The organism is Microbacterium dextranolyticum (genome assembly GCF_016907295.1).
GTDB classification, from domain to species: domain Bacteria; phylum Actinomycetota; class Actinomycetes; order Actinomycetales; family Microbacteriaceae; genus Microbacterium; species Microbacterium dextranolyticum.
On sequence record NZ_JAFBBR010000001.1, the window covers coordinates 1,540,840 to 1,597,549 of the forward strand.

The 56,710-nt window shown below is 69.1% G+C and carries 50 protein-coding genes, 1 tRNA gene and 1 other RNA gene (2 of these 52 running past the window's edge); 23 read left to right on the top strand and 29 right to left on the bottom strand.

Annotation, left to right across the window (positions count from 1 at the left end; genetic code table 11):
- The 4 genes from JOE64_RS07070 to JOE64_RS07085 form a co-directional block, all read right to left on the bottom strand.
- Positions 1-5 carry the 5' end (the start) of a substrate-binding domain-containing protein gene (locus JOE64_RS07070; protein ID WP_204963601.1) on the bottom strand. The gene continues 1,165 nt to the left of window position 1, outside the view, so 5 of the gene's 1,170 nt are visible here — the first part of the coding sequence; it begins with the start codon at positions 3-5; the stop codon falls past the left edge of the window.
- Between the two features lie 66 nt (positions 6-71).
- Positions 72-944: an ABC transporter permease gene (locus tag JOE64_RS07075; RefSeq protein WP_204963602.1), complete on the bottom strand. Its 873-nt coding sequence runs from the start codon at positions 942-944 to the stop codon at positions 72-74.
- Entirely contained in the window at positions 944-1,681 is a 738-nt protein-coding gene (locus JOE64_RS07080; RefSeq protein WP_271202548.1) for an ABC transporter ATP-binding protein, read from the bottom strand. The genes JOE64_RS07075 and JOE64_RS07080 overlap by 1 nt, the downstream gene beginning before the upstream one ends.
- Positions 1,678-2,922 (bottom strand): amidohydrolase family protein, encoded by a 1,245-nt coding sequence (locus JOE64_RS07085; protein WP_204963603.1) that lies wholly within the window; start codon positions 2,920-2,922, stop codon positions 1,678-1,680. The genes JOE64_RS07080 and JOE64_RS07085 overlap by 4 nt, the downstream gene beginning before the upstream one ends.
- A 220-nt stretch (positions 2,923-3,142) precedes the next feature.
- On the opposite strand from JOE64_RS07085, the gene JOE64_RS07090 reads away from it, so the two are divergent.
- The 3 genes from JOE64_RS07090 to JOE64_RS07100 all read left to right on the top strand — a co-directional run bounded on the left by JOE64_RS07090 (position 3,143) and on the right by JOE64_RS07100 (position 5,330).
- Positions 3,143-3,709, top strand: a complete 567-nt coding sequence (locus tag JOE64_RS07090; RefSeq protein WP_271202547.1) for a helix-turn-helix domain-containing protein — start codon at positions 3,143-3,145, stop codon at positions 3,707-3,709.
- A complete protein-coding gene (locus tag JOE64_RS07095; protein ID WP_204963605.1) occupies positions 3,706-4,668 on the top strand; it encodes a PDR/VanB family oxidoreductase in 963 nt (320 codons plus the stop codon). The genes JOE64_RS07090 and JOE64_RS07095 overlap by 4 nt, the downstream gene beginning before the upstream one ends.
- Positions 4,669-4,826: 158 nt before the next feature.
- A complete protein-coding gene (locus JOE64_RS07100; RefSeq protein ID WP_204963606.1) occupies positions 4,827-5,330 on the top strand; it encodes a DUF3145 domain-containing protein in 504 nt (167 codons plus the stop codon).
- A 177-nt stretch (positions 5,331-5,507) separates the two neighbouring features.
- Here JOE64_RS07100 and JOE64_RS07105 read toward each other — a convergent pair whose 3' ends face one another.
- From JOE64_RS07105 to aceE, 6 genes are all read right to left on the bottom strand, one after another.
- Positions 5,508-6,746 carry a beta-ketoacyl-[acyl-carrier-protein] synthase family protein gene (locus tag JOE64_RS07105; RefSeq protein ID WP_204963607.1) on the bottom strand — a complete coding sequence of 413 codons (1,239 nt, stop codon included), beginning with the start codon at positions 6,744-6,746 and terminating at the stop codon, positions 5,508-5,510.
- A gap of 72 nt (positions 6,747-6,818) precedes the next feature.
- A complete protein-coding gene (locus tag JOE64_RS07110) occupies positions 6,819-7,067 on the bottom strand; it encodes an acyl carrier protein (RefSeq protein ID WP_204963608.1) in 249 nt (82 codons plus the stop codon).
- Positions 7,068-7,154: 87 nt separating this feature from the next.
- Entirely contained in the window at positions 7,155-8,156 is a 1,002-nt protein-coding gene (locus JOE64_RS07115; protein ID WP_204963609.1) for a beta-ketoacyl-ACP synthase III, read from the bottom strand.
- Positions 8,153-9,073, bottom strand: coding sequence for an ACP S-malonyltransferase (locus JOE64_RS07120; RefSeq protein WP_204963610.1), 921 nt, complete (start codon positions 9,071-9,073; stop codon positions 8,153-8,155). Before JOE64_RS07120 ends, JOE64_RS07115 begins: the two co-directional genes overlap by 4 nt.
- A 101-nt stretch (positions 9,074-9,174) precedes the next feature.
- Entirely contained in the window at positions 9,175-10,386 is a 1,212-nt protein-coding gene (locus tag JOE64_RS07125) for a PucR family transcriptional regulator (RefSeq protein ID WP_204963611.1), read from the bottom strand.
- A gap of 8 nt (positions 10,387-10,394) precedes the next feature.
- On the bottom strand, positions 10,395-13,124 hold the full coding sequence (gene aceE, locus JOE64_RS07130; RefSeq protein ID WP_204963612.1) for a pyruvate dehydrogenase (acetyl-transferring), homodimeric type: 2,730 nt from the start codon (positions 13,122-13,124) through the stop codon (positions 10,395-10,397).
- Positions 13,125-13,282: 158 nt separating this feature from the next.
- On the opposite strand from aceE, the gene JOE64_RS07135 reads away from it, so the two are divergent.
- On the top strand, positions 13,283-14,077 hold the full coding sequence (locus JOE64_RS07135; RefSeq protein ID WP_204963613.1) for an MOSC domain-containing protein: 795 nt from the start codon (positions 13,283-13,285) through the stop codon (positions 14,075-14,077).
- On the opposite strand, the gene JOE64_RS07140 is transcribed toward JOE64_RS07135, so the two are convergent.
- From JOE64_RS07140 to JOE64_RS07150, 3 genes are all read right to left on the bottom strand, one after another.
- Complete coding sequence (locus tag JOE64_RS07140) at positions 14,074-14,604, bottom strand: ClbS/DfsB family four-helix bundle protein (protein WP_204963614.1); 531 nt, start codon at positions 14,602-14,604, stop codon at positions 14,074-14,076. The genes JOE64_RS07135 and JOE64_RS07140 overlap by 4 nt on opposite strands.
- A 52-nt stretch (positions 14,605-14,656) precedes the next feature.
- Positions 14,657-14,729 (bottom strand) — tRNA-Val (locus JOE64_RS07145).
- 13 nt (positions 14,730-14,742) lie between these two features.
- A complete protein-coding gene (locus JOE64_RS07150) occupies positions 14,743-16,245 on the bottom strand; it encodes an amino acid permease (RefSeq protein WP_204963615.1) in 1,503 nt (500 codons plus the stop codon).
- A 106-nt stretch (positions 16,246-16,351) separates the two neighbouring features.
- Between JOE64_RS07150 and JOE64_RS07155 the strand changes: the two genes are divergently transcribed.
- The 3 genes from JOE64_RS07155 to rnpB all read left to right on the top strand — a co-directional run bounded on the left by JOE64_RS07155 (position 16,352) and on the right by rnpB (position 19,228).
- Complete coding sequence (locus JOE64_RS07155; RefSeq protein WP_204963616.1) at positions 16,352-17,083, top strand: zinc ribbon domain-containing protein; 732 nt, start codon at positions 16,352-16,354, stop codon at positions 17,081-17,083.
- Positions 17,084-17,096: 13 nt separating this feature from the next.
- Positions 17,097-18,812, top strand: a complete 1,716-nt coding sequence (locus JOE64_RS07160; RefSeq protein WP_204963617.1) for a bifunctional 3'-5' exonuclease/DNA polymerase — start codon at positions 17,097-17,099, stop codon at positions 18,810-18,812.
- Between the two features lie 41 nt (positions 18,813-18,853).
- Positions 18,854-19,228, top strand: an RNA gene (rnpB, locus tag JOE64_RS07165) — RNase P RNA component class A.
- Positions 19,229-19,230: 2 nt separating this feature from the next.
- On the opposite strand, the gene JOE64_RS07170 is transcribed toward rnpB, so the two are convergent.
- The 3 genes from JOE64_RS07170 to ppgK form a co-directional block, all read right to left on the bottom strand.
- A complete protein-coding gene (locus JOE64_RS07170; protein WP_204963618.1) occupies positions 19,231-19,422 on the bottom strand; it encodes a hypothetical protein in 192 nt (63 codons plus the stop codon).
- A gap of 95 nt (positions 19,423-19,517) precedes the next feature.
- Positions 19,518-21,794, bottom strand: coding sequence for an RNA polymerase recycling motor ATPase HelR (gene helR / locus JOE64_RS07175; RefSeq protein WP_204963619.1), 2,277 nt, complete (start codon positions 21,792-21,794; stop codon positions 19,518-19,520).
- A 115-nt stretch (positions 21,795-21,909) separates the two neighbouring features.
- A complete protein-coding gene (gene ppgK, locus JOE64_RS07180) occupies positions 21,910-22,728 on the bottom strand; it encodes a polyphosphate--glucose phosphotransferase (RefSeq protein WP_204963620.1) in 819 nt (272 codons plus the stop codon).
- An 86-nt stretch (positions 22,729-22,814) separates the two neighbouring features.
- Here ppgK and JOE64_RS07185 point away from each other — a divergent pair, with 86 nt between their 5' ends.
- The 3 genes from JOE64_RS07185 (at position 22,815) to JOE64_RS07195 (ending at position 27,433) form a co-directional block, all read left to right on the top strand.
- A complete protein-coding gene (locus JOE64_RS07185; protein WP_204963621.1) occupies positions 22,815-23,000 on the top strand; it encodes an SPOR domain-containing protein in 186 nt (61 codons plus the stop codon).
- A gap of 89 nt (positions 23,001-23,089) precedes the next feature.
- Positions 23,090-24,427, top strand: coding sequence for a glutamine synthetase family protein (locus JOE64_RS07190; RefSeq protein WP_204963622.1), 1,338 nt, complete (start codon positions 23,090-23,092; stop codon positions 24,425-24,427).
- A gap of 6 nt (positions 24,428-24,433) precedes the next feature.
- Positions 24,434-27,433 carry a bifunctional [glutamine synthetase] adenylyltransferase/[glutamine synthetase]-adenylyl-L-tyrosine phosphorylase gene (locus JOE64_RS07195; RefSeq protein ID WP_204963623.1) on the top strand — a complete coding sequence of 1,000 codons (3,000 nt, stop codon included), beginning with the start codon at positions 24,434-24,436 and terminating at the stop codon, positions 27,431-27,433.
- Between the two features lie 53 nt (positions 27,434-27,486).
- On the opposite strand, the gene JOE64_RS07200 is transcribed toward JOE64_RS07195, so the two are convergent.
- Both JOE64_RS07200 and glnA read right to left on the bottom strand, forming a co-directional pair.
- Entirely contained in the window at positions 27,487-27,819 is a 333-nt protein-coding gene (locus tag JOE64_RS07200) for a YbjQ family protein (RefSeq protein WP_204963624.1), read from the bottom strand.
- Between the two features lie 195 nt (positions 27,820-28,014).
- On the bottom strand, positions 28,015-29,439 hold the full coding sequence (gene glnA, locus JOE64_RS07205; RefSeq protein ID WP_204963625.1) for a type I glutamate--ammonia ligase: 1,425 nt from the start codon (positions 29,437-29,439) through the stop codon (positions 28,015-28,017).
- A 130-nt stretch (positions 29,440-29,569) separates the two neighbouring features.
- On the opposite strand from glnA, the gene JOE64_RS07210 reads away from it, so the two are divergent.
- A complete protein-coding gene (locus JOE64_RS07210; protein ID WP_204963626.1) occupies positions 29,570-30,004 on the top strand; it encodes an RDD family protein in 435 nt (144 codons plus the stop codon).
- Positions 30,005-30,007: 3 nt separating this feature from the next.
- Here JOE64_RS07210 and JOE64_RS07215 read toward each other — a convergent pair whose 3' ends face one another.
- Together JOE64_RS07215 and JOE64_RS07220 are read right to left on the bottom strand one after the other, a co-directional pair.
- Positions 30,008-30,451, bottom strand: coding sequence for an SRPBCC family protein (locus JOE64_RS07215; RefSeq protein ID WP_204963627.1), 444 nt, complete (start codon positions 30,449-30,451; stop codon positions 30,008-30,010).
- Between the two features lie 10 nt (positions 30,452-30,461).
- Positions 30,462-31,172, bottom strand: a complete 711-nt coding sequence (locus JOE64_RS07220) for a DUF4191 domain-containing protein (protein ID WP_204963628.1) — start codon at positions 31,170-31,172, stop codon at positions 30,462-30,464.
- A 132-nt stretch (positions 31,173-31,304) separates the two neighbouring features.
- Here JOE64_RS07220 and JOE64_RS07225 point away from each other — a divergent pair, with 132 nt between their 5' ends.
- A complete protein-coding gene (locus JOE64_RS07225; protein WP_204965117.1) occupies positions 31,305-32,774 on the top strand; it encodes a hypothetical protein in 1,470 nt (489 codons plus the stop codon).
- Between the two features lie 17 nt (positions 32,775-32,791).
- Here JOE64_RS07225 and sucB read toward each other — a convergent pair whose 3' ends face one another.
- From sucB to JOE64_RS07240, 3 genes are all read right to left on the bottom strand, one after another.
- Positions 32,792-34,498, bottom strand: coding sequence for a 2-oxoglutarate dehydrogenase, E2 component, dihydrolipoamide succinyltransferase (sucB, locus tag JOE64_RS07230; protein WP_204963629.1), 1,707 nt, complete (start codon positions 34,496-34,498; stop codon positions 32,792-32,794).
- Between the two features lie 64 nt (positions 34,499-34,562).
- Positions 34,563-35,933, bottom strand: coding sequence for a dihydrolipoyl dehydrogenase (gene lpdA, locus JOE64_RS07235; protein ID WP_204963630.1), 1,371 nt, complete (start codon positions 35,931-35,933; stop codon positions 34,563-34,565).
- Positions 35,930-37,396 (bottom strand): leucyl aminopeptidase, encoded by a 1,467-nt coding sequence (locus JOE64_RS07240; RefSeq protein ID WP_204963631.1) that lies wholly within the window; start codon positions 37,394-37,396, stop codon positions 35,930-35,932. The genes lpdA and JOE64_RS07240 overlap by 4 nt, the downstream gene beginning before the upstream one ends.
- Before the next feature lie 119 nt (positions 37,397-37,515).
- On the opposite strand from JOE64_RS07240, the gene JOE64_RS07245 reads away from it, so the two are divergent.
- The 3 genes from JOE64_RS07245 to JOE64_RS07255 all read left to right on the top strand — a co-directional run bounded on the left by JOE64_RS07245 (position 37,516) and on the right by JOE64_RS07255 (position 40,672).
- Positions 37,516-38,439, top strand: a complete 924-nt coding sequence (locus JOE64_RS07245) for a proteasome assembly chaperone family protein (RefSeq protein ID WP_204963632.1) — start codon at positions 37,516-37,518, stop codon at positions 38,437-38,439.
- Positions 38,440-38,645: 206 nt separating this feature from the next.
- On the top strand, positions 38,646-39,974 hold the full coding sequence (locus JOE64_RS07250) for an RNA polymerase sigma factor (protein WP_271202546.1): 1,329 nt from the start codon (positions 38,646-38,648) through the stop codon (positions 39,972-39,974).
- Positions 39,971-40,672 carry a coenzyme F420-0:L-glutamate ligase gene (locus tag JOE64_RS07255; protein ID WP_204963633.1) on the top strand — a complete coding sequence of 234 codons (702 nt, stop codon included), beginning with the start codon at positions 39,971-39,973 and terminating at the stop codon, positions 40,670-40,672. Before JOE64_RS07250 ends, JOE64_RS07255 begins: the two co-directional genes overlap by 4 nt.
- A 74-nt stretch (positions 40,673-40,746) precedes the next feature.
- On the opposite strand, the gene JOE64_RS07260 is transcribed toward JOE64_RS07255, so the two are convergent.
- Positions 40,747-41,772 (bottom strand): sugar-transfer associated ATP-grasp domain-containing protein, encoded by a 1,026-nt coding sequence (locus JOE64_RS07260; RefSeq protein ID WP_204963634.1) that lies wholly within the window; start codon positions 41,770-41,772, stop codon positions 40,747-40,749.
- Between the two features lie 51 nt (positions 41,773-41,823).
- On the bottom strand, positions 41,824-42,042 hold the full coding sequence (locus JOE64_RS07265) for a DUF7455 domain-containing protein (RefSeq protein ID WP_204963635.1): 219 nt from the start codon (positions 42,040-42,042) through the stop codon (positions 41,824-41,826).
- A 203-nt stretch (positions 42,043-42,245) separates the two neighbouring features.
- Here JOE64_RS07265 and JOE64_RS07270 point away from each other — a divergent pair, with 203 nt between their 5' ends.
- Positions 42,246-44,315 carry a DNA gyrase/topoisomerase IV subunit B gene (locus JOE64_RS07270; protein ID WP_372432887.1) on the top strand — a complete coding sequence of 690 codons (2,070 nt, stop codon included), beginning with the start codon at positions 42,246-42,248 and terminating at the stop codon, positions 44,313-44,315.
- A 267-nt stretch (positions 44,316-44,582) separates the two neighbouring features.
- On the opposite strand, the gene JOE64_RS07275 is transcribed toward JOE64_RS07270, so the two are convergent.
- On the bottom strand, positions 44,583-45,752 hold the full coding sequence (locus JOE64_RS07275) for a sensor histidine kinase (RefSeq protein WP_271202545.1): 1,170 nt from the start codon (positions 45,750-45,752) through the stop codon (positions 44,583-44,585).
- Positions 45,753-45,960: 208 nt separating this feature from the next.
- On the opposite strand from JOE64_RS07275, the gene JOE64_RS07280 reads away from it, so the two are divergent.
- Positions 45,961-46,623: a response regulator transcription factor gene (locus JOE64_RS07280; protein ID WP_204963636.1), complete on the top strand. Its 663-nt coding sequence runs from the start codon at positions 45,961-45,963 to the stop codon at positions 46,621-46,623.
- Positions 46,624-46,641: 18 nt separating this feature from the next.
- Here JOE64_RS07280 and JOE64_RS07285 read toward each other — a convergent pair whose 3' ends face one another.
- The gene (locus JOE64_RS07285; protein ID WP_204963637.1) at positions 46,642-49,086 is read right to left on the bottom strand and encodes a DNA gyrase/topoisomerase IV subunit A; all 2,445 of its coding nucleotides are present in this window, start codon (positions 49,084-49,086) and stop codon (positions 46,642-46,644) included.
- A 75-nt stretch (positions 49,087-49,161) separates the two neighbouring features.
- Here JOE64_RS07285 and JOE64_RS07290 point away from each other — a divergent pair, with 75 nt between their 5' ends.
- Positions 49,162-50,298 (top strand): alkaline phosphatase family protein, encoded by a 1,137-nt coding sequence (locus tag JOE64_RS07290; RefSeq protein ID WP_204963638.1) that lies wholly within the window; start codon positions 49,162-49,164, stop codon positions 50,296-50,298.
- Between the two features lie 14 nt (positions 50,299-50,312).
- On the opposite strand, the gene sepH is transcribed toward JOE64_RS07290, so the two are convergent.
- Positions 50,313-51,341 carry a septation protein SepH gene (gene sepH, locus JOE64_RS07295; protein WP_204965005.1) on the bottom strand — a complete coding sequence of 343 codons (1,029 nt, stop codon included), beginning with the start codon at positions 51,339-51,341 and terminating at the stop codon, positions 50,313-50,315.
- A 238-nt stretch (positions 51,342-51,579) separates the two neighbouring features.
- On the opposite strand from sepH, the gene JOE64_RS07300 reads away from it, so the two are divergent.
- Positions 51,580-51,873 (top strand): DUF4193 domain-containing protein, encoded by a 294-nt coding sequence (locus tag JOE64_RS07300; protein ID WP_204963639.1) that lies wholly within the window; start codon positions 51,580-51,582, stop codon positions 51,871-51,873.
- 34 nt (positions 51,874-51,907) lie between these two features.
- Here the strand turns inward: JOE64_RS07300 and JOE64_RS07305 are convergent, their stop codons facing one another.
- Positions 51,908-52,375, bottom strand: coding sequence for a DUF3093 domain-containing protein (locus JOE64_RS07305; RefSeq protein WP_204963640.1), 468 nt, complete (start codon positions 52,373-52,375; stop codon positions 51,908-51,910).
- Between the two features lie 24 nt (positions 52,376-52,399).
- Here JOE64_RS07305 and dut point away from each other — a divergent pair, with 24 nt between their 5' ends.
- From dut to JOE64_RS07325, 4 genes are all read left to right on the top strand, one after another.
- The gene (dut, locus tag JOE64_RS07310; protein ID WP_204963641.1) at positions 52,400-52,849 is read left to right on the top strand and encodes a dUTP diphosphatase; all 450 of its coding nucleotides are present in this window, start codon (positions 52,400-52,402) and stop codon (positions 52,847-52,849) included.
- Positions 52,846-53,433 carry a DUF3710 domain-containing protein gene (locus JOE64_RS07315; protein ID WP_204963642.1) on the top strand — a complete coding sequence of 196 codons (588 nt, stop codon included), beginning with the start codon at positions 52,846-52,848 and terminating at the stop codon, positions 53,431-53,433. The genes dut and JOE64_RS07315 overlap by 4 nt, the downstream gene beginning before the upstream one ends.
- Positions 53,430-54,191, top strand: a complete 762-nt coding sequence (locus JOE64_RS07320; protein ID WP_204963643.1) for a DUF3159 domain-containing protein — start codon at positions 53,430-53,432, stop codon at positions 54,189-54,191. The genes JOE64_RS07315 and JOE64_RS07320 overlap by 4 nt, the downstream gene beginning before the upstream one ends.
- A gap of 156 nt (positions 54,192-54,347) precedes the next feature.
- Positions 54,348-56,710, top strand: partial view of an aconitate hydratase gene (locus JOE64_RS07325; protein WP_204963644.1) — the 5' portion only. It continues 475 nt past the right edge of the window; the window shows 2,363 of its 2,838 coding nt (coding positions 1-2,363); the start codon lies at positions 54,348-54,350; its stop codon lies off the right edge, out of view.

Consider the following 56,710-nt stretch of genomic DNA (forward strand, 5'->3'; position numbering starts at 1 on the left):
CGCATGGTTCTCCTTGGTGGGATGGGTGGTGCGGACGGGACGATGGTGCGGTGCGGGGCGACGCCGGCGGTTCAGCCGAAGTCGTACCAGGAGCCGACGGCGCGACGAGCGAGCCAGCCGAAGAACAGGAAGATCACGACGCCGAAGAGCGACGCGAGCAGAATCGAGGCGAACAGCTCGGGGCTCTGGAGTCGGGACTGGTACTTGGCGATGATCGCGCCGATGCCGGGCGTCCCGCGCTGGAAGAAGAAGTCGCCGACGATCGCGCCGACGATGGACAGTCCCGCCGAGATGCGCATCCCGGCGAACATCGCGGGCAGAGCGGTGGGCAGCTCGAGCTTCGTCAGCACGACCCACCGGGTCGCCTTCTGCAGCTTGAACAGCTCTCGTGCGCCGCGGTCGACGGACTGCAGCCCGAACAGGGTGTTCGAGACGATCGGGAACAGCGCGATCAAGACGCACACGATCGTGCGGGCGATGAAGTCGTAGCCGAACCAGAACCCGATCAGCGGGACGACCGCGAGGATCGGGATCGACTGCAGGATCACCGCGTAGGGGAAGGTGGTGCGCTCCACCCACTTCGCGAGGTTCATGGCGATGGCCCATACGACGCCGATCACGATCGCGACGATGAGGCCCACCAGCGCTACCTGAGCCGTGTTCCAGAGCGCTCCGAAGATCTCGGGACCGCTCTTCGGGTCGGCGTACACGGCGAAGATCACATGCGGCTGCGGCATGAGGTATCCGCGTGTGCCGAGCAATGCGTTGACCAGATAGACCAGGCCGATGATGAGCGCGAGGAGCAGGATCGGCGGAACCCACAAGCTCGGCTTCGTCCAGCGGGGTGCGCGCTTGCGGGGGACGGATGCCTGCTCCGCCGCGATCTCGCGTGGGTCGGCGACCGTGTGCACGGACTCGGATGCCGTGGCTTCGACGTCGGACATCAGTGGTGACCCTCTCTCAGAGCGTGGGAGACTTTGCCGACGAGCTCGGCGAAGGCGCCCGTGTAGCGGATTTCGGGATCGCGCGGCATGTCGAACGGCACCTCGAACGTGTCGACGATGCGTCCGGGGCGGCCGGACATGACGACGACCTTCGTCGACAGGTAGACCGCCTCCGAGACCGAGTGCGTGATGAACAGGCCGGCGAACCGGGTCTGCACGAATAGCCGCAGCAGCTCGTCGTTGAGGTGCTCGCGGGTGATCTCGTCGAGCGCGCCGAACGGCTCGTCGAAGAGGAACAGCTCGGGGTCGAGCGTCAGGGAGCGCGCGAGGGACGTGCGCATGCGCATGCCGCCCGACAGCTGCTTCGGCAGGTTCTTCTCGAAGCCTGCCAGCCCGACGAGCCGGATCATCTCGGTCGCCTTCTTCGCGCGCACCGCCTTCGTCTGCCAGTTGAGCTCGGCGAGCAGTTCGACGTTGGCCTGCACGTCACGCCAAGGCAGCAGCGTCGCATCCTGGAACACGTAGCCGATGCGATCGGTGTTCACGGTCGCCTCGCCGTCGCTCGGGTTCTCGAGTCCGGAGGCGATGCGCAGGAGGGTGGACTTGCCGCAGCCGGAGGGTCCCACGACGGTGACGAACTCTCCGCGATGGACGGTGAGGTCGACACCGCGCAAGGCGACGGTCCCGTTCGGGAACGTCATCTCGACATCGGTGAAGTCCAGGAGGGGATCGGTCACGCCGACACCTGCCTTTCGGTTGAGGACGACCAGTCCGCGCGCGTCACCGTGGCGACGGTGGAGGACACGAGGCGGCCGCGGTGGATCACGTGGCGGTTGGGGTCGGCCGAGGCTGCGACGTCCGCCGCGCTGGTGCCCTTGACGGCGACGAATTCGGCGCGGGCGCCCTCGACGGCCCCGGCCGCATCGAGTCGCATGACCGAGCGCGATCCGTCCGATACGAGGGCGAGTGCGTCATCGATCGACACGTGGGCTCCGATGACGAGCAGCGCGACGGTCTCGAGGGGGTCGCAGCGGCCGAGGGGGTTGAACGGGTCGCGGACGTTGTCGGCGCCTGCCCCGAGCCGCACACCGGCATCCAGCAGCGCGCGCACGGCGGTGATGCCGCGCGGGGTGGCGACGGGGGCATCCCAGCCCTGCAGATACAGGTTCGTGATGGGGAGCGTGATGATGCCCAGATCGGCGTCGCGCACCGCCTCCACGACGGGCTGCAGTTCGGCAGGCGAAAGCGTGCCCAGGCGGGAGCAGTGGCCGGCGGATGCCGACGCGTGCTGCCACGACGCCGTGCGACGCGCGAGCTCGACGATCGTGAGCGGCCCATCGAGGGATTCGTCGGTGTGCATGTCGACGCCGCGCCCCAATCGTTCGGCGAGTGTCAGCAGCCGGGCGAGCTCGGCGCCCGGGTCGGTTGCGAGGTGCGGGGCGCCTCCGATGAGGTCGACGCCGCGCTCGACGGCCTCTTCGTGCAGGGCATCCGACACGCGTTCGTCGCCGAGTGTGCACAGTTCGAGGTCGATCAGGCCCCGCAGCTCTTCGCGCACCTGCAGGAGTGCGTCGACGCCGCGCAGCGGATCCGCGTCGGCGAAGATGTTCACGTGCGAGCGGATCGCCGTCACGCCGTGCGAGAGCATGTCGAGCGCGGTCGTGCGCGCGCGCTCGGCGATCGAATCGCGCGTCTCGGCAGCTGCATACGCGTCGTACTGGGCGATGGCCGTCGGCAGGTCGCCGAAGGCGGGGGAGATGCGGTCCCACGTGCGCGACTTGTCGAGGTGCGCGTGGGGATCGGCCGCCGCGGTCAGCAGCACGAAGCCCGTGAGATCGAGCTCGCCCTCCGCTTCGGCCGGGGCCTCGCCCGCGGGGTGGACGGCCTTGACCGTCTCGCCGCTGAGCACGACGTCGACCCTGGCTCCCCCGGGGAGGGTGGCGTTCCGCAGAGTGCGGAGGGATCGCGGAAGGTGCACGAATGGTCCTCTGTTCGTCGCGCTCCGTCGGGTAGGAGATCGCGGATCAATGTTGATAGCCTCAACATCGGCGAAGGTACGGGGGCCATGTTTCGAGGGAATGACACGATCGTGTCGCTCTGTTAATCACGGCTCACCGGCGTTGCGATCGGGATCGGGATCATGTCCGGCTGCCGCCTACAATGCGGCGGAGGTAATCCGTCCCAGAGAGGAGCACGACGTGGATGCGACCACGACCGCCGCGGTCGACATGCTCGGGCCGCGAGTGCGCGCGCTGCGCACCCAGCGGGGATTGACCCTGGTGCAGCTCGCCGCGCTGTCGGGGCTGTCGCATTCGTTCCTGAGTCAGCTCGAGCGCTCGCGCGCGCGCCCGTCCATGTCGTCGCTGGAGAGCATCTCGGTGGCTCTGTCGACGAGCGTCGTGGAGCTCCTCGCTGACGGGCGCCTGTCCACACCGGGCTCCCCGGTGAGCATCGTCCGCGCCCACGAGGGCGTGGTCGGTGCCTTCGGCAGCGGCACGGGGCGCATGCTCGCGGAGGGGAGCGGGCATCCGTTCCGCCCCATCGAGTACGTGGGCGACAACACGACGTGGGGCGACGTCGTCGTCCACGATGAGGACGAGTTCATCCATGTCGTCGACGGTCGCATCGAGCTGGAACTCGACGGGGAGCGCCACGTTCTGGGGCCGCGCGATTCGGCGTACACCCCGGGCGGGACCGGGCACAGGTGGCGGACCGCCGACCCCGTTCCCTACCGTCTGATCATCGTCAAGGAGTCCAGCCAATGAGCGCACCCGAGGGACGCATCGAGGTCGAGGTGGTCGCGATCGAGGCCGCGGCCGACGGCATCGTCGAGATCGAACTCGCCGCTCGGGCCGGTGACCGCCTTCCCGACTGGGAGCCGGGCGCCCATATCGACCTCATCCTGCCGAGTGGACTCGTGCGCCAGTACTCGCTGACAGGCGAGCCCGCGGCGGCGACGTGGCGCGTCGCCGTCCTGCGCGAAGAGGCCGGCCGCGGAGGGTCGCGCTGGATCGCCGACCGGCTGCAGGTCGGCGCGCGTCTGAAAGTCGCCGGTCCGCGGAACCACTTCGCCTTGCCTCCCGCGAACGGCGCGGCGGCCCCGCTCGTCTTCGTCGCGGGCGGGATCGGCATCACTCCGATCGTCCCGTTGGCGGCGCAGGCGCTCGGCGAGGGGCGCGAGGTGCGTGTGCACTACTGCGGGCACGAGGGTCGGATGGCGTTCCTGGATCGTCTGCACGGCCTGTACGGAGACCGGTTCACCGTGCACATCAGCGAGCGCGGCGACCGGCTCGACATCGACGCGCTGGTCGTCGACGCGGCCGCGAGCGGTGCCGCCATCGTCACCTGCGGCCCGGCCCGGCTTCTCGATGCCATCGGTGAGACCGCGCGCGCACACGACGTGCCCGTTCATCTGGAGCGATTCGAATCCGGTGCGCTGCCGGCGCCCGTGTGGCAGGGACCGTTCGAGGTGGAACTGGCCCTCACCGGCGTGACGATCGAGGTGCCGCCGGAGATCTCTGTGCTCGCGGCGGCCGAGGCGGCCGGAGCGCTCGTTCTCTCCAGCTGCAGCGAGGGAACCTGCGGAACCTGCGAGACCCCTGTCCTGGACGGGGTCGTCGACCACCGCGATTCGATCCTCAGCCCGGCCCAGCGCGAGCGGAACGACACGATGTTCGTGTGCGTGTCGCGGGCCGCCTGCCCGCGCCTCGTGCTCGAGCTCTGACGCGGCCCACCGTGGAGCGCTGTTCCCTCAAGGTTGCTCGGGGGCGGGTTTGGATTTCGGGTCGGCATCGGCGATAATGTCGGCATAACCGCACAGTCGCCGTGCTATCCGCCGGTCAGGTCGTAGGGGAAGACGTACCTGATGAAACGGAGAGACCGATGGCGTCAACAACCGCGCGTGGAGTGATCTACATCCACTCCGCGCCACGCGCGCTGTGCCCCCACCTCGAGTGGGCGGTCGGTCGCGCTCTGGGCCGTGCCGTGAACTTCGACTGGGCCGATCAGCCGGTGCTGAGCGGAAGTCGACGCGCGGAGTTCTACTGGGAGGGCCCGGTCGGAACCGGCGCGGCGCTCGCGACGGCCATTCGAGGCTGGGAACACCTTCGTTTCGAAGTCAGCGAGGATCCCACGCCCCGCAGCGACGGCGGTCGATGGATGCACACACCGGGTCTCGGCATCCACTTCGCACAGACCGACACCGTCGGGAACCTCGTCATCGGTGAAGACCGCATCCGCTACGCGATGGAGATCGCCGCCGGCGACCCTGCCGAACTGCAGCGCGAGCTGCAGGTGGCGTTGGGTGCGGCGTGGGACGACGAACTGGAGCCGTTCCGGCATGCCAGCGATGACGCCCCGGTGGTCTGGCTGCACAAGGTCGGCTGAGCGGCTCTCCGCGACAACTCCACAGACCAGGCGGCGCAGGAGCGCCCGTACTCGCCTCGGACGGCTTCCCGGGGTCGAGGATCGCGTGCCGGCCGCCTCACCCGAGAGAACCCCCTCCGCTGGCTTCGCGGAGGGGGTTCTTCACGTTCTGGGCGGCACCGTTCCGGCGCCCCTCGCCTACACCGAGGCGAAGGCCACGACGGCGTTGTGGCCGCCGAAGCCGAACGAGTTGCTGATCGCCAGCTGGTCGCCCGAACCGAGGGGCTGTGCCTCGCCGGAGATCCGGAACGGCACCGCCGGGTCCTGCTCGGTGAGGTTGATCGTGGGGGGAGCGAGGCGCTCACCGATCGCCTTGATGGTGAAGATCGCTTCGAGAGCACCGGTGCCGCCGAGGAGGTGACCGGTGGATGCCTTCGTCGCCGACACCGGGATGTCGTCGATCCGGTCGCCGAACACCGACTTCAGCGCGACGTACTCGTTGGGATCGCCGACCGGCGTCGAGGTCGCGTGCGCGTTGATGTGCGTGACGTCGGCCGTGGACGCGCCGGCCATCTGCAGCGCGAGACGCACGGCGCGAGCGGCACCCGTGCCTTCGGGGTCGTTGGCGGTGATGTGGTACGAATCGGCCGTCACGCCGCCACCCACGACGGCGGCGTAGATCTTCGCGCCGCGGGCCTTGGCGTGCTCCTCGGTCTCGAGGATCAGGACGCCGGCGCCTTCGCCCATGACGAAGCCGTCACGGTCGATGCTGCCGGGGCGCGAGGCGGTCTCGGGCGAGTCGTTGCGCTTGGAGAGGGCCTGCATCGAGGCGAACGAGGCGATCGTGACGGGGTGGATGACCGATTCGGTGCCGCCGGCGATCACGACGTCGGCCAGGCCGTCGCGCAGGTGCTCGATCGCGTTGACGATCGACTCCGTGCTCGAGGCGCAGGCGCTGGCGACCGTGCGGGCGTACGCGCGAGCGCCGAAGTGCAGCGACAGGTTCCCGGCTGCGGCGTTGGGCATCAGCATCGGCACCGTCATCGGGAGGACCCGTCGCGGCCCCTTCTCGCGGAGCGTGTCCCAGGCATCCAGCAACGTCCAGAGTCCGCCGATGCCGGTGGCGAAGTCGATGCCGAGACGCTCGGGCTCGACCTCGGGGCTGCCGGCGTCGGCCCAGGCCTCCATCGCCGCCACGAGGGCGAACTGAGAGGACGGGTCGAGCCGTTTCGCGATGGGACGCTCGAGGATCGTGTCGGGGCGCACGGCGGCCTGTGCGGCGAAGGTCACGGGCAGGTTGTACTGCTCGACCCAGTCGTACTCGAGGGTGCGTGTGCCGGAGGCGCCGGCCAGCAGCGCCGACCAGCTGTCGGGCGCGGTGCCGCCGATGGGGCTGGACGCGCCGATGCCGGTCACGACGATTCGGGAAGTGCTCATGGTCTCCTCGCGATGCTCCGGTGGGGGCGTGGGCCCCCACCGTCAGCGATCAAGGCCGCCTGCAGGGGGTTGTCAGGCCTGGTTGGTGGTGATGAAGGTGACGGCGTCGCCGACCGTCTTGAGGTTCTTGACCTCTTCGTCGGGGATCGTCACGCCGAACTTCTCCTCGGCGTTGACGACGATCGTCATCATCGAGATCGAGTCGATGTCGAGGTCGTCCGTGAACGACTTCTCCAGAGCGACCTCGTCGGCGGCGATGCCCGTCTCGTCGGTGATGAGCTCGGCGAGCCCTGCGAGGACCTCGTCGTTGCTGAATGCCATGGGATTCTCCTTGTGTGTCGGGTTGTACGGGATGGGAATGCGACCCGGCCGGGTCCGGGGATCAGTCTAGGTGTGAGCTGCGAGCGCTCACGGGAGGACGATGACCTGCGCGCCGAACACGAGTCCGGCACCGAAGCCGATCTGCAGGGCGAGTCCGCCGGAGAGCTCCGGGTGCTCCTCCAGCAGACGGTGGGTGGCGAGGGGGATCGAGGCGGCGGACGTGTTCCCGGTCGTCTCGATGTCGCGACCGATGATGACCGTGTCGGGAAGGCCGAGCTGCTTGGCGAACTCGTCGATGATGCGCATGTTCGCCTGGTGCGGGACGAACGCGGCCAGATCGGATGCCTCGATGCCGGCGGCCTCGATGGCCTGCCGGGCGACCTTCACCATCTCCCAGACGGCCCAGCGGAACACGGTCGGCCCTTCCTGGCGGAGCGTCGGCCACGGCGCGAGACCGTCGCGGAACTCGACGAGCGTGTGGTTCATGCCCACGGCATCCGACTTGGATCCGTCCGATCCCCAGACCGTGGGCCCGATGCCCGCGATGTCGCTGGGGCCGACCACGGCGGCGCCGGCACCGTCGCCGAGCAGGAACGAGATCGATCGATCGGTCGGGTCGATGACGTCACTGAGCTTCTCGGCACCGACGACGACCGCGTAGTGCGCCGCGCCGGCGCGGATGAGCGCATCCGCCTGTGCGACGCCGTAGGCGAAGCCGGCGCATGCGGCGTTGATGTCGTACGCGGCGGCGGGGTTCGCTCCGATGCGGTCCGCGACGATCGCCGACACCGACGGCGTCTGCTTCGGGTTCGAGATCGTCGCGACGATGACGGCGTCGATCTTCTCGGGGGCGATGCCCGAGCGGGAGACCGCCTCGGCCGCGGCAGCAGCGGCGAGATCGATCGCCGAGGTCTCGGCGTTCGCGCGGACGCGCGTCACGATGCCGGTGCGCTGGCGGATCCACTCGTCGCTGGAGTTGATGGGCCCCACGATGTCGTCGTTGGGCACGGCGTTCTCGCCGCGGGCCGCGCCGTAGGCGTAGATGCGCGTGTGGGCGGGGCCGGTCGGCTGGGTGATCGCGATGCTCACGCGGCTTCTCCTGTCAGCAGAGCGGCCGCGGCCGCCAGATCGTCGGGGGTTTTCACGGCGACGGTGGGCACTCCGCGCAGGGCCCGCTTCGCGAGTCCGACGAGGGTGCCGGCCGGCGCCAGTTCGATGATGCCGGTGACGCCGCTCGCGGCGAACGACTCCATGCATAGGTCCCACCGCACGGGCGAGGCGACCTGCTGGACGAGCAGATCCAGGGCGTCGCGTCCCGAACGAACGACACTGCCGTCATGGTTCGTCCAGAGCGTGAGCGCGGGATCGGATGCCGTGACCTCCGCTGCGGCGGCCTGGAGGGCGTCGACGGCTGGCGCCATGTAGCGGGTGTGGAACGCGCCGGCGACTTGCAGGGGGATGACGCGCGAGCCGGCGACGGGAGCCTCGGCGAGGGCGGCCAGAGGGGGGAGTGCGCCCGCGGCGACGATCTGACCGGCGCCGTTGTGGTTCGCGGGGGTGAGGTCGAGTTCACCCAGGCGTGCGAGCACGGCGTCGCGGTCGCCGCCGAGGATCGCGCTCATACCGGTCTGCTCCGCCGCGGCAGCCTCGGCCATCGCCCGCCCGCGCAGGCCCACCAGGCGCATCCCGTCGGTCTCGGAGATCACTCCGGCGGCGACGAGGGCGGCGACCTCGCCGACCGAATGGCCGGCGACGCCCGCAGGACTGGTTCCGGCGGCTTGCGTCAGCGCGGCGTACGACAGCAGGCTGGCGGCGACGATGAGCGGCTGCGCCACCTGCGTGTCGCGGATGCGATCGGCGTCCCACTCCGTGCCGGCGGCGACGAGGTCGATGTCGCTGTCCACGGAGTACCGCTCGAGCCGGTCACGCACTCCCTCGAGGGCGAGCCATGGTTCGAGGAAGCCGGGGGTCTGAGACCCTTGTCCGGGGAAGACGGTGATGATCACTGCTCTATCCTGCCAAGTTCTCGGGGCGCGTGCTGGGGGAGACGTCACAGAAAAAGGCCGAACCCTTGTCTGTGGCGCACAGAATCACAAAGTGCGGACGCTCACGGCGTGCGGCGTGCTCCGCCTCGCCGTCGGGTCACTTCCGTGCCGATCGATCCGATGATGAGGGCCGTCTGCAGGATCAACGCCTCGCGCGGGCCGGTGGCGTCCCACCCGATGACATCCGAGACGCGCTTGAGCCGGTAGCGCACGGTGTTGGGGTGCACGAAGAGTTCCCGCGCCGTGGCCTCGAGGGACCGGCCGTTGTCCAGATAGCTCCACAGTGTCGTCACGAGATCGGATGAGTGCGCCTGGAGGGGGCGGTAGATGCGCTCGACGAGCGTGGCCTTCGCGGCGCTGTCACCGGCCAGTGCGCGCTCGGGAAGCAGGTCGTCGGCTTCGACCGGACGCGGTGCGCTGCGCCAGGCTGCGGCGACGGCGAAACCCGCGAGGGCGGCGCGGGCGCTCTGACCGGCGTCGACGAGGGCGGGCACGGTGGGACCGAGCACGAGATGGCCCGCACCGAAACCCGGCTCGAGGCGAGTGGCGATCTCGAGGAAGGGGAGGACGTCGCGCCGTTCGTCCGGCGTCGGGGCGTCCGCACGCCCGATCACCAGCACGAGCCGCGATCCCTGCACGCCGATCAGCACGTCGACGCCCATCTTGCGCGCGATCCGGCGCAGCTGGTCGACGTCGAACTGCGCGGGAGTGGTCCCGACGAGGACGGCGACTTCGCCGTGACCGTGCCATCCGAGGGCCGCGATCCTGCTCGGCAGCTCTTCGTCGGCTTCGCCCGTGAGGATCGAGTCGACGACGAGTGCTTCGAGACGGGCATCCCACAGCCCCCTCGCCTCGGCGGCGCGGGCGTACACATCGGCCGAAGCGAAGGCCACCTCTCGCGAAAAGAGCAGGATGCTCTCGCGCAGATCTTCGGCGCGCCCGGCGACACGCTCCTCGGTCACGGCGACCGTGACGCGGATCAGCTGGAGCGTCTGCGTGAGGCTGACGCTGCGCAACAGCTCACGTGGGGCGGCGGCGAAGATGTCCGCCGCGATCCAGGGGGTGGACTGGGGATCGTCGTACCACTGGATGAACGAGGCGATGCCCGCCTGCGCCACGAGACCCACCGACGACCGACGGGCCGGCGGCATGTCGGCGTACCACGGCAGCGACTCTTCGAGCCGCTTGATGGTCGCCGTTGCAAGATCTCCGGAGATCCGACGCAACCAGGCGAGGGTCTCCGCTTTCTCCTGCGGGGTGGGGCGGGCGGGCATCGCGTCGGTCAGCTCTCGCCCCCGGCGTTGCCGCTGGTGCCGGCGTTGACGTCGTGCAGGCGGTACTTCTCGATGGCCTGGACGGACAGCGAGCGATCGACGACGCCTTCCTCGGCGAGCGCCTGCAGGGCGCGCACCACGACCGAGGGACCGTCGATCTTGAAGAACCGACGAGCGGCGGCGCGGGTGTCCGAGAACCCGAAGCCGTCGGCGCCCAGCGTGACGTAGCGGTTCGGCACCCACGGACGGATCTGGTCCTGCACGGCGTGCATGTAGTCGCTGACGGCGACGACCGGACCGGCCGTGCCCTGCAGCTTCTGCGTCAGGTACGCGGTGCGCGGCTCGTCCGTCGGGTGCAGGAAGTTGTGCTCGTCGGCGGCGAGACCGTCGCGGCGCAGCTCCGTCCAGCTCGTCACCGACCAGACGTCGGCGACCACGCCCCAGTCCTCGCGCAGCAGGTGCTGGGCCTCGAGAGCCCACGGCACGCCGACGCCCGAGGCGAACAGCTGCACGCGGTGCCCGTCGCCGTCTCCTTCGGAGATGCGGTGGATGCCTCGGATGATGCCCTCGACATCGACGCCCTCGGGCTCGGCCGGCTGCACGAGCGGCTCGTTGTACAGCGTGATGTAATACATGACGTTCGGGTCGGGGTGGTTGCCGCCGTACATGCGCTCGATGCCGGAACGCACGATGTGTGCGATCTCGTACCCGTAGGCGGGGTCGTACGACACGGTCGCCGGGTTCGTCGACGCCAGCAGGTGCGAGTGGCCGTCGGCGTGCTGCAGGCCTTCACCCGTCAGCGTCGTGCGCCCCGCCGTCGCGCCCATGATGAAACCGCGCGCCATCTGGTCACCGGCGGCCCACTGGGCGTCGCCTGTGCGCTGGAACCCGAACATCGAGTAGAAGAGGTAGACCGGGATCAGCGGCTCGCCGTGCGTCGAGTACGAGGTGCCCGTGCCGGTGAAGGCTGCGAGGGCGCCCGCCTCGTTGATGCCGACGTGCATGATCTGACCCTGCGGGCTCTCCTTGTAGGCGAGCAGCAGCTCCCGGTCGACCGAGGTGTAGTTCTGGCCGTTCGGGTTGTAGATCTTCGCGGTCGGGAAGAACGCGTCGACGCCGAACGTGCGGGCCTCGTCGGGGATGATGGGCACGATCCGGTGGCCGAAGTCCTTGGCGCGCAGGAGGTCCTTCAGCAGACGGACGAAGGCCATCGTCGTGGCGATCTCCTGCGTGCCCGAACCCTTCTTCGGCAGCGCGTAGGCGCTGTCGTCGGGCAGGGTGATCGGCACGTGGTGCGTGCGACGCTCGGGCAGGAAGCCACCCAGGGCGCGACGCTTCTCGACCATGTACTGGATGGTCTCGTCCTCGGCGCCGGGGTGGAAGTACGGCGGCTGGTACGGGTTCTCCTCGAGCTGCGCGTCGCTGACGGGGATCCGCATCGAGTCGCGGAAGTGCTTGAGGTCGTCGAGGGTCATCTTCTTCATCTGGTGGGTCGCGTTGCGACCCTCGAAGTGGTGACCGAGGCCGTATCCCTTGATGGTCTTGGCGAGGATGACCGTGGGCTGACCCTTGTGCTCCGTAGCCGCCTTGTACGCGGCGTAGAGCTTCTGGTAGTCGAGGCCGCCGCGGCGCAGCTTGCCCCAGATGTCCTCGTCCGACCAGTCGGCCACCATCGCGGCGGTGCGCTCGTCGCGACCGAAGAAGTGGTTGCGGATGAAGGTGCCGTCCTCGGCGCGGTACGTCTGGAAGTCGCCGTCGGGGGTCGTGTTCATGAGCCGTACGAGCGCTCCGTCGGTGTCGACGTCGAGCAGCTCGTCCCAGCCGCGACCCCACACGACCTTGATGACGTTCCAGCCCGCTCCGCGGAAGAACGCCTCGAGCTCCTGGATGATCTTGCCGTTGCCGCGCACCGGACCGTCGAGGCGCTGCAGGTTGCAGTTGACCACGAAGGTCAGGTTGTCCAGGCCCTCGTTCGCTGCGACCTGCAGCTGACCGCGCGACTCGACCTCGTCCATCTCGCCGTCGCCGAGGAAGGCCCAGACGTGCGAATCGCCCAGGTCCTTGATACCGCGGTTGGCGAGGTACTTGTTGGTCATCGCCTGGTAGATGGCGTTGATGGGACCGAGACCCATCGACACCGTCGGGAACTGCCAGTACTCGGGCATGAGGCGCGGGTGCGGGTACGAGGGGATGCCGTGCGGCGCGCGCGACTTCTCCTGACGGAAGCCGTCGAGCTGGTCCGCGGACAGGCGACCCTCGAGGAACGAGCGCGCGTAGATGCCGGGGGAGGCGTGACCCTGGATGAAGATCTGGTCGCCGCCGGACGGGTCGTCCAGGCCCTTGAAGAAGTGGTTGAAGCCGACTTCGTACAGCGACGCCGACGACGCGTAGGTCGAGATGTGGCCGCCCACGCCGATGCCCGGACGCTGGGCGCGGTGCACCGTGATCGCGGCGTTCCAGCGGATCCACCGGCGGTAGCGGCGCTCCAGCTCCTCGTCACCGGGGAACTCGGGCTCGTTCTCCGGGGCGATCGTGTTGATGTAGTCGGTGACCGGCACCTGCGGCACGTTGAGCTGCAGCTCGTGCGACTTGTTCAGCAGGCTGAGCATGATCTCGCGACCACGGCCTGCGCCCTTGCTGTCGACGAGCTGCTGGAGCGATTCCTGCCACTCGTGCGTCTCTTCGGGATCGCTGTCCTGCGGGCCCTGCGAGTACGGATCCTGATCGTTGACCGTCACGAGACACCTTTCGTCATCTGGCAGATCGTGCCAGGGATGGGGGCTGCGGGCGCGCGCGGCTTTGTGCAGCGTCGACAACACGTCCTGGATCAGCCTAGTCACAATCCGGAGCACCACGGATGCCGGTGCGCGAACGGATCCGATGTCAGACTGACGAGGTGCCTCAGGTCGTCGCTCTGTACCGCCATCCCGTCAAAGGGTTCACGCCGGAGTGCCGCGCAGAGCTCACCGTGCAGGAAGACGGGCGCATCGGCGGGGACCGCGTTCTGGCCTTCCGCTTCGCGGACGCGACACACCCCGAGGAGCGCGACGGGCTCGACTACTGGCCGAAGTCCAAAGGCCTCGCGCTGCAGGATTTCCCCGCGCTGGCGCGGCTCGAGGTCACCTATGACGAGCACGTGCGGCGGGTGCGTGTGGCCTCCGGAACCCGGACTCTCGTCGAGGCAGGGCTCGATGGGGCCGGTCGTCGCGACCTCGCCGCCGCCGTCACCGAGTTCGTGCTCGCCTCGCCCGAGGCCGAGCGTCTCCACGCCCCCGGCCGGCTGCCGCTCGTCCTCGTCGGGGACGGCGTCACCTCGCGCTTCCAGGACCGCCCGCGCGGCTTCGTGTCGGTGCACACGCGGGAGAGTGCGGAGGCGCTGGATGCCGTTCTGCCGGCATCCATCGACGACCGTCGCTTCCGCTCCAACATCGTCATCGCCGGAGCCGAGGCCTTCTCGGAGCTCGACTGGACCGGCGCGGTGCGCATCGGCGACGTGACGTTCGCGCCGCAGGGACCGATCGTGCGGTGCCTCGCCACCCATGCCGATCCTGACACGGGGGAGCGCGACGCCCCGGTCCTCACGACACTGACGCGTCGGTTCGACCAGCAGAAGCCGACGCTCGGCCGACTGCTGCTCCCGTTCACGGGCGGTGGGGTGGTCCGCGTCGGTGACGAGGTGGCGGTCCTCTAGCGGCCCGCAGCGTGTTCGGCCGCCTCGCGCTCGCGCAACCACCGCCGCAGCCGCGTGCGGGCGTTGGCGTAGGGAGACGAGGTGTTGAACTGGATCATGCGGCCGGCCGTATGCGTGCCGTACCACGGGGCGCCGTAGAGCGCAGCATCGTCGAGCCTGTCGATGAGGGCGAGGATCGCCTTCTCTGCGCGGTCGAATCGATCGAGCAGCTCGCTCCAGGAGAGGTCGGCGCACTGCGTGTAGAAGCTTCCGGCGAGCTCGCCGAGCTGATTCCATCGGTACCCCTCGGCGGGGAAAGCGGGTTCGACCCCGGCGGCGCGCTGTGCGTGCCAGGACAGGACCAGCTCGTTCCATCCGATGAGATACGCGACGAGGTCCGCTGGGGACATCAGCGTGCCCTGTGCGTGGCCCGGCATCGTCAGCTCGCGCACGGCATCCGCAGGTACCCGTTGGAGGTCGTCGACCATCCGGTCGTACCCGTCGGTCACCGCGCGCGTGAGTTCCGCCTTGCTCTGCGGGACGGCCATGCCGATCCTCCTCCGGATCCCCCGGATCCCGTCGTGGTTTCCGGAACCGATGTGGGCCCTGCCGGGATCGAACCGACGACATCCACGGTGTAAACGTGGCGCTCTACCAGCTGAGCTAAAGGCCCTGACCGCTCCAGTCTAAGAGTCGCGACCCACGACGCGCGGCAGGGCGGGGTCGAGGTACGCACCGTCGTCCTTCCCGAGGCGCGAGTGGCGGTGCGAGTAGGTGGCGTAGATCACGAAGCCGACGACCAGCCAGATGAGAAAGCGCAGCCATGTCTCGACGGTGAGGTTCAGCATCAGGTAGGTGCAGATCGCTGCCGACAGGATCGGCAGGAATGGACTCCAGGGCACGCGGAACCCGCGCGTCAGGTCCGGACGGGTGCGGCGAAGCACGACGACGCCGACGGAGACCAGGACGAAGGCCGAGAGCGTGCCGATGTTCACCATCTCCTCCAGCACTCCGACCGGTGTGACGCCGGCGACGACCGCCACGATGACCGTCACGATGACCGAGATGACCCAGGGCGTCCGGCGTGTCGGGTGGACCTTGGCGAGCCCGGCGGGGAGCAGGTGATCGCGCGCCATCGCGAAGATGATGCGCGTCGCTCCGATGAGCAGGGTCAGAACGACCGTCGTGAGTCCGGCCACGGCGCCCGCGGAGATGACGGTCGCCATCCATGTCTGACCGTGGTGGGCGAATGCGTTCGCCAGTGCGGCGGCGGGATCCAGTTGGTCGTAGCGGACCATGCCCGTGACGACGAGGGCGACCGCGCAGTAGAGCAGGGTGCAGATCGCGAGCGAGGCGATGATGCCGATCGGCATGTCGCGCTGGGGGTTCTTCGTCTCCTCCGCCGTGGTCGCGACCACGTCGAACCCGATGTACGCGAAGAACACGAGCGCGGCACCCGCGAAGATGCCGCCGACGCCGAAGGCCATCGGCTCGATCCCCGACAGGAACTGCAGGAGGGGCTGAGTGAGCCCGGTCGCTGTCTCGCGCGGTGCCGCGTCGGGAACGAAGGGGGAGTAGTTCGCGGGGTTGATGAAGAGGATGCCCGCGACGATCACGAACAGCACGATGAACAGCTTCACGCCCACCAGCACGAGGTTCACGCGCATCGACTCGCGGATCCCGAGCGTCATCAGCGCGCCGAGCACGACGACCAGCAGGATCGCCATGACATCGACCGTGCCGCCGTACCCGATGGCGGCGGGGATCGGTGCGCCGAGCTGCTGCAGCAGCACGCCCAGGTAGGCGCTCCAGCCTTGGGCGACCACGCTCGCCCCGAGGAACATCTCCAGGATCAGATCCCACCCGATGATCCATGCGAACAGCTCGCCGAGCGAGGCGTACGAGAAGGTGTACGCCGACCCCGAGACGGGAACCGTGGAGGCGAACTCCGCATAGCACATGGCCGCGAGGGCGCAGGCGATCGCGGCGACCACGAAGCTCACGACGATCGCGGGCCCGGCGACCTCGTGCGCCGCCCGGCCGGTGAGGGTGAAGATGCCGGCGCCGATGACGACGCCGACCCCGAAGACGGTGAGGTCGAGGGCGGACAGCGATTTCTTCAGCCGGAACTCCGGCTCCTCGGTGTCGGCGAGCGATCGTTCGATCGACTTGGTGCGCATGACGCTCATGTTGCTCTCTTCGTCGAGTGCCCGGCAGGCGTCCCGGGGACCACATGCTAGCGCCATCGTTGCGTGAGCGGGGGCCGTACGCCCGGGGAAACGATAGGTTGGTGAGGTGAAAGCCCGTCCCGCCGACCAGCTGCTCCTGCTCGATCTCGCACGACTCGACGCGACGATCCGTGTCGCCGACCATCAGCGTCGCAACCCCGGGCAGTCGGCGCGCGTCGCCGAGCTGCTGACGCAGCGTCAGACGCAGTCCGCAGAGCTCACGCGTCTTCTGGGGGAGCGCGACGACGCGCGCGCCGAACTCGCCCGGCTCGAGTCGGATGTCTCGCTCGTCGATGCGCGCGTGGCGCGCGACGCCGAGCGACTGGCGGCGACCTCGAACCCGAAGGAGGCGCAGGGCCTCGAACGCGAGCTCGCGTCGCTCGCCAAGCGCAAGGGCGACCTCGAAGACGCCGAGCTGGAGCTCATGGAGCGGCTTGAGACGTCGGACGCGGCGGTGGCCGCGCAGGAAGCGGTGATCGCCGCGACCAACGAGGAGGGCGCACGACTGAGCGCCGAAGGCAAGGCCGCCGTCGCGCGGGCCACCGCGGACGGGGAGGCGGCGGCGCGAGACCGCCAGGCCGTGGCCGCGACGGTCCCGGCGGAGCTGCTCGACCTCTACGATCGCCTCGCCGCGCGCGGCGTGGGCGCCGGTCTTCTGCGCCGTCGCACGTGCGAAGGGTGCCACATGGTGCTCTCCGGCACCGACCTGCAGACGCTGCGTCAGGCCGCCGATGACGATGTCGTGATGTGCCCCGAGTGCGGCGGCATCCTCATCCGCACCGACGAATCGGGTCTGTGACCCCGCCGAGCAGATGAGGGCGTCGCCGCGATGGCGCGTCGTCGCGCACGACGGCGAGCGCGTCGTCGTCGTCGATCTCGATGAGGCCGGCGCCGAAACCGCACGCCGGTGGTGCAGCCCCATGGAGTGGCGCGAGGCGGTGACGGCGAGCGACGCGGCCGTGCGCTGGGTGTGGAGCGACACGGCGCGGTGGTATCCCGAGCTGCTGGATGCCGGTGTCACCGTCGCCCGCTGCCACGATCTGCGCCTCTGCCGGGCGATCGTGCGGTCGAGCGAGCTCGTCACGGCACCGGAACTGCGTTCCCCGAGCGACTGGGATGCGCCTGCTGTCGACGGGACGAGTGTTCGGGACCCGGGTTTGTTCGACCTCGACGACCTCGGCGACCGCATGCGTGGGGTGCCGGACGACATCGCGGCGGTGCTCGCGGAGTTCGCCCGTCAGCAGGTGGCCGTCGCCGCGGCATCCGACCCGTCACGCCTGCGTCTGCTGCTCGCCGCCGAGTCGGCGGGTGGGCTTCTCGCGGCGGAGCTCCACGCGGCGGGCCTGCCGTGGAGCCGTGCCGTGCACGAGGCGATCCTCACCGAGACGCTCGGGGCGCGCCCTGCGGCGGGCGCCGTTCCCGAACGGGTGCGTGAACTCGGCGCCGACGTCCGCACGGCCCTCGGCGACCCGACGGCCAGCCTCGACTCGCAGCCGAAGCTCCTGCGGAGTCTGCACCGGGTGGGTGTCCTTGCACGCTCGACGAGTCGATGGGAGCTCGCCGACTACGACCACCCCGCGATCGCGCCGCTCCTCCAGTACAAGAAGCTGACCCGACTCGCGAGCGCCAACGGATGGGCCTGGCTCGACGAGTGGGCTGGCGACGGCAGGTTTCGGCCCGTGTACGTTCCCGGCGGGGTCGTCACCGGGCGGTGGGCGTCGTCGGGCGGCGGTGCGCTGCAGCTGCCCCGCCAGCTGCGCCCGGCGGTGCACGCCGACCCCGGGTGGGTGCTCGTGGTGGCCGACGTCGCGCAGCTGGAGCCGCGGGTACTCGCCGCGATCTCCGGCGACGTCTCCCTCGCCGATGCTGCGCGGGGGCGAGACCTTTACGACGGGCTCGTGGCGGCGGGGACCGTGCCCAGCCGCGCCGAGGCCAAGATCGCGATGCTCGGCGCCATGTACGGCGCGACGACGGGTGACAGCGGGCGGCTCGTTCCCGCGCTGCGGCGGGCCTACCCGCGCGCGATGGGTCTCGTAGATGCGGCGGCGCGCACGGGCGAAGAGGGCGGCGTCGTCAGCACCTGGCTCGGCAGATCCGCTCCGCCGCCGCCCGCGGAATGGCACGCCGTGCAGGACCGTGCCGGTGCGCCGGATGCCTCGGAGACCGACCGCGATCGTGCGCGTCGCTCGGCGCGTGATCGCGGGCGGTTCACGCGCAACTTCGTCGTGCAGGGCACCGCCGCAGAGTGGGCGCTCGCGTGGCTCGCGGACCTTCGAGGGAGCCTGGCCGAGATCGCACCTCAGGCGGGGACCCCGGCGGAGGCATCCGGCCCCGTCTTCTCGCGTCGGCCGCATCTGTGCTTCTTCCTGCACGACGAGATCATCGTGCACAGCCCCGCAGAGCTCGCCGACCAGGTCGCAGCGATGGTGCGGGAATCCGCTGCGCGTGCCGCGCACCTGCTCTTCGGCGGGTTCCCGATCGATTTCCCCCTCGACCTGCGGATCGCTCAGGATGCCGCGAAGACGTGACGGTCTCCGGGGCGTCGCCCCCGGTAGACTGGCCACGCGAATGGGTCGGCTGGACGGTCGCGTGGCGGAGTGATCCGCACCGAGGAACGTCCGGGCTCCACAGGGCAGGGCGGTGGGTAACACCCACCCGGAGCAATCCGCGAGACAGTGCCACAGAGAGCAGACCGCCTCGATCTCCCGCTCGCCGGGAGTCGGGGTAAGGGTGAAAGGGTGGTGTAAGAGACCACCGGGGTCGTGGTGACACGACCCGCATGGTAAACCTCGCCCGGAGCAAGGTCAGACAGGGGATGCCGACGCGGCTCGCCGAGTCCCCGGGTAGACCGCTGGAGCGGCACGGCAACGTGTCGCCGAGAGAGATGACCGTCCACGGGGCTCACGCCCCCGGACAGAACCCGGCGTACAGGCCGGCCCATTCGCCTCACCGACGCGCGTCGTGACCGCCGCGCCGACGCTCCCGCGCGACGAGCACTGCGGCGCATGCCACGGCGGCGATGCACGCGATGATGACGCCGACGATCGCGTTCGCCGCGAGCACTCCGACGAGCGCACCGATGACGATGCCGAGAAGGACCCCGACCGAGGCCCGCGAGAGGGATTCGATAGTGGACATGTCCTCACGCTACGCGGGCCTCAAGGCAGGCCGCCTCCGCCGTGCGGCGGAGATGTCGAGCACGGCGTCCGGCTCTGCGGTGCGGGCCGGGCGGCTCACGACCGCAGCAGCACGAGCTCGCCGGTGGCGCGGGTCATGGCGACATACCGATCGACGGCGCCCGTGACCCCCGATCCCCAGCCCTCGGGGTCCACGATGACGACCAGGTCGAACTCGAGGCCCTTCACGAGCACCGGGCTCAGCGAGCGCACCCGCTCGCGTCCGTCGAACCAGGGGGCGCCGATGACGACGGCGATCCCGTCGGGGTGCGCCGCTTCCCAGTCGTCGAGCACGCTGGTCAGTTCCGAGACGGCGCCCTCGCGCACGGGCAGACCGGAGGAGCGGACGGCGCCGGGCACATTCGCATCGGGCAGGACCGCACGGATGACGGGGCCGGCGACATCCATCACCTCGGCGGGCGTGCGGTAGTTGACCGTGAGCGTCGCGACCCTGACGCGATCCAGTCCGACGCGGGCCAGCCGGTTCGCCCACGACTCGGGGAACCCGTGGCGGGCCTGCGCACGATCGCCGACGATCGTGAAACTGCGCGACGGGCACCGACGCACGAGCATCTGCCACTGCGCATCGGAGAGCTCCTGCGCCTCATCGACGACGATGTGGGCGAAGGGCCCGGCGAAGGGATCGAGGGCACGCTCGTCGGGTGCGGCGAGCGTGCGGCGCAGATCCTGGCCCCGGAGCATCCCCATGATGCGCATGTCGCTGTCGTCCGAGGCGATGAGGTCGTCACGCACAGCGTCACGGATCTCGCGTTCCGCCTCCGCTTCCGCCCGCCGCCGCCGCTCACGCACCTCGACGGACGGATCGCCCACGAGAGTGCGTGCGACATCGAGGGCGGGAAGGTCGACGTCGGTCCATCCCGCTCCCTGGGCGCCGGCCGCCGTCAGCGCGGCGATGTCCGCCTCGCCCAGCCACGGCGCGCACGCACGGAGCATCGCGCCCGACCGCCAGAGCCCGCGCAGCAGCGCGTCCGGGTCGAGCAGAGGCCAGAACGCGTCGAAGCGGGCCCGTAGCTCGGAGTCGGCCTCGAGCGTCATCCGGACGGGAGCGTCGACTTCGTCGTCCGCCCCGTACGCGTCGAAGTCGCCCTCCCGTGACACGGCGTCGAGCCACGTCTCGTCGGCGGGGGTCGCCTCGCCCCATCCCTGCGACCACCGCTCCGATATCGGATCGGCCTCTGAATCGCGCCGCAGATCGCCGATGCGGTCGGCGACGATGTCGAGGAAGCGATCCCAGGCCTCGATGCGCAGCTCGTTGTGCGAGAGGGCGCCGTCGGATGCCTCGAACACCCCGCTGCACTGCGCGGCGCTCAGACGCACCGGTCCCCAGTGCGTGGGTACGGACGTCGCGCGCGTCGGGGGGTGCTGCCACAGTCGCACGGCTCGTTCGACCGCTGCCGCGATGCGCGCATCGCTCTTGAGGCGGCGGACTGCGGGGTCGTTCTCTTCGCGTGCGTCCTGTCCGCCGGTGACCAGATCGGCGGGTGTCGCGACCCGAGCACCTTCCTCGCCGAGGCTCGGCAGGACATCGTCGATGTAGTCGATGTACGGGCGGTGCGGTCCGATGAACAGCAGGCCGCCGCGCCCGCCCTGCAGCCGGGCGTCCGCGTAGAGAAGGTACGCCGCTCGGTGCAGCGCCACCACGGTCTTGCCTGTGCCCGGTCCTCCGTCGACCACGAGCGCTCCGTCGGAGCCGGCGCGGATGGTGGCGTCCTGGTCCGACTGGATCGTCGCGAGCACGTCGCGCATCTTCGGGGTACGCGACTGACCGAGACTCGCGATGAAGGCGGATTGGTCGTCGAGCGCGGCGCGGTGATCGATGCCGTCGTCGACGAACACCTCGTCCCAGTAGTCGACGATCCGGCCCCGCAGCCATCGGTACCGGCGGCGGCTCGACACGCCCATGGGATCGCCGTGGCTCGCCGCGAAGTAGCGTTCGGCGGCCGGCGCGCGCCAGTCCACGAGCAGGCGTGTGCCGTCGGCATCCGCCACTCCGAAGCGCCCGATGCGCACGGGCTCCCCGTCGACCGGGTCGATGCGTCCGACGCAGGCATCGACGCCGAAGCGGCGCAGGATGCGAAGACGGCGGCTGAGGCGCTGAATGTCGAGGTCGCGGTCGAGGGCCTCCTGCCCGCCCGTGACGCGCTGTCGCCGCGCGCGGTCGAGTCGGCTCTCGGCGTCGGCGACGGTGTCGGCGAGGGCTGCGCGGAGGCGTCCGAACGCTCGCTCGTCGTCCTGGATCAGCCGGACATCGCCCTTCGCCCGAAGCCGCTCCGGCAGGTCGAACACGCTCCCGCCCGCAGTACTGGTCTCCATCGGGATCTCCTCTCGCCGCGCGCCCCGAACCCGGGCGCGACCAGCGATTCTGCCTCAGCAGGGGGGCCTTGCGGCAAGCCCCGTCCGCCGAGCGATAATGGAGAGGGAGAGATCCTCAGTCGGTGGTGCCGACGATGTCTCGTGCGGCGTCCTCGGCCTCTGTGCCCGTTTCATGCGCCAGGCCCAGTGCCGCCGCTCCGATGATGCCGGCGTTGTTGCGATGGACGGCGGGAACGATCGGCGTCTGCAGGTCGAGCAGCGGCAGGAACTGGTCGGAGTGCTTCGACACGCCGCCGCCGACGATGAACAGGTCGGGGCTGAGCAGGAACTCGAGCGTGCTGTAGTAGGACTGCAGGCGCTTCGCCCACTTCGGCCAGCTGAGCTCCTCGCGCTCCACTGCGGAGTACGCCGCCCACGCCTCGAAATCGGTCGACTTGTCGGCCCGCGGCAGGTGGCCGAGTTCCGCGTTCGGGATCAGCACCCCGTTGTGGAGCATCGCCGTCCCGATCCCGGTGCCGAGCGTCGTCAGCAGAACGAGCCCGTCGACCCCACGTGCCGCTCCGTAGCGCGCCTCGGCGAGTCCGGCGACGTCCGCATCGTTCGCGAAGTGGATTTCGCGTCCGAGACCGTCCTCGAAGAACTTCTCGGCTTCGAAGCCGATCCACGTGTCGGCGACGTTGGCGGCCGAGAGTGTCCGACCGTGCTTCACGATGGCCGGAAAAGCCACACCGAGGGGGATGTCGGCATCGGTCACGCCCAGAGTGTCGAGTACGGTGCGGACGGCCTTCAGCACGTCGTCGGGTTCGGCTCCCTTCGGCGTCGGAACCTTGACCCGGTCGCTGAGGAGGACTCCGGCCTCCAGGTCTACGAGGGCACCCTTGATGCCGGTGCCGCCGATGTCCACTCCGACCGCACGGGTCGCCTTCGTCGTCATGTCCTCAGCCTATCCAGGTCGTACCCTCTGCCCGCCCGTCGACGCGGTCGTTAGGATCGGACTGATCTCCACGGAAGGAGCCCGCGATGTCCGCCGGCGAAGACAAGTTCTGGTACAACCTCACCACCGGCGCGGTCGAGCGCGGCTTCGAGTCGCCGGCCATCGACCGTGCGGGCCCGTTCGATACCGAGGAAGAGGCCGCGAACGCCCCGAAGCTGCTCGCAGAGCGCTCCCGCGCCTGGTCCGACGAGGACGCCGAAGACGACGCCTGAGGCGAGAGCGAGCACGGAACGGACACTTCGGCCAGATAGTCTGGCCTTCGGTTCGGTCTCGTCCGCGAGGCCGTGTGTGAGAGGACACGATGGACAAGCAGCGGGACTTCGTACTGCGCACGATCGAGGAGCGGGGGATCAAGTTCGTCCGCCTCTGGTTCACGGACGTGATCGGCACTCTCAAGTCCGTCGCGATCGCGCCGGCCGAGGTCGAGGGAGCCTTCACCGAGGGGCTCGGCTTCGACGGATCGGCGATCGAGGGACTCACGCGCTCGTACGAATCGGACCTTCTCGCCCACCCCGATCCGACGACGTTCCAGACGCTGCCGTGGCGCGGTGAGATCGATCCGACGGCGCGGATGTTCTGCGACATCACGACGCCTGACGGTCAGCCCGCGGTCGCCGACCCGCGTCACGTGCTCAAGCGCACGCTCGCGAAGGCCGCCGACAACGGCTTCACCTTCTACACGCATCCCGAGATCGAGTTCTACCTGCTCAAGTCCTCGGCGTACGGTCCGGACGGGCCCGAGCCGGTCGACTCCGCGGGGTATTTCGACAACGTCCCCGGAGGGACCGCGCACGACTTCCGTCGGCGGAGCGTCCGGATGCTGGAAGACCTCGGCATCTCTGTGGAGTACAGCCACCACGAGGGCGGCCCCGGCCAGAACGAGATCGACCTGCGGTACGCCGATGCGCTCGCCACGGCCGACAACATCATGACGTTCCGCACGGTCGTGAAAGAGGTCGCGATCGAGCAGGGCGTCTACGCGACGTTCATGCCCAAACCACTCTCGGGCAAGCCGGGCAGCGGTATGCACACGCACATGTCGCTGTTCGAGGGCGACCAGAACGCGTTCTTCGAAGAGGGCGGGCAGTACCAGCTCTCCAAGACCGGCCGCCACTTCATCGCGGGACTTCTCACGCACGCGAACGAGATCGCCGCCGTCACCAACCAGTTCGTGAACTCCTACAAGCGGCTCTGGGGCGGCGACGAAGCGCCCAGCTTCATCTGCTGGGGCCACAACAACCGCTCCGCTCTCGTGCGCGTCCCGATGTACAAGCCCAACAAGGGGCAGTCGACGCGCGTCGAGTACCGCGCGCTCGATTCCGCCGCGAACCCGTACCTCGCCTACGCCCTGCTGCTCGCGGCGGGCCTGAAGGGCATCGAGGAGGGCTACGAGCTCCCGCCCGAGGCCGAGGACAACGTGTGGTCGCTGACCGACTCGGAGCGTCGTGCCCTCGGTTACGCGCCGCTGCCGGCGAGCCTCGACCACGCTCTGGAGTACATGGAGGAGTCGGAGCTGGTTGCAGAGACCCTCGGCGAGCAGGTCTTCAACTACGTGCTGCTCAACAAGCGTCGCGAATGGCAGGAGTACCGCGCCCAGGTGACGCCGTTCGAGCTGCAGAGCAACCTGGAGATGCTCTAGGCCGCCATGGCGGGAGGCGAGCGCACCTCGACGCGTATCGAGCTCGCTCGGGACGGATTCGGCGATCTCGGCGAGGCGGACCGGCTGCTCGGCGAGCTCGTCGAGGAGCTCGCACTGGCTCGTCACGAGATGCTGGTGGGCGCGGATGCCGCAGCCGACCCTGATGCGGCGTTGGGCGCCCTGGCGCGCATCGCACGGCGGGACTCCGCCGCCGTCGCTGACGCGATGCGACGCGTGGGGCCGACGATCTGGCTGCTCGTAGGGGCATCGAGCGGATTCGCCGACTTCTTCCTCCGCCACCCGGAGGAGCTCGCCCACGTTCCGGGCCCCGGCGGATCGCTGCCGACGGCGGAGGAGATGGTGGCCGAGCTGCGCGAGGCGGTCGATGCCGATGACGACGGATTCGCCCGTCACGGCGACGAGGGCGCCTGGGTCTCGCTCCGCGTGCGCTACCGGCGGCTGCTGGCGCGGATCGCCGCGTACGACCTGGGCGCAACCGACCCGGTCGAGGTGCTCCCCGATGTCGCCGCGGCCCTGGCGGACGCCGCCGGTGCGGCGCTGGAGGCATCCCTGTGCGTCGCGCGCACGCGCGTCGCCGGCGGGGGCGTGGGCGCCGGACTGTTCCCGCGTGCTCAGGTCGCGGGCACGCAGCTCGCCATCATCGGTATGGGCAAGACCGGCGCCCGGGAGCTCAACTATGTGAGCGACGTCGACGTGATCTTCGTCGGCGGGGCATCCGACGACCTCACCGAGGAGATCGGCGAGAGTCGTGTCATCGACATCGCCACCCGCCTCGCGGTGCAGACGATGCGCGGCATCTCGGGCATGGAGATCGAGCCGCCGCTGTGGGAGGTCGACGCCAACCTGCGGCCCGAGGGCAAGCAGGGCGCGCTCGTACGAAGCCTCGACTCGCACCTCTCGTACTACGACCGGTGGGCGAAGAGCTGGGAGTTCCAAGCCCTCCTGAAGGCCCGCCCGCTCGCCGGCGATCGGGCTCTCGGAGAGGCGTACGTCGCCGCCGTGCAGCCGAAGGTGTGGACGAGCGCGGCGCGCGAGAACTTCGTCGACAGCGTGCAGCGCATGCGCGAGCGCGTGACCGACTTCATCCCCGCCGGCGAGGTCGCCTACCAGCTGAAGCTCGGACCGGGGGGCATCCGCGACATCGAGTTCACCGTGCAGCTGCTGCAGCTCGTGCACGGGCTCACCGATGACCGCATCCGGCAGCGGGGCACGCTGGATGCCGTGGAGGCGCTGGTCGCCGAGGGGTACATCGGTCGCTCCGATGCGGCGACGTTCGCACGCGACTATCGGATGCTGCGGGTGCTCGAGCATCGGATGCAGTTGCGCGATCTGCGTCGCACCCACCTCATGCCGCAGAACCCCGACGGGCTGCGCGTGCTCGCGCGCGCGTCCCGGCTTGCGCCGGACGGCGCCGCGGTGTGGACGCTGTGGGAGGGGATCAAGCGCGAAGTCCGCGAGATCCACGTGCGGCTCTTCTACCGCCCCCTGCTCTCGGCGGTGGCCGCTCTTCCCGCCGAAGAGCAGCAGCTCTCGACGACGCAGGCGCACGACCGCCTCGCCGCCATCGGATTCCGGGATCCTGCGGGCGCTCTGCGCCACATCGGCGCCCTCACCGGCGGACTCAGCCGCAAGGCGACGATCCAGCGCCACCTCATGCCCGTCATGATCCGCTGGTTCGCCGACGGGGTCGATCCCGACTACGGCCTGCTCGCTTTCCGTCGTGTCAGCGAGCGGCTGGGGGACACCCCGTGGTTCCTGCGGATGCTGCGCGACTCGTCGGGGGCGGCCGAGCGCCTCACTCGGGTGCTGTCGGGGTCGCGGTACATCGGCGAGCTTATGGAGTGGATTCCCGAATCGGTCGCCTGGCTCGATTCCGAAGAACTTATCCGCCCTCGCTCGGGCCACGCTCTGCAGGAGGAGGCGCGCGCGATCCAGACGCGGCACGAGACGGCGCGTGAGGCGATGAACGCCGTGCGGGCGCTGCGGCGGCGCGAGCTGCTGCGCCTCGCTTTCGGTGCCGTGCTCGGCACGCTGACGATCGACGAGCTGGCGGACGGACTCACGACCGTGAGCGAGGTCACGATCCAGGCGACGCTGCGCGCCGTGCGCCGTGAGGTGGTGCCGCCCGAGGACGCTGCGCTCGACTTCTCCGTCATCGCGATGGGTCGGTTCGGGGGAGGCGAGCTCGGATTCGGATCGGACGCGGACGTTCTCTACGTCTACGACCCCAACGGCATCGACCCCCAGCGTGCGCACACGCTGTCGCTGCAGCTGGTCGCTGGTCTGCGCACCTATTCCGAGGACCACCGGGTGCCGTTCGATCTCGACGCGGACCTCCGCCCGGAGGGGCGCAACGGTCCGCTCGTGCGCTCCCTCGAGTCGTACGCCGAGTATTACCGTCGCTGGTCGCTGTCGTGGGAGGCGCAGGCGCTGCTCCGCGCGCGGGGCGTCGCGGGCAGCGTGAAGCTGATCGGCCGCTTCATGGCACTGGCCGACGACGTGCGATACCCGGCACGCGTCGCCCTACAGGACCTCCGCGAGATCAAGCGCATCAAAGCGCGCGTCGAGAACGAGCGTCTTGCCCAGGGCGCCGACCGCTCACGGCACCTCAAGCTCGGGCCGGGCGGGCTCAGCGACGTGGAGTGGCTCGTGCAGATCTGGCAGCACGAGCACGCCCACCGCGTGCCCGGATTGCGGACGACCTCGACGCTCGGGGCCTTGGAGGCCGCGCGAGCGGCGGGACTCGTGACGGATGCCCCCGCCGAGCGCCTCGCCACGTCGTGGCGCCTGGCGAGCCGGTTGCGCTCGGCGAACACTCTGCTGTCGGGGCAGACGAGCGACGTGCTGCCCACCGATCGGAGCAAGCTCGACGGCATCGGGCGCCTGCTGGAGTATCCGCCACGCTCGGCGACTCTGGTCGAGGAGGAGTGGTTGCGCACCGCCCGACGCGCCCGGCGCGACTTCGAGAAGCTCTTCTACGGCTGACGTGGGCCTCGACGTCCGCCGGCACGATGCGCTGAGATCGGGTGCGGACGGGTTCAGGCCTGGGGCGGATCGATCGGCTCGACGACCACCGCGGTGCCGTACGCACAGAACTCGGTGAAGTTGCCGATCGAGCCCGAGTCGAAGCGCATCGCGACCACCGCGTTGCCCCCGCGCTGCTGAGCCTCGGTCCACATGCGTTCCATGACCTCGAAGCGCGACTCGTAGATGACCTTGGTGTACTCGGGCATCTCGCCACCGGCGAGGGAGCGGAACCCGGCCGTGAAATTCTGACCGAAGTTCGCGGAGCGCACGGTCAGACCCATCACCTCCCCGAGCACCTTGGTGATGCGGTAGCCGGGCACGTCGTTGGTGGTGACGGCGAACATCGTGACCTCGTCTCTGTGGGGATCGTCTCTGCGGGGCTCGTGTCCTGTCACCGAGGTGGCGCGCAGGGGGTGCCGCCACGATCCTACGGATGCCGGGGCATCCGCCGCGATCGGAAGTGCCGATGACGCGATGGGAAGTGCCTATGAGAAGAGCCCGCCGGCAGGACGCCGACGGGCTCTTCTCATGCGCTGAGATCAGACGCCGAAGTACAGCTCGTACTCGAACGGGTGCGGGCGCGCGGCGAGCGGCTTGATCTCGTTCTCGATCTTGTACTCGATCCAGGTCTCGATCAGCTCGGGCGTGAACACGCCGCCGGCCAGCAGGAACTCGTGGTCGGCGCGCAGGGCGTCGAGCGAGTCGAGCAGCGAGTTCGGCACCTGGGGGATGTTCTTGGCCTCCTCGGGCGGCAGCTCGTAGAGGTCCTTGTCGACCGGCTCGTGAGGCTCGATGCGGTTCTTGATGCCGTCGAGGCCCGCCATCATCTGGGCGGCGAACGCGAGGTACGGGTTGCCCGAGGCATCCGGAGCGCGGAACTCGATGCGCTTGGCCTTCGGGTTCGAGCCCGTGATCGGGATGCGGATCGCGGCGGAGCGGTTGCCGGCCGAGTACACCAGGTTGACCGGAGCCTCGTAGCCCTTGACCAGACGCTTGTACGAGTTCAGCGTCGGGTTGGTGAACGCGAGCACCGCGGGGGCGTGCGCGAGGAGGCCGCCGATGTACCAGCGCGCGATGTCCGACAGTCCGCCGTAGCCCTTCTCGTCGTAGAAGAGGGGCTCGCCGTTCAGCCACAGCGACTGGTGGGTGTGCATGCCCGATCCGTTGTCGCCGAAGAGCGGCTTGGGCATGAAGGTCGCGACCTTGCCCCACTGCTCGGCGACGTTCTTGACGATGTACTTGAACTTCAGGATGTCGTCCGCCGAGTGCACCATCGTGTCGAAGCGGTAGTTGATCTCCTGCTGACCACCGGTGCCGACCTCGTGGTGGGCGCGCTCGAGGATGAGGCCCGACTCGATGAGGTGCAGCGAGATGTCGTCGCGGAGGTCCGCCGTCTTGTCGACGGGGGAGACGGGGAAGTAGCCGCCCTTGTAGGGGGTCTTGTTGCCGAGGTTGCCGCCCTCTTCGGCGCGGCCGGTGTTCCACGCGCCCTCTTCGGAGTCGACGCTGTAGAAGCTGGCGTTCTGCTTCACTTCGTAGCGGACGTCGTCGAAGATGTAGAACTCCGCCTCGGGGGCGAAGAACGCGGTGTCGGCGATGCCGGTCGAGGCCAGGTACTTCTCGGCCTTCTTGGCGACCTGGCGGGGGTCCTTCGAGTAGATCTCGCCGTTGCGCGGGTTGTAGATGTCGAAGACCATGATCAGCGTCTTCGCCTCACGGAACGGGTCGAGGTATGCCGTCGACACGTCGGGGATGAGCTGCATGTCCGACTCGTGGATGTTCGCGAACCCGCGGATCGACGAGCCGTCGAACAGCTGGCCGACCGTGAAGAACTCCTCGTCGACGGTCGAGGCGGGGATGTTGAAGTGCTGCTGCACACCAGGCAGGTCCGTGAAACGGATGTCGAGGAACTTGACGTCCTCGTCCTTGATGTACTTCAGCACCTCGGATGAATCTTTGAACATGGAGTCTCCAAGATCGGGTGTGGAACACGCCTGACGGGGCCAGGCTCGTCTCGACGCTAGTGCGGGACGGTTGCTCACCAGTATCCCGCGTGTTTCGGGCATGTTACGCACGCGTCGGTAGGCTGAGGCGGTGACGGATGCCTCGCCTTCGAACTCGTACCCCGGCGAGCGCCTGGGGTTGCCTGCCTCCGGCTCGGGCAGCATCGCCCGCCCGGGGCGCCGCATCGCGGCGTTGGCGATCGACTACGTGGCATCCACGATCGTGGCGATGGCGTTCTTCGGCTACAACCAGTTCGCGTTGCCCAGTGAGGCGGGAGCGACGCAATTCGCACCCATGCTGGTGTTCGCGGCGGTCAACGTCCTTTTCCTCCCCACCCTCGGGGGGACGCCCGGTCACCGCCTGCTCGGATTGCGTCTGCACCTCGTCGGCGGCGGCTGGGTGGGACCGTGGCGCCCGATCGTACGAACGGTGCTGCTGTGCATCGTGATCCCCGCCGTGGTGTGGGACGCCGATCAGCGGGGCCTGCACGACAAAGCCGCCGGCACCGTGCTGCTGCGCGCCTGAGGCTCAGCCCACCGCCGCGACCAGCTGGGCATTGCGTCGCTGGATGAGGCGCCGCAGGTAGGGGACCAGCACGAGCCGTTCGGCGACGACGCCGAACACGGGAGAGGCGAGGGTGATCACATCGATCATGCGCGTGCCGCCGGGTATCTCCTCGAAACGGTGCTCGTGCACGAACGTCCGGAACGGTCCGCGTACCTGCGCGTCCACGAAGCGCACGTTCGGTTCGTAGGCCACGATTTTCGAGGTCATCGAGAACCACACCCCGAAATGCCGAGCGCGCCAGGTCACGGTCTCGCCCGGTCCGATCCGGCCGGTGACGACCCCGGCGACTGCGCGCTCGCCCGACGAGGACATCGAGGCGATGTGCGCGTCGATGTCGAGAGAGATCCCGAAGAGGGCATCCGGGCGCGCGGACGAGAGGGTGACCAGCTCGAATGAGGAGGTCACCCGCGCCGGCTCACCGAGGCCGCGGTGCGCGTGCGCGATTCGGATCGATGCCCTTCGGGATCGGAAGGGAGGTGACCGACTGCGACACGGAGTCGACGCGCTTGACGACGGCCGCCATCGTGGTGCGGTCGACCTTCTTCGGGAACGCCTTGATCGTGGCGGAGAGCTTCGAGATCGGCACGTCGCCCTCGTCGTGGCCGACGTAGACGACGTGGATCGGAACGCCCGACGCGACGCGCTGGACCTTCATCTTCTCGTCGTTGACGAGTCGCGTGAGGCGCCCACGGGCGCCCTCGGCGACGATCACGACCCCGCCGCGGCCGATCACACGGTATACGGCGTCCTGCGACTTCGGGTTCACGCCGACGGGCATATCCGAGGCGACCCAGTTGCGTCCGAGGGACGTCGACAGGACGTGGCCCGATGCGCCCGGCATCCCATCCAGCTTGATGTACATCGCACGCGTGGAGAGGCGCGTGAGGACGATCATCGCCGCAAGGATGCCGACCAGCAGCCCGGTGATGCCCCAGAGGATGATGCTCCACACGGCCAGCGGCGGGATGAGGAATCCGACGACGACGCCGAGCGCGATGCCGGCGACGATGATGCCGATGAGCAGCCACGGCAACCACGCGAACTCCGCCTTCGTGAACGAATAGAGCGAACGGAGCTGGGAGAAGAACCCGGGGCGCTTCTCGGAAGTGGTACTGCGGGATGCCATGCCGACAGCCTACCGTTGGAGCGCTGGCATCACCCACGCATCCCGCCCTCCCCAGACCGGCCATCGCGCGGACCGTCCCCAAACGCGTCGAGCGCGGCCCCCTTGGCGGTCGGCCGCGGGCACACTCGCGTCATGACCGGCACACCGATCGCTCTTCTGGACGACCCCGGTGCGCTGCGCCTTCTCGACGCGAACGAGGCGCCGTACGGCGGCCGGCTCCACGCCGGCGATCCGCAGACGGTATGGGTGGATGCGCGTGACGTGCCCGACCTCGTATGGCGGTTCGAGGTGAGTGGTCATGTTCTCGCGCCGTGGGACGTCGCGCGTACGCGTGACGGACACGCGGCGATCCTGCCGCACTGTCCACGACGCCTGCGCGACGTCGACGCGGGTGGACGCGCCGGCGCGATCGTCACGATCGCCGTGAGCATGATCCGTGCCGCGCAGGAGGCACGGATGCACGGCGCCGACACCGGAGAATGGTGGATCGACGCCGACGGGCGCCCGGTGCTCGCCGTCGGCGGTTCGCGCGCATGGGCGGACGAGGCGGGCGAGATCATCGAGGGCCTCGCCGTCGGCGCCGGGCCGCTGTTGCGCCGCGCTCTCGACGACGCGAGTCGGCTGATGGCCGCACGGCGGGTTGCCGACGAGGATGTCGTGCAGTGCGAAGAGCGTCTGTTCGCTGTCGCCGAGCCGGCCGCGCTTCACGACGCGTCCATACGCTCTGATGCGTTCACCGCGCTGCTGACCGGCGAGCCCGTGCCCCGTCGGGCCGACTCGTTGAACGGTGCGGTTCTCGCCGACACTGCGGAGACCTGGTTGGGGCGCTTCACCGACGCCGAGTGGGCGTCACGCGTCACGGGAGCGGTGCGCAGTGTCGGGGCGACATCGACGCGGGTGCGGGGGATGTGGTCACGTGAGCGAGAGCGCCGGGTCGCGGCACGGAGACGTCGTACGTCTCGTCGCGACGAAGCGCGTGAGGGTCACGCGCGTGAGGGGCGGGTTTCCGGGCGTGACCGGGGCGATGCTCACGGCCGCGGGCGGGCGCCGAGCCGTCGGCGTGCACCCTGGGCGGTCGCGGCGGCCGTCGGGGTCGTCGTGATCATCGCCGGGCTCGCGTGGCCCGATGCGGGCGCATCGCCCTCGGACCGAGATGCGAACGCCGCAGAGGTCGGCTCGCACCCGGCCGAGGCATCGCCGACGGCGTCGGCCTCGGCCTCGGCGTCGGCGCAGGATGAGGCGTCCTTCCCGCCTGGGACCGAGGGAGCGCGGGCGTCCGGGGACGATCACGGCGAACCGAGTGCACAGCCGACAGGCGGCGCCGATCCCGCGGCGGGAGCGCGTGTCGCGTTGACGGCGCTGCGCGACTGCGCATCGGTCGACGCGTGCGGGCAGGTCTTCGAGACACCGGGCCGAGCACTCCCCGAGGGCGTCGTCGCACATGCCACCGACGCGACGCAGGTCACCCTGCTCGACGAGTACGGCGGTATCGCCGTCCTCCGGATCGAGGACGGCGGACGAGCTGCGCAGATCCTCGTGATGGTCAGCAAGAACGGAAAATGGCTGGTCCGCGACGTGTACGACGTCGCGGACCAGCCATGAACGCTGGATGCGTGCGGTCAGACTCCGAGCTGAGGACCGAAGTCCGCGGCTTCGAGGCGGGCCTTCACCGCACCCAGGAAGCGTGCCGCGTCGGCTCCGTCCACGATCCGGTGGTCGTAGGACAGCGCGAGGTAGACGTACGAACGGATGCCGATCGCTTCCACCCCGTCGACCTTGACCACGCCCGGCTCCTTGACCACGGCGCCGGTTCCGAGGATCGCCGACTGCGGCAGGAACACGACGGGCGTGTCGAACAGCGCGCCGCGCGAGCCCGTGTTGGTGACGGTGAACGTCCCACCCGCCAGCTCGTCCGGCTTCAGCTTGTTGTCGCGCGTCCGCGCGGCGAGGTCGGCGATCTCCGACGAGATCGAGGCGAGCGTCTTGTCGCCGGCGTCGCGCAGCACCGGCGTCAGCAGGCCGCGCTCGGTGTCGACCGCGATCGAGATGTTCTCGGTCGCGGGGTAGACGATGTCGGTGCCGTTGACGGTCGCGTTGATGACGGGGAAGGCCTGCAGAGCCTCGGCCGCGGCCAGCACGAAGAACGGCAGGAACGAGAGCTTCCCGCCCGTCTTGGCCACGAAGTCCGACTGCACCGCGCTGCGGTACGCAGCGACCTTCGTCACGTCCACCTTCACGACGGTGGTGAGCTGAGCGGTCTGCTGCATCGACGCGACGGCGCGCTCGGCGAGCACCTTGCGCAGACGCGACATCGGCGCGGTCGTGCCGCGCAGCGGCGACACCTCGAGCGCCGGCGCGGGAGCCGCTGCCGGGGTCGCGGCGGGCGCCGCCGGTGCGGCCTTCGCGGCCTCTGCGGCGTGGAGCACGTCTTCCTTGCGGATGCGGCCGCCGACTCCGGTCCCGGTGACGGCGGCGAGGTCGACGCCCTGCTGCTGCGCGAGTCGGCGCACGAGCGGGGTGACGTACGTCGTCACGTCGTCATCGGATGCCGCGGGGGCGGGCGCCGTCTGCGGCGCCGGAGCTGCCGCAGGGGCCGGAGCCGATGCCGCGACCGGAGCGGGTGCAGCCTGAGGAGCCGGAGCCGCCGCGGGTGCCTCGGCAGCGGGTGCCGGAGCTGCCGGGGCTTCGGCGGGGGCGGGAGCCGCGGGGGCGCCCGATCCGATCCGCGCGAGCACCGCGCCGACGGCGACGGTCTCGTCCTCGCCCACGACGATCTCCTGCAGCGTGCCGGCCACGGGCGAGGGGATCTCGGTGTCGACCTTGTCGGTCGAGATCTCCAGCAGAGGCTCATCGACGGCGACGTCCTCGCCGACCTGCTTCAGCCACCGGGTGACGGTGCCCTCGGTGACGCTCTCGCCGAGTTCGGGGAGGACGACGTCCTTCGCGTCGCTCGAGGCTGCGGGCGCAGCTGCGGCGGGCGCAGCCGCCGCGGGTGCAGGCTGGGCGGCCGGGGTGGGCTCCGGGGTCGGAGCCGACTCTGCGGCCGGCTGCTCCTGCGCCGGCGCGTCGCCCGCGGGCGCAGCACCCGAGCCGTCGCCGATCTTCGCGAGGACGGCGCCGACCTCGACGGTCTCGTCCTCCTGCACGAGGATCTCCTCGATCACGCCGCTCACGGGGGAGGGGATCTCGGTGTCGACCTTGTCGGTCGAGATCTCGAGCAGACCTTCGTCGGCCTGAATCGTGTCACCGACCTTCTTGAGCCAACGGGTGACCGTTCCCTCGGTGACGCTCTCGCCGAGCGCGGGGAGGACCACGGATGTGCTCATGACTGTGTCTCCTTCAAAAAGTCCGATGTCGTTCTAGCTTACTGATCCGCGAACAGGTGCGGTGTCAGAGCGCGTGCAGCGGTTTGCCCGCGAGGGCGAGGAACGCCTCGCCCAGTGCTTCGCTCTGGGTCGGGTGGGCATGGATGAGGGGAGCGAGGTCGTCGGGGTGCGCCTCCCACCCGACGGCGAGCTGGCCCTCGGTGATGAGTTCGCCGACTCGGTCGCCGAGGAGGTGCACTCCGATGATCGGTCCATCTGCGAGTCGGACGACCTTGACGAGTCCGGCGGTTCCGAGGATTTCGCTCTTGCCGTTGCCCGCGAGGTTGTACTCGTACGTGACGACCCGGTCGCCGTGCGCGCCTCGCGCCTGCGATTCGGTGAGTCCGACCGAGGCGACCTCCGGGCTGGAGTAGGTGACGCGGGGGATCGCGGACTCCGGTACGGGGACCGGGGCGAACCCTGCGATCTGCTCGGCGACGAAGATGCCCTGTTGGAAGCCCCGGTGGGCGAGCTGCAATCCCGGCACGATGTCACCGACCGCCCAGATGTGCGGCGCGGTCGTGCGCAGCCGCTCGTCGACGGTCACGAAGCCGCGCTCGCGCGCCACTCCGGCATGGTCGAACCCGAGGCCGTCGGTCGCGGGTCCGCGCCCTACCGCGACGAGGAGGTAGTCGGCCGACAGGACGGTGCCGTCTTCGAGAGCGACCTCGACTCCGGCATCCGACTGGGCGACCGTCGCGAACCGTGCGCCGAGCCGCGTCGTGATGCCGCGCTTGCGGAAGGCGCGCTCGAGACCTTTGCTGAGGGCGACGTCCTCGTTCGGCACCAGGTGGTCGAGCGCTTCGACGATCGTGACCTCCGCGCCGAACGAGCGCCAGACGCTGGCGAACTCGACTCCGATCACGCCGCCACCGAGCACGATCACACGATCGGGCACCACATCGAGGGCGAGCGCCTCTTCGCTGGTCAGGACGCGGCCGCCGATGTCGAGGCCCGGCAATGTGCGGGTGTACGAGCCCGTGGCGAGGATGACGTCGGCGCCCCGGTAGACGTCATCGCCCACCGCGACGCTACCGTCCGCCCCGAGCTGCCCCATGCCCGTGACGACAGTGATGCCGCGTCCTTTCAGCAGGCCTTCGAGACCTCGGTACTTCTTCGCGACGATCCCCTCGCGGTAAGCGGTCACCGCGACCGGATCGATGCCGTCGAACCGCGCGTTCACACCGACCGCGGCGGCGTCACGCACGTGGTCGGCCACCTCGGCGGCGTGCAGGAGTGCCTTGGTCGGGATGCACCCTCGATGCAGACACGTGCCGCCGACCTTGTCCTTCTCGATCAGGATGACGCTCTTGCCGAGCTCCGCAGCACGGATCGCCGCGGCGTACCCGCCGCTCCCGCCGCCGAGGACGACGATGTCGCTGCTGTGGACGCTCATCGCGCCGATGCCTCCAGGTAGGCGATGAGGGTGCGTACCGTCGCAGCCGTCGGGCCTTTGTCGGTGGCGCCGAACGCCGACTTGGCGGTACCGCTGCCGGCGATGTCGAGGTGCACCCACGGAATGCGGGGAGCGTCGGGCTCGTCCGAGACCCGGCCGACGAAGCGCTGCAGGAACAATCCCGCGAACAGCGAGCCGCCGGATGTGTCGCCGATCTTCGCGTTCTGCAGATCGGCGATGGGCGAGTCCAGCTCGTCCTCCATATGTGCGGGAAGAGGGAGATGCCAGGCCGCCTCGCCCGCCTGGGCCGCCGCGTCGAGATAGGCGGCGACGGCGTCGTCGTCGCCCATGACGCCGGTGTGCCGGTGGCCGAGAGCGACGATGATGGCGCCGGTGAGCGTCGCGATGTCGATGATGACGTCGGGGTGCGTCCGGCTCGCGGCGACCAGCCCGTCGGCGAGGACGACCCGGCCCTCGGCGTCGGTGTTGAGGACCTCCACACTCGTTCCGTCTGCGATGCGGACGACGTCGCCCGGACGCAGCGCGCGCCCCGACGGCATGTTGTCGGCCACGCAGAGCCAACCCGAAACCTGGACGGGCAGTCTCCGCTCGGACGCAGCCCGCACGACGGCGAGCACGGTGGCCGCCCCGGCCATGTCGAACTTCATGCCCACCATTCCGGCCGGTGGCTTCAGCGACAGGCCGCCGGTGTCGAACGTGATCCCCTTGCCGACGAGGGCGACGTGGTGCGTGGCGCCTGCGGGACGGTACTCGAGGCGCACGAGTCGCGGCGGGCGGTCGGAACCCTGCCCGATGCCGAGGATGCCGCCGAACCCTTCGGCCTCGAGCGCCGTCTCGTCCCAGACCGTGACCTCGATCGGCAGATCATCGACCGAGCGGTGCGCGGCGTCGACGAGGTCTTGTGGTCCCATCCACTGCGCGGGGGTGTTGACGAGGTCTTTCACGAGCGCGGCAGCGGATGCCACGGTGCGCGCGCGGTCCGCGTCGACGGCATCCGGGGAGACGCCGTGCAGCGTGACGATCTCCGCTCGCGCCGCCGCCGCGTTCGACTTGTAGCCCTCGAAGCGGTAGCCGCCCAGCAGCGCGCCTTCGGCCGCGGCGGGCCAGAGAGCCTCGTCCAGTCCGGGTGCTCCGATCGCGACGTGTGCGAATCCGATCGCGGAACGTACGGCGGCGCCGACGGCGTCGCGCACCGTCGCGGCATCGGGGGTCGCTCCGGTGCCCACGACGAACAGCGGCAGTGAGGTCGCGTCGGGTGCCGCCGCGCGCACGATCGCCCCGGGGGCGCCGGTGAACCCGACCGCCGTCAGAGTAGCGTGCAGCCCCGACCAGTCAGAGGTGGCATCCGGTGCGTCGTCCAGAGGCGGCACGGCCAGGATCAACGCGTCGGCTTCCGCGTCGGCGAGGGGGAGGGGGGAGGTCGACAGCTCGGGGAACGCCATTGCTCCATCCTAGGATTGCGGCGGTGCCGGGGGTGTGCGGCCGGCACCGCCCCGCCCGAGCTGTTCGCTGTCAGCGCGACGCCGCACGTGCCCCGTCGGGGTGCTCGTACAGTGGAGGCATGCCCCTGTCCGGTCCTCTGTACGAGCGCGTCGCGTCCGCCCCACCCGTGCCCGCGGGCCTTCCGATGGTCATCGCGCTCACTGGTTTCACGGATGCCGGAAGTGCTGTGTCGCGCATGATCGACCTCTTCCGTGACGATCTCGAGCCGTCGCCGATCGTCACGTTCTCCGCGGATGTCCTGCTCGACTACCGCGCGCGGCGCCCCACGATCACCTTCGACGGTGACCACCTGCTCGACTACCGCCCGCCCCGACTCGACGTCTCGCTCGCGCACGACGCACTCGGTCAGCCGTTCGTGCTGCTCGCCGGCTACGAACCGGATTTCGCGTGGGACGCGTTCGCCGAGACCGTGGTGGGTCTGGCCGAGGGGCTGCAGGTCACGTCGGTGACGTGGGTGCACGCGATCCCCATGCCCGTGCCGCACACGCGACCCATCGGCACCACGGTCAGCGGCACGCGGAGCGAGCTCACCGAGGCGCATTCGGTGTGGAAGCCGCACACCCAGGTGCCCGCGACAATGGGTCATCTGCTCGAGCTTCGCCTGGCCGAGAGCGGAGCCGCAGTCGCTGGATTCGTGTTGCTGGTTCCGCACTATCTCGCCGACACCGAGTATCCGGCGGCGGCGCTGGCCGGGCTCGACAGCATCTCCGTGGCCACGGGGCTGGTGTTCGACGCCGACGACGTGCGTGACGAGAACCGGGAGTACCTCGCGAAGGTCGACGACCAGGTCGAGGGCAATGCCGAGCTGACGACCATGCTGCGCACTCTCGAGGAGCGCTACGACGGATACATGGCGGGCTCGACGCTCGCACAGCCGATCATCCACACCGGCGATCTCCCGAGCGCCGACGAGTTGGCGGCCGAGCTCGAGCGATTCCTCGCCGATCGTCGCGACGGCGAGGACAAGCGCGGGCGCCGCTGACGGAATGCGGCGCGCTCGCCACGTGTTCTCAGACGGTGAGGACGTGTGCCCCGTCGTCGCCGCAAGATCGCGCTCCGGGGTATGAGACAATAGGACACCGACCCGTTGTCTGTCGAGGTCCGTTCCTGTAAAGGGCGGCGCCGGACTTGACAAGGGTCTTACTAGTGTCCGAAACCCCGACATGCACCGTCGGTGAAAGGCGAGACGTGACTTCCGGCACGAAGACCCCCCGTACACGCAAGGCAGAAGACACCGAGATCGACGAGACGACCGCTGCCGAGGTGGCGACGAAGGCCCCCGCGAAGAAGGCGGCCGCGGCGACGAAGAAGCCCGCGGCGAGAAAGCCCGCGACCAAGGCGAAGAAGTCGGACGAGGTCGACGAGGACGTCGACGACGACGAGGAGATCGACGTCGAGGCCGACGACGATTCGGATGACGCGGATTCGGATGAGTCGAGCACGACGAAGCCGGCGAAGGGCTCGTCGGACGACGAAGGCGACGACGAGGACGAAGAGGGCACGACGAAGCCCGCCTTCACGGAGCCGCTGCCGACCGGCGCGATCGTCATCTCGTCGAGCGACGACGACGAGGTGCCGGTCTATTCGACGCAGATCACCGGCGCCACCGCCGACCCCGTCAAGGACTACCTCAAGCAGATCGGCAAGGTTCCGTTGCTGAACGCGGCCGAAGAGGTCGAGCTCGCGATGCGCATCGAGGCGGGTCTGTTCGCCGAAGAGAAGCTGTCGCACATGACGGCTGCCGAGAAGTCCAAGCAGCTCGGACTCGACCTGCAGTGGGTCGCGCGCGACGGCCAGCGCGCGAAGAGCCACCTGCTGGGCGCCAACCTGCGCCTCGTCGTCTCGCTCGCCAAGCGATACACGGGGCGCGGAATGCAGTTCCTGGATCTCATCCAGGAGGGCAACCTCGGCCTCATCCGTGCCGTCGAGAAGTTCGACTACACGAAGGGCTTCAAGTTCTCGACCTACGCCACCTGGTGGATCCGTCAGGCGATCACCCGCGCCATGGCCGACCAGGCGCGCACGATCCGCATCCCGGTGCACATGGTCGAGGTCATCAACAAGCTTGCCCGTGTCCAGCGGCAGATGCTGCAGGACCTCGGTCGCGAACCCACGCCCGAGGAACTGTCGCGGGAGCTCGACATGACCCCCGAGAAGGTCATCGAGGTGCAGAAGTACGGCCGCGAACCCATCTCGCTGCACACCCCGCTCGGCGAAGACGGCGACAGCGAGTTCGGTGACCTCATCGAGGACACCGAGGCCGTGGTCCCGGCCGACGCGGTCGGTTTCACAATGCTGCAGCGTCAGCTCGAGTCGCTCCTCGACTCGCTGAGCGAGCGTGAGGCGGGCGTCATCCGCATGCGCTTCGGCCTCGGCGACGGTCAGCCCAAGACCCTCGACCAGATCGGCGACACCTTCGGCGTCACGCGCGAGCGGATCCGCCAGATCGAGTCCAAGACGATGGCGAAGCTCCGGCATCCGTCGCGGTCGCAGTCGCTCCGGGACTACCTCGAATGAGCGAGGCGGCACCCAACGACGGCAAGGCTCTGTCAGTCACGACCGACGCGGGGACCTTCAAGCGCATCCCGATCCGCACGCGGGTCGTCATGCCGGGCGATGACCTCGACGCGTTCGTGACCGAGTACGCGGCCGGCGTCGTCCAGCCCGGAGACACCCTCTTCGTGACGGAGAAGATCGTCGCCATCACGCAGGGGCGCTCGTACACGCTCGATGCGATCCAGCCGCGTCCTCTCGCCCGCTTCCTGTCGCGATACGTGACGAAGACCTCGTACGGGATCGGTCTCGGCATGCCCGAGACGATGGAGATGGCGCTGCGAGAGTGTGGCACGCCGCGCATCCTCTTCGCTGCCGCGGTCAGTGCCGTCACGAAGCTGTTCGGTCGTCGCGGTGACTTCTACCGCATCGCGGGAGACAAGGCGCGAGCGATCGACGGGCCGACCGACGGCACGATCCCGCCGTACGACCGCGCCGTGGTCCTCGGCCCCACAGAGCCCGACGCTGTCGCGGCTCGGCTGAAGGCGCTTCTCGGCACCCCCGAGGCAGTCGCGGTCGTCGACATCAACGACATCGGCGGCAACATCCTCGGCTCGACGCTCGATCGTGCCGGTGAACAGCAGCTCGTGCGCATCCTCTCGGACAATCCGCTCGGACAGGGGCATCAGTCGACGCCGATGGGCGTGATTCGACGCGCCTGAGCCACGTTGCGACACAGGCGAGAGGGCCGGCAGGGGAGATCCTGCCGGCCCTCACGCCTGGGTGGAGAGTCCGCTCAGAAACCCATCGCCGCGCGGTAGCGGGGCAGATGCCCGTGCCGGATGCCGCTCGCCGTGGGCTTGTTCTCGAACACTCCCGCGCCCCAGTTGCCCTCCACCAGGACGGGGCCGGTCGGAGTGACGACGACGTCCCAGCCGACGTAGCGCACCTGGGGGACGACCTGTGCGACCTCGGTGATGAGCGCGCGGACCTCGTCGAGCATCGGCAAGGTGAAATCCGAGATGCGATACCCGGTATCGGGGTGGGTCTCGTAGAGCAGACCTGTGGTGGAGTACCCCATGCCCATTGCACGGCCGTCCTCGTGCAGCGCGGTGTAGAAGCCGCCGAAGGCCGCCTGGTCGCTCACCTGTCCGCGCCCGAACTTCTGCGCCATATTGATGATCTTCACGGAGCCGTCATCGGTGACGAAGGTCGTGACACGAGTGGTGTTGGCGGTACCGGGGGCGATCGCCTCGAGATCGTCGTGCTGTCGGATGCACTCCTCGATCAGCAGTTCGTCTTTGGCGATCAGCTCTGCGTGGAATGCCGACCAGTCGGCGACCTCCGACGCGACATAGCGACGCACGCCCGCGCCGGACTTGCTCACCGGCACCTTCGCGATGAAGACGGGATGCCGCATGGCGAAGGCCTCGAGCTCGGCGGCGTTGGCGGGGGTGAGCTCCAGCCACTCGCGCCCCAGGAAGCGGTCGAAGACGCGGTTGAACTCGACCTTGTGGTGGAAGCTGTGCACGTGGGCGAGGTCGTCGTAGCGGTTCGAGAGCTCCAGTGCGAGGGGGCTCGTCACCCAGGTCGCGCGCTCGGCACGCGTGAGGATGGCGAAATCGAATTCGACGTAGTCGTTGAACCCCACGCGATGACGCGCCGCGGACCAGAGCATGTCGACGAAGACTATCGGGTAGCTCTTGCCGTGCACGCCGGCGGTGAAGCGAGCGCGTTCCGTGACGGAGGCGTAGTCGAAGCCGCGTGCACGCTCGAACAGCACCTGGATGCGGTGCAAAGGCGACAGACCGCGCGAAGCCATGACGGAACCTCCGATTAGGGGTGGGGATCCCGTCAGTCTACGCGGCGGTGCTCAGCGAGCGTCGGCGAGACGAGCGGTCTCGTCGTGCCACGACGTGGCGACCGCGCGAAGCTTCTCTTCGTACTTGCGGCCGTGGTGAGCGCAGAACAGCAGTTCGCTGCCGTTGACCTCTGCGGCGATGTAGGCCTGGGCGCCGCACGAGTCGCAGCGGTCGGTGGCGGTCAGACGGTACTCGAGGACGGCGGGCTCAGCGGTGGTCGACATGCTCATTTCGGTTCCTCCTCGATACATGCGATGCGGTGCGGATGCATGACATACAACCACGGCGGTGCCGTGAGAATGCCGGGTTCCGGTCACATTTCGCTGTGCGCGTACGTCGGCGCGTGCCGGGAATTCTGCTGCCTCGGCGGGTCTGGGTGCGGCCGCGTGTCCACGCCGCCGCACAGCCGGGCGGACGCTTAGGCTTGGAGATCGTGACCGCCGAGTATTCCGCCCATCACCTCCAGGTGCTCGAGGGGCTCGAGGCCGTCCGCAAGCGCCCCGGGATGTACATCGGGTCGACCGACTCGCGTGGGCTCATGCACTGCGTCTGGGAGATCATCGACAACTCCGTCGATGAGGCGCTGGCGGGATTCGGTTCGCACATCGACGTGATTTTGCGCGCCGACGGCAGTGTCGAGGTGAGGGACCGTGCGCGCGGCATCCCCGTCGACATCGAGCCGCGCACCGGACTGTCCGGTGTCGAGGTTGTCTTCACGAAACTGCATGCGGGTGGCAAGTTCGGCGGCGGGTCGTACGCCGCCTCGGGCGGTCTGCACGGCGTCGGAGCATCGGTCGTCAACGCGCTCAGCGAGCGGCTGGACGTCGAGGTCGACCGCGGCGGCAAGACGTACGCGATGTCGTTCCGTCGCGGTGAGCCGGGGGTCTTCGACGGTCCCTCGCCCGACTCGCCGTTCACACCGTTCGAACGGGCGTCGCAGCTGCGCGTCATCGGCAAGGCTCCGCGCGGGGTGACGGGCACGCGCATCCGCTATTGGGCTGACCGGCAGATCTTCACGAAGGATGCCGCGTTCCACCTGGACGAGCTCGAGCAGCGGGCGCGGCAGACGGCGTTCCTGGTGCCCGGACTCGAGATCGACATCGTCGACGAGCGCGGTGACGAACCGGCGACGACCGCGTTCCGCTTCGACGGCGGGATCTCGGAGTTCGCCGACTTCCTCGCCCCCGATCCCGCGCTGACCGACACCTGGCGCCTCACCGGGTCGGGCACGTTCGTCGAGACCGTACCCGTGCTCCAGCCCGGCGGCGCGATGGTGCCGACCGACGTCGAGCGCACGTGCGAGGTGGACATCGCTTTGCGCTGGGGCACCGGGTACGAGACGGTCACGCGTTCGTTCGTCAACATCATCGCGACGCCCAAGGGCGGCACGCACCAGACCGGCTTCGAGCAGGGGCTGATGAAGGTCGTCCGCGCTCAGGTCGAGCAGAATGCGCGGCGCCTGAAAGTCGGCAACGACAAGCTCGAGAAGGATGACATCATCGCCGGCCTCACGGCGGTGCTCACGGTGCGTCTGCCCGAACCGCAGTTCGAAGGTCAGACGAAGGAGATCCTCGGCACGCCTGCCGTACGAACGATCGTCGCGAACGTCGTCGCCGCCGAGCTGAACGCGAGGTTCGCGTCTCCCAAGCGTGAAGACAAGGCGCAGTGCGCGCTGATCCTCGAGAAGTCGGTGTCGGAGATGAAGGCGCGCATCTCGGCGCGCACGCACAAAGAGACGCAGCGGCGGAAGAACGCGCTCGAGTCGTCGTCGTTGCCGGCGAAGCTCGCCGACTGCCGCACCAGCGACGTCGAGCAGACCGAGCTGTTCATCGTCGAGGGTGACTCGGCGCTCGGCACCGCGAAGCACGCGCGCAACAGCGAGTATCAGGCGCTGCTGCCGATCCGCGGCAAGATCCTCAACGTGCAGAAGGCGTCGATCAGCGACATGCTCTCGAACGCCGAGTGCGCCGCGATTATCCAGACGATCGGCGCCGGTTCGGGGCGCTCATTCGACCTCGATGCCGCCCGCTACGGCAAGATCATCCTCATGAGCGACGCGGACGTCGACGGTGCGCACATCCGCACGCTGCTCTTGACGCTCTTTTTCCGCTACATGCGGCCCCTCATCGAGGCCGGCAGGGTTTACGCCGCCGTTCCGCCGCTGCATCGTGTGATCGTGGTGAACCCGGGTTCGAAGCCCAACGAGACGATCTATACGTACTCCGAGAAGGAGCTGCACGCTCTGCTCGCGAAGCTGCAGAAGTCGAATCGCCGCTGGCAAGAACCCGTGCAGCGGTACAAGGGCCTGGGTGAGATGGACGCCGATCAGCTCGCGACCACCACGATGGATCGTGCCGGGCGAACGCTTCGCCGCGTGCGGGTTCAAGACGCAGAGGCGGTGTCGGCGGTGTTCGAGCTGCTGATGGGCAGCGATGTCGCCCCGCGCCGCGACTTCATCGTCTCGTCGGCGGATCGTCTCGACCGCGAGGCCATCGACGCCTGACCCGAATGGTCCGGGCGGGGCCCGAAACCGAGCTGGGGGGAATCGGTTTCGGGCCATCGCCGCGGAACTCGCGCATCACAGTGGTGACGATGTCTCCGAGAGGTCATCGTCCCCGAAACCACTGGACGCTGCGGAATGCTCCGTGAGGATCGGACTGGGGATCCGTTCCTCGGCACTATCAGGTTAGGCTCGCGGCCCCGACGGGCGGCGCTACGTACGGATGATTCCGATACGACTTTCGTCTAGCGTGCGTACGGAGCGGGCAGTTCAGGCCTCGAGAGGCAGCGAAGCGGACACGACCCAGCCGGAAGGCCGCCGCTCTGCGGAGAAGGACCCGCCGAAGAGCCGGAATCGCTCCTGAAGGCGCATGATGCCGTACCCCGACGCGGGAAGGCCGGCGGTGCGTGCCGGGGGAGAGTCGTCCGCGAACTCGAGTCGCGTCCAACCGCGCTCCACGGCGAGGGTGATGCGCACGGTGCGTGCTCCGGTCGCGTGCTTCAGCACGTTCGTGCTGCTCTCGCGGATGACGCGGACGAGCGCGACATGGGACGCGCTGGGCAGGCGGAGATCGTCGGGGACATCGGCCGTCACGCGGATGCCCGCACGGCCGAGCTCTTCGGTCACCGTGGCGATCGTCTCGGGAAGGCTGTCGGCGGACGGGATACGCTCGGGTGCGAGGTTCTCCTCGCCGCGCACCATCCCCAGTACCCGCCGGATGTCGGTCAGGGCCTGCACGGCGGCCTCGCGGATCGCTGTCTGAGACTGCGTGCGGGTGTGCGCGTCATCGGTGCGTTCGAGCACGGCGGCGTGGAGAGCGACGATCGTGATCTCGTGGGCGACGATGTCGTGCAGCTCGTCGGCGATCAGGTCGCGTTCGTGCCGCAGCTGGTCTGCGACCTCGCGCTCGGTCGCCTCGAGCTGTGTGGCCAAGCTCTGAGCCCTCTCGTATTGCTGACGGATGAAGACACCGATGACCAAACTCACGCCGCTCATCAGTGCGATGACGACGGCGCCCAGCGGCTGGAACGCGGTATCTGACCGCGTCATGGCCGCGATGAGCCAGGCGACCCAGGCAAGCGCATAAACAGCTATCAGACCCGTACTACAGGTGAATGCGACAAGGCCGAGAATCGCTGCGCCGGCGATCAAGCTGTCGAAGACCCCCGTGAAAGCCGCGACGACGATCGTTGCGATCAACGTCAATGTGGCTACAGGAGGTTTCCACACGAACAGCGCCACGGCGAGTGTGAACGCCGTGGTCACGACTGCGGAAAGCACAGTCGTCGCTCCGTTGTTGGTCGCCCGGAAGAGCGAGTCAAGAAGGAGGATGACCGCCACGAGAATGATCAGAAGTCGCCGTGCCGGCGAGCCGAGTGCGCGATAGCTCCAAAATGAAATGCGCATGTAGTTGATCAAGGAAGGGCGGTTGGAGGGCACGTCGCGATTATCTCGCGATGCGCGCTCAACGCCAGATGCCAAGAACCTGTCCGAGCCAGTACCACATATCTTTCACCTCCTGCAATGTCTCGAATCGATTCTTCAAACTCAGGTCACCGCGCACGACAGACGAAGGTTTAGACCGGTTGCGACTTTTGTCGGTGATGTCCTGCGACGCGTGGACGGTGGACCTTCGTAAGATGGCGACGTGAGTGAAACGATCCGCGTGATCATCGTCGATGACGAGTCATTGGTGAGAGCCGCGTTGCGGGTCTTCCTCGAGTCCTCGGACGGATTCGAGCTGGTCGGCGAGGCCGACAACGGCGCCGATGCCATCACGGTCGTGCGCGCGACTCACCCCGATGTCGTGCTGATGGACGTGCAGATGCCGGTGATGGACGGGATCGAGGCGACGTCGCGGTTGACACGCGAGTTCCCGGGCATCAAGATCGTCGCCCTCACGACGTTCTCGGCCGAGCGTGTCATCGTCCCGATGCTGAGTGCCGGGGCATCCGGGTACCTCGTGAAAGACACGTCGCCCGATCGCATCCTGGACGCGGCACGGCTCGCGCACGAGGGTGGCTACGTGCTCTCTCCCCGGGTCGCGAAAGAGCTCGTCTCATCGGTGCAGAACGGGCAGCATCAGAGCACCCGCACGATGGGCCGCGACGAAGAGCTGACCGAGCGAGAGCTCGAGGTGGTCACCCTTCTCGCGCAGGGCATGTCGAACGCCGAGATCGCCGGTGCGATGTTCGTGTCCGAGGCGACCGTCAAGTCGCATCTGGGTCGGATCACCGCCAAGTGGGGCGTGCGCGACCGGATCCAGGTGCTCATCCGTGCAACGCAGCTCGGACTCGTCTCGCTGACCTGACCTGACCTGACCGACTGTTCAGGCGATGACGGTGCCGATCGCGCCGACGACGGCGTCGAGCGCGTGCCCCGACGCGTCGCGTTTGGCACCGACCTCGGGCAGCTGACGCACCGACCCGTCCGCTCCGACGGCGCGCGGCTCGACGCCCACCCAGGCGAGGGCGAGGGCATCCTCGCCCTTCAAGAAGCGCTGAGCGCGAACGCCGCCGGTTCCCCGCCCCTTCGCGGGGAACTCGTCGAACGTGGAGACCTTCGCGCTGCCGGCATCCGTCCCGGCGATGGCACGCGTCGATCCGGCGACCGTGACTACCACGGTGGCCGCGTCGCCGCGGACGGGAGCGAAGTAGATCGCCTCGGCGCCCGTCGCCAACCGGATGCCCGCCATGCCCCCGGCCGCGCGGCCCTGCGGGCGCACCGCATCGGCGTCGAAGCGCAGCAGCTGCGCGTCGGAGGCGACGAAGACGAGCTCGGAGCCGTCTCGGCTCAGACCCGCACCGATCACCCGGTCACCGGGCTTCAGGGCGATGATCTCGACCTCGTGCTTGCCGGGGGGCAACTCGGATGCCGCGACGCGCTTCACGACGCCCTGCGCCGTTCCCAGGGCGATGACGTCGTGCCCGAGCGGGACGATCGTCACGACGTGCTCACCGGACGCGAGCCCGAGGTACTGATCGGCGCGCACCCCCGCGGCGAGCTGGACCGCGTTGGCGGGAACAGAGGGCAGATCCACCGGAGAGAACCGAACCAGACGCCCGGCTGTCGTGACGGCGCCGAGGTCGCCTCGGGTGCTGGCGTCCACGGCGGCGCGGATGCCGTCGTGCTTCGCCCTTCGCGTCGGTGCCACGACGCCGCCGTCGGGGGAGAGCTCCGCTCGCACCATCCTCCCCGTGGCGGAGAGGAAGACGCGGCACGGTGCGTCGGCGATCTGAAGGTCGGCCGGCGCCGCCGAGCGCGTGCGCGTGGCGACGGGACCGCCGTTGAGCAGAAGGGTGCGACGCGGCGTGCCGAACGTCTCGGCGGCGGCATCGAGCTCGCGTGCGACCTGCGCACGCAGCAGCGCATCGCTGCCGAGCAGCTCTTCGAGGGCCGCGATGTCGGCCTTCAGGGTGTCGCGCTCGGCCTCGAGTTCTACCCGCGAGAACTTCGTGAGGCGCCGCAGGCGCAGTTCCAGGATGTACTCCGCCTGCAGCTGCGACAGGTCGAAGACGCTCATGAGGCGCGTGCGGGCCTCTTCGCTGTCATCCGAGGCTCGGATGACCTGGATGACCTCGTCGATGTCGAGGATCGCGATCAGCAGCCCCTCGACCAGGTGCAGGCGCTCGCGTCTGCGGGCCAGGCGATGACGGCTGCGTCGGGTGACGACCTGGATACGGTGGTCGAGGTAGACCCGGAGCAGCGGTTTGAGGCCGAGGGTCTGGGGCTGTCCGTCGACGAGGGCGACGTTGTTGATGCCGAACGAGTCCTCGAGGGGGGTGAGCCGGTACAGCTGCTCCAGGACCGCCTGCGGGTCGAATCCGGTCTTGATGCCGATGACGAGCCGGAGTCCGTGGTTGCGATCGGTCAGGTCGTTGATGTCGGAGATCCCGGTGAGCTTCTTCGCGCCCACGGCATCCTTGATCTTCTCGATCACGCGCTCGGCGCCGACCATGTACGGCAGCTCCGTCACCACGATGCCGGTGCGACGGGGCCCCAGCGACTCGATCGACGTCTTCGCGCGGGTGCGGAAGGTGCCGCGACCCGTTTCGTACGCGTCGGCGATGCCGTCGAGACCGACGATGATGCCGCCGCCGGGAAGATCGGGACCGGGAACGAACTCCCGCAGCTCGGCGGTGGTCGCCTCGGGGTTCTCGAGGAGGTGGGTGGCGGCGGCGACGACCTCGATGAGGTTGTGCGGCGCCATGTTGGTCGCCATGCCGACGGCGATGCCCGTCGCCCCGTTGACCAGAAGGTTCGGGAAGGCGGCGGGGAGCACCGCAGGCTGCTGGAACTGGCCGTCGTAGTTGGGGACGAAGTCGACGACGTCCTCGTCGAGATTCTCGGTGAGAGCGAGAGCGGCCTGCGCGAGGCGCGCCTCGGTGTATCGCGCCGCTGCGGGACCATCGTCGAGCGAACCGAAGTTGCCGTGTCCGTCCACGAGCGGAACACGCAGGGCGAACGGCTGCGCGAGGCGGACCAGGGCGTCGTAGATCGCCGAATCGCCGTGCGGGTGCAGCTTTCCCATCACCTCGCCGACGACGCGTGCGCTCTTGACGTGGCCCCGATCGGGACGCAGGCCCATGTCGGCCATTTGGAACAGGATGCGCCGCTGAACCGGCTTCAAGCCGTCGCGGGCGTCGGGGAGGGCGCGCGAGTAGATGACGGAGTACGCGTACTCGAGGAACGAGTCCTGCATCTCCGCGGAGACGTCGACCTCCTCGATGCGACCCTGGCTCTCGGGAATCGGCTCGGTGCGCGCAGCTGCCATGGAGTTCGGATGCCCCCGGTGATGTGTGACGTGACGGAAACGGGGCCCCGTCCGCCGTGTGCGAGACTGGCCCCGATGTCACTCAGCCTACCCGTGGACCCGCCGGGAGCCCGGAGCCTCACCGGTGTCGTGCCGCAGCTGCTGCGCTCTCTCGCCGGCGACGGCGAGTGGTTTCCGGCCGTCGGCTCGGCTGTCCTCGTGGTGATCGACGGCCTGGGCCGTGCGAATCTCTCCGCCCGCGCGGGACACGCTCGCTTCCTCACGTCGGCGATGACGAAGCGCGACGCGGCGCGGACCGTGTTCCCCGCGACGACCGCGACCGCGCTGACCAGCCTGTTGACCGGCGTGGATGCCGGAGTGCACGGCATCGTCGGGTACCGCGCGCGGATCCCCGGAACTCTGCGCGCGCCCAACCAGCTCAAAGGGTGGGAGACCGACGGACTCGATCCCCTGACGTGGCAGCGGGCACAGCCCCTGCTCGAGCGGGAAGCGGCCGCCGGGCGTCCGGTGTACGTGGTCTCGAAGGCGCTGTACCGGGACTCGGGATTCACCCGCGCGATCCAGCGGGGGGCGGAATTCGTCGCGGCGGCGAGCGTGGAGGAACGGCTCGAGACGGCCGCCGCGCTCGCGGCATCCCACCGAGGGGCCCTCGTCTACGTCTACGTGCCCGAACTCGACACGATCGGACACGCACGGGGCTGGGAGAGCGAGGAATGGCTCGCGGCTCTCGAAGGCGTCGACGCGGCGCTGCGCCGGTTCGAGCAGGCAGCGGCACGCGAAACGGGGGCCGTCGTCACAGCCGACCACGGCATGGTCGACGTGCCGAGCCATCGCCACGTGCTGCTGAGTGACGGCGACGATCTTCTCGACGAGGTCGAGCTCGTCGCGGGCGAACCGCGTCTGCTGCAGCTGACCACGACGGCGGGCGCCGCGGAGCGGGTCGCCGCCCGGTGGCGCGAGCGTGAACAGTCGCGGTCGTGGGTCCTTTCGCGCGATGAGGTCATCGCCGCCGGACTCTTCGGCTCACGGGTGGATGCGGAGGTGCTCCCGCGGATCGGCGACGTGCTCGTCGCCGCACGCGGAGCCGTCGCCTACTACGACGATCGCCTCGAGGACAAGAAGCCGCAACGCATGATCGGGCAGCACGGCTCACTCACGGAACAGGAGCGCGTCGTCCCGCTCATCAGCCTCGGAGCATTCCGCAGGCGCTGACGAGATCGTATTGCTCAGCCGTCCTCGGTGCGTGCGCCGAAGACGATCTCGTCCCATGACGGCATCGAGGTGCGTCCCTTCCGTCGTGCGGCGTCGGGCGCACCGGCGTCCTCCCGCGCGGCGTCGTCGGCGGGAGCGACCGGAGCCGCCTCGGCAGGCTCGTAGCCGGGTTCGAGGGCGTCGAGCAGCGCGGGGGAGCTGTGCGGGGCATCCGTCGTCGGTTCGTCCGGCATCGGCTCGCGGACTCCGCGACGGCGGCGGAGTGCCTCGAGCAGATCGGCGGTGTCGGCCGACGTCACGCCGCGCTCCGGCGCGCGCTTGATGGCTGCTTCCTGCGCGGCGGGAACCGAGCCGCGGGCCTCGTGGCTCACGATCTCCGCCGCGGGGTCGATGCGTCGAGGCCCGAACGCTCCCGAGTCGAACCGGGACGAGTCCTTGACCGGCGATGTCGAATCGAGGGCGCGCAGACGGGGGATGAGGCCCTCGGGGAGCGAACCCTGACGCGACAGCTGCGTCGCATCGCTGTTCTGCGGGGAGAGAGTCGAGCGGCGGGGGTCGAAGCTCCAGCGCGCGTCGTGGTCGACCTCGTTCGCGGTGAACTCGAGCTTGATCATCCAGCCCGTCTCCTCCCGCCAACTGGTCCACCGCTCGCCCGAGGCGCCCGCGTCGGCGAGCTTGGCTCGCACCGCGGTGCCGAACGTCGGCTGCGCACCGGGGTCGAGCTCGCCTCCGATGAGCACGGGCACGGCGAGGGCCTGGCTGACGACGTGCTCGCGCTCCGCGAGAACGGGGCCCTCGTAGCGCTGGATGTCTTCGAGGCGAGCGCCGAGCAGTTCGGCGACTTCCGCAGCCGACATTCCCGAGCGGATGTGCGCCTGCACCTCACGCGGGCTGGGACGCACCGTGCGCGGTTCCTCGGAACGCTGCAGGCGCCGAAGCTGCGTGCGCAGGGTGTCGTCGACGGGCACGGCGAACCGCTCACCGGCCTCCGTGGCGACGACGAGCACACCTTCTTCGATTCCGATGACTTTGAGCTGCTCCATACGAGACGCGCCTCCCGATCCCTGCGTGGACACCCACGAGGGTGCCGCGACCATGCTGACACGCTGCCTCGCCGCGGTCGGGAATATCGTGGGCGCGCCGCGAGTTCACTGACCTCGCACGGCGCGGGATCGCCGCGTTTGGTCCGGCATTTGCCAAATGTCGCCGCTTCGTGCAAACTATGGCCGCCCCCGGCCCAGAAGGCGGGGGCGTGCACCCGAACCCCCTGGAAGTGAGAGCATGGCGACCGACTACGACGCCCCCCGCAAGACCGACGACGACAGCGAGTCGATCGAGGCACTCAAGGAGCGCGTCCCCGACAAGCTGTCGGGCTCGGTCGATTCCGAAGACGCCGACAACCCCTCGGGCTTCGAGCTCCCCGGCGCCGACCTCTCCGACATCGAGCTCGACGTCGTCGTGCTTCCCGCGCAGGAGGACGAGTTCACCTGCATCGAGTGCTTCCTCGTCAAGCACCGCACCCAGATCGACCACGAGACTTCGGTCGGTGCCGTCTGCGTGGAGTGCGCCGCCTGACGATGTGAGCCGCGCGGCGGAGCCGACTGTCCGGTCAGCTCCGCTGAGCGCGACGAATGGCGGAGATGACGCGATCCGGTGTGCGGGTGGAGAAGATCCACTCGTCGACCGGGTCGCGTTCGTCGGTGACGGGCACCCGCACGATGCCGTCGATGCCTCCGCGCAGCAGATGCCAGGCGCCGCGCGGAAGACCCGGACCCCGCACGTGACGCGCATCGTCTCCGGTGGCACCGGAGGCATCGCCGAGAAGATCCACCGGGATGTGGGCGCGCCCGACGCGCAGTTCCCCGCCGGACACCTCGACGACGGGGGAGAGCAGCACGAGTGCAGCGATCAGTGCGACGGCGACCCCGATCCCCGCGACGAGCGCGATCGTGGCATCCAACGGCACGAACACGAGCGCGACCATCGGAGCCGCGACGGCCGCGCTCAGCAACGCCCACAGCGACGGGCTCAGCCTCTCCCGGTACAGCGTCGCGGCGGTGGGGGTGTCGGTGTTCATCAGGGCGTGCATTAGCCTCGTGGGGTGATCGAATCCGTGGACGTTCCCATTATCGCGCCGCAGGTTCCCGTCTACGCCCACCCCGGTGATGCCGGGGCCGACCTCGTCGCCGCAGAGGCCGTCCGACTCGAGCCCGGTCAGCGTGCGCTCGTCGCGACCGGCGTCCGGATCGCCCTCCCGGACGGGCATGCCGCCTTCGTCGTCCCGCGCAGCGGACTCGCCGCCCGGCACGGCATCACGATCGTGAACTCTCCCGGCACCATCGACGCGGGGTATCGCGGGGAGATCAAGGTCGCGCTGTTGAACACCGACGCCGCTGAGGCCTACGACGTCGCCGTCGGCGACCGCATCGCGCAGTTGATCGTCATGCCGGTTCCCCGCGTACGATTCATCCCCGTCGACGAACTGCCCGATTCGTCGCGCGGCGAGGCCGGATTCGGATCGACCGGGTACCAGACAGGAGCACAGTCATGAGCGACGAGTCGCAGGAGAAATCCGCGCCCGAGGACCGCGCCACCGCCGGTCCCTTCGACGAGTCCGAGGCGAACCCGGTGCGTCCGTACATCGACCTCGGCGGCATCAAGGTGCTTCCGCGTGAAGGGCTGAACCTGCGCCTCGAGGTCGAGGAGCAGACCAAGCGGATCGTCGCCGTCGGCCTCGACTACGCCGACTCGACGCTGCAGGTGCAGCCTTTCGCCGCACCGCGAACGAGCGGTCTGTGGGACGAGACCCGCGAACAGATCCGTCAGCAGGTACGTCAGCAGGGCGGTCGGGTCGAGGAGCGGGAGGGGCCGCTCGGCCCCGAGTTGCTCGCCGAGGTCCCCGTTGCGGCGGGTCCCGACGCTACCCCCGGGATGCGTCTGGCGCGATTCGTCGGGATCGACGGCCCGCGGTGGTTCCTGCGCGGTGTGATCGGCGGCGCGGCGACGGGCGACGTCGACGCGGCCGCCAAGATCGAGGATCTCTTCCGCTCGCTCGTGGTCGTCCGCGGTGGCACGCCCATGCCGCCGCGCGACCTCATCCCGCTGAAGATGCCCGCGGCACCCGGCACGGCATGAGCGACCCGCACCCCGACCGGCATCCGGACGCAGAGCGCGACGACACCGCACCGTCCGCACCCACCGCCTCCGAGCTCGTCGCGCAGGCACTCGGCGGCGCCGCGCGGCGTGCGGGCATGGACCCGTCGAACGACGACCGCACGAGTCATGTGGTCTGGGCGGCGATGGGCGGCTGGCGGGGTGTGCTCGAATCGCTGCTGCCCGGCCTCGCCTTCGTTCTTCTGTTCACGATCACGTCGAATCTGCCGCTCTCGCTCGGCGTCTCGGTCGGCTTGGCGGCCGTCTTCACCGTCGTCCGGATCGCGCAGCGCTCCCCGGTGGGCGCCGCGCTCGGCGGCCTCATCGCCGCCGGCGTCGCCGCCGCGCTCGCGTTGTGGACGGGTCGAGGTCAGGACAACTTCGTCCCCGGACTGATTACGAACGCCGCGTATGGGACCGCGTTCCTGGTCTCCGCCGTCGTGGGCTGGTCGCTCATCGGCCTCGCCGTGGGATTCCTCATGAACGAGGGCACCGCATGGAGACGAGAGGCGCGCAAACGCCGTGTCTTCTTCTGGCTCGCCATCGCCTGGGCGGCCCTCTTCTACGCACGGCTCGCGGTGCAGCTGCCCTTCTACTTCGCGGGAGATGTGACCACGCTCGGCACGTTGAAGCTCGTCATGGGCTTGCCGCTGTTCGCTCCCTTGATCGCGGTCACGTGGCTTGCCGTGCGTGCCGTGTATCCGCGTTCCGCAGCGGCGGCGGACGACATCTCCGCGTGATAGATTTATCTTGACATCAAGATAAATTCTCCTCGCTGGGGCGCGTTCATCGGGTAAGGACGACCTCACTAGCCCGACGCGTCCGCGGCGGGGAAGATGGATGTGCGGGCCGCTGCAGCATGCGTTCGCCCGTGCCCCCAACGAAGGAGAGCAGCCGTGTCCACAGTTGACAGTTTCGGTGCCCAGAGCACCCTCACGGTCGGGGGAACCGACTACGAGATCTACCGAGTCGACACGGTCGCCGGCTATGAGAAGCTTCCGTTCAGCCTCAAGGTGCTGCTCGAGAACCTGCTCCGCACCGAAGACGGCGCCAACGTCACGAAGGCGCAGATCGAGGCGCTCGGCAGCTGGGATCCGGATGCGGAGCCCGACACCGAGATCCAGTTCACCCCGGCCCGCGTCGTGATGCAGGACTTCACCGGCGTCCCCTGCATCGTCGACCTCGCCACCATGCGCGAGGCGGTGACCGCCCTCGGCGGCGACCCGAGCAAGATCAACCCGCTCTCGCCGGCCGAGATGGTCATCGACCACTCCGTCATCGCCGATCTGTTCGGCACCGAGAACGCTCTCGAGCGCAACGTCGAGATCGAGTACGAGCGCAACGGCGAGCGCTACCAGTTCCTGCGCTGGGGTCAGACGGCCTTCGACGACTTCAAGGTCGTTCCCCCGGGCACCGGGATCGTGCACCAGGTCAACATCGAGCACCTCGCGAAGGTGATCTACGACCGGACCGGTCGCGACGGCGTGCTGCGCGCCTACCCGGACACCTGCGTCGGCACCGACTCGCACACCACCATGGTCAACGGCCTCGGCGTGCTCGGCTGGGGCGTCGGCGGCATCGAGGCCGAGGCCGCGATGCTCGGCCAGCCCGTCTCGATGCTCATCCCGCGTGTTGTCGGCTTCAAGCTGACCGGCGAGATCCCCGCCGGCGTGACCGCGACCGATGTCGTGCTGACGATCACCGACATGCTGCGCAAGCATGGCGTCGTCGGCAAGTTCGTCGAGTTCTACGGTGCCGGTGTGGCATCCGTTCCGCTGGCCAACCGCGCCACGATCGGCAACATGAGCCCTGAGTTCGGTTCGACCGCGGCCATGTTCCCGATCGACGACGTGACGCTCGACTACCTGCGCCTCACGGGTCGCGACGAGCACGCGGTCGCGCTCGTCGAGGCATACGCGAAGGAGCAGAAGCTCTGGCACGACGCCGCCAACGAGCCGGTCTTCAGCGAGTACATGGAACTCGACCTGTCGACGGTCGTTCCCTCCATCGCCGGCCCGAAGCGTCCGCAGGACCGCATCCTGCTCAGCGAGGCGAAGAGTCAGTTCGAGAAGGACATCCTGAACTACGCGACGCCCGCCCTGTCGACCTCCATCGTCGATCTGGAGAGCGACGGGTCGTTCCCGGCGTCCGACCCCGGCCCCGTGCCGGGCGACGAGCAGCCCGAGACGGGCGAGGTCGTCATCTCCAGCGGCGGGCCGGCCGCGGCCTCCAAGCCGGTCAAGGTCGCGACCCCCGAAGGGGCGTCGTACATCCTCGACAACGGCGCCGTCACGCTCGCGGCGATCACCTCGTGCACGAACACGTCAAACCCGTCGGTCATGCTCGCGGCGGGACTCCTCGCCAAGAAGGCCGTCGACAAGGGCCTGAAGCGCAAGCCGTGGGTCAAGACGACGCTCGGCCCCGGCTCGAAGGTCGTCACGGACTACTACGAGAAGTCGGGTCTCGACAAGGCGCTCGAGGGCCTCGGCTTCTACACGGTCGGCTACGGCTGCACGATCTGCATCGGCAACTCGGGACCCCTCATCGAAGAGGTCTCCGCGGCCATCAACGAGAACGATCTCGCGGTCACCGCCGTGCTCTCCGGCAACCGCAACTTCGAGGGCCGCATCAGCCCCGACGTGAAGATGAACTACCTCGCCTCGCCGCCCCTCGTCGTGGCGTACGCGCTGGCCGGCTCGATGAACTTCGACTTCGAGACCGACCCGCTCGGCACCGACACCGACGGCAACGACGTGTTCCTGAAGGACATCTGGCCCTCGCCCGACGAGGTGCAGGAGGTCATCGACTCCTCGATCTCGCGCGACCAGTTCATCAAGCAGTACGCGACGGTGTTCGACGGCGACGAGCGCTGGACGAGCCTCCCCACCCCCGAGGGACCGATCTTCGAGTGGGACGAGGACTCGACCTACGTCCGCAAGGCACCGTACTTCGACGGGATGTCCATGGAGCTGACGCCCGTCAGCGACATCCACGGCGCCCGCGTCATGGCGACCCTCGGCGACTCGGTCACGACCGACCACATCTCGCCCGCCGGCAACATCAAGGCCGGAACGCCGGCCGCGCAGTACCTCACCGAGCACGGTGTCGCGCAGAAGGACTTCAACTCCTACGGATCGCGCCGCGGCAACCACGAAGTGATGATCCGCGGCACGTTCGCGAACATCCGGCTGAAGAACGAGCTGGTCGCCGCCGTCAACGACGGTCAGGTCGTCGAGGGCGGTTTCACCCGCGACTTCAC

Coding starts and splice junctions, on each gene's coding strand:
- JOE64_RS07075 (WP_204963602.1), bottom strand. CDS start 944: ATGTCCGACGTCGAAGCCACGGCATCCGAGTCCGTGCACACGGTCGCC.
- JOE64_RS07095 (WP_204963605.1), top strand. CDS start 3,706: ATGAGCGCACCCGAGGGACGCATCGAGGTCGAGGTGGTCGCGATCGAG.
- JOE64_RS07100 (WP_204963606.1), top strand. CDS start 4,827: ATGGCGTCAACAACCGCGCGTGGAGTGATCTACATCCACTCCGCGCCA.
- JOE64_RS07105 (WP_204963607.1), bottom strand. CDS start 6,746: ATGAGCACTTCCCGAATCGTCGTGACCGGCATCGGCGCGTCCAGCCCC.
- JOE64_RS07110 (WP_204963608.1), bottom strand. CDS start 7,067: ATGGCATTCAGCAACGACGAGGTCCTCGCAGGGCTCGCCGAGCTCATC.
- JOE64_RS07125 (WP_204963611.1), bottom strand. CDS start 10,386: ATGCCCGCCCGCCCCACCCCGCAGGAGAAAGCGGAGACCCTCGCCTGG.
- JOE64_RS07140 (WP_204963614.1), bottom strand. CDS start 14,604: ATGGCCGTCCCGCAGAGCAAGGCGGAACTCACGCGCGCGGTGACCGAC.
- JOE64_RS07150 (WP_204963615.1), bottom strand. CDS start 16,245: ATGAGCGTCATGCGCACCAAGTCGATCGAACGATCGCTCGCCGACACC.
- JOE64_RS07160 (WP_204963617.1), top strand. CDS start 17,097: ATGAGGGCGTCGCCGCGATGGCGCGTCGTCGCGCACGACGGCGAGCGC.
- JOE64_RS07170 (WP_204963618.1), bottom strand. CDS start 19,422: ATGTCCACTATCGAATCCCTCTCGCGGGCCTCGGTCGGGGTCCTTCTC.
- helR (WP_204963619.1), bottom strand. CDS start 21,794: ATGGAGACCAGTACTGCGGGCGGGAGCGTGTTCGACCTGCCGGAGCGG.
- ppgK (WP_204963620.1), bottom strand. CDS start 22,728: ATGACGACGAAGGCGACCCGTGCGGTCGGAGTGGACATCGGCGGCACC.
- JOE64_RS07185 (WP_204963621.1), top strand. CDS start 22,815: ATGTCCGCCGGCGAAGACAAGTTCTGGTACAACCTCACCACCGGCGCG.
- JOE64_RS07190 (WP_204963622.1), top strand. CDS start 23,090: ATGGACAAGCAGCGGGACTTCGTACTGCGCACGATCGAGGAGCGGGGG.
- JOE64_RS07195 (WP_204963623.1), top strand. CDS start 24,434: ATGGCGGGAGGCGAGCGCACCTCGACGCGTATCGAGCTCGCTCGGGAC.
- JOE64_RS07200 (WP_204963624.1), bottom strand. CDS start 27,819: ATGTTCGCCGTCACCACCAACGACGTGCCCGGCTACCGCATCACCAAG.
- glnA (WP_204963625.1), bottom strand. CDS start 29,439: ATGTTCAAAGATTCATCCGAGGTGCTGAAGTACATCAAGGACGAGGAC.
- JOE64_RS07220 (WP_204963628.1), bottom strand. CDS start 31,172: ATGGCATCCCGCAGTACCACTTCCGAGAAGCGCCCCGGGTTCTTCTCC.
- JOE64_RS07225 (WP_204965117.1), top strand. CDS start 31,305: ATGACCGGCACACCGATCGCTCTTCTGGACGACCCCGGTGCGCTGCGC.
- sucB (WP_204963629.1), bottom strand. CDS start 34,498: ATGAGCACATCCGTGGTCCTCCCCGCGCTCGGCGAGAGCGTCACCGAG.
- lpdA (WP_204963630.1), bottom strand. CDS start 35,933: ATGAGCGTCCACAGCAGCGACATCGTCGTCCTCGGCGGCGGGAGCGGC.
- JOE64_RS07240 (WP_204963631.1), bottom strand. CDS start 37,396: ATGGCGTTCCCCGAGCTGTCGACCTCCCCCCTCCCCCTCGCCGACGCG.
- JOE64_RS07245 (WP_204963632.1), top strand. CDS start 37,516: ATGCCCCTGTCCGGTCCTCTGTACGAGCGCGTCGCGTCCGCCCCACCC.
- JOE64_RS07255 (WP_204963633.1), top strand. CDS start 39,971: ATGAGCGAGGCGGCACCCAACGACGGCAAGGCTCTGTCAGTCACGACC.
- JOE64_RS07260 (WP_204963634.1), bottom strand. CDS start 41,772: ATGGCTTCGCGCGGTCTGTCGCCTTTGCACCGCATCCAGGTGCTGTTC.
- JOE64_RS07265 (WP_204963635.1), bottom strand. CDS start 42,042: ATGAGCATGTCGACCACCGCTGAGCCCGCCGTCCTCGAGTACCGTCTG.
- JOE64_RS07285 (WP_204963637.1), bottom strand. CDS start 49,086: ATGGCAGCTGCGCGCACCGAGCCGATTCCCGAGAGCCAGGGTCGCATC.
- JOE64_RS07290 (WP_204963638.1), top strand. CDS start 49,162: ATGTCACTCAGCCTACCCGTGGACCCGCCGGGAGCCCGGAGCCTCACC.
- sepH (WP_204965005.1), bottom strand. CDS start 51,341: ATGGAGCAGCTCAAAGTCATCGGAATCGAAGAAGGTGTGCTCGTCGTC.
- JOE64_RS07300 (WP_204963639.1), top strand. CDS start 51,580: ATGGCGACCGACTACGACGCCCCCCGCAAGACCGACGACGACAGCGAG.
- JOE64_RS07305 (WP_204963640.1), bottom strand. CDS start 52,375: ATGAACACCGACACCCCCACCGCCGCGACGCTGTACCGGGAGAGGCTG.
- JOE64_RS07315 (WP_204963642.1), top strand. CDS start 52,846: ATGAGCGACGAGTCGCAGGAGAAATCCGCGCCCGAGGACCGCGCCACC.
- JOE64_RS07320 (WP_204963643.1), top strand. CDS start 53,430: ATGAGCGACCCGCACCCCGACCGGCATCCGGACGCAGAGCGCGACGAC.